Here is a 56,172-nt window from a genome sequence, read left to right as displayed (position 1 = left end):
TACCTGCACGTTGGTGATGTCGGGAACTGCATCAATCGGTAGTTTCTGATAGCTGTAAACACCCAATGCGGCCATGCCGAGCACAGCCAGCAAGACCAGCCAGCGCTGATCGATGGCGAAGCGAATTAATCGTTCGTACATGTCAATTTCCCCTAAAGCGCAGCATCACCGCGCTCTCCAGTACGGATGCGCAATACGTCGGTCAAAGGGGCTACGGCGACGATTCCGTCACCGGGTACACCTGTGTGGGCGGCCTTCTCAATGGTCTGGACGATCTCATCGGCAACCTCGTCGGAACAGAACGCCACCAGCACGAGATGCTGGTGGGCGTCGGGGTTCCACTCGTCTGCGATAAAACTGTGATCCTTACCGTGACCACGCGGATGACCATGGGCCGGCAGGATGGTGAATCCAGGCAGATGCGGCAGTGCGTGCAGCGCTTGCTCGACGGCTTCAAGCCGGATCGGGCGAAAAATGGCAGTAACTTGTTTCATGGCTCGACTCCGAATTAGTGGTCATGGCTCGCGCCGGCTTTGCCAAGCTCAGCTTTGATCAGGAAGCTGTTCTTCAATGCGTAACGATCACCCACCTTCAGACCCGAGATAACCTCGACGAAGCGTCCGTCGGACTTGCCCAGTTCAAGAGGCCGCGCCTCCAGCTGGTCATCGAAGCGGCCGAACACCACCTGCCAGTCGCGAATGGTCTGAATCGCTTCGACCGCCACAGCAACGGGCACGTCGTTCTCCTCGGCAACCACCTCTACCGTCACCGGCAAACCGGGGCGCCATACCCGGTCCGGGTTAGCAAGCACGATGCGCGCAGTCGCCGAGCGGGTTTGTGCCCCAACCAGAGCGCTGACATAGGCAATGGAGCCCTTGGCCGTGGCGGCGAATGCGCTGGAGCTCACGACAACGTTTTGTCCTTCGGCAATAACGCCCAGATCCTTCGCCGCGACGGTTGAATCCACCCACACCGTCGACAGATCCGAGACGGTAAAGACTGCGGAATCCTCTTTGAGCACTTCACCAACCGAGATGCTTTTGCTGGTTATCACGCCATCGATGGGGGCGCGAATCTCGAACTCGGTGAGGTTCTGGCCTTTGGCCGGAGCACCGCCCAGCGAGGCGATTTGTTGCTGGACACGCTGCACCGTGATGGCGGCTTCCTGCATGGCAACCTGCGCCTGCAGGAAATCCTGTTCGGCGGAAATTTTCTCTTCCCACAATTGCTTTTCACGCGCATAGGTCGTGCGGGCAAGCGCCGAACGCTGCTGGGCAGCCAGCAGTTCGCCACGCAGTTCGGCAAGAGCCTGACTGGAGATCTTGGCCAGCACCTGGCCCTTGCGGACCGTATCGCCAGCACTAACCGCCACCGAGTCGACCCGCCCGGCAAGTTGCGGGGTCACCTGAACCGTGCGGTCGCCGTTGTAGCGAACCTCGCCCAGCACTTGCAGCGTGGAGGCAATTTTCGCGGGACCAGCAGTGGCGAGCGTGACGCCGCCCTGCTCAAGCTGTGCATCCGTCATGGTTACTCGGGCCTCGACCTGCTCGTAACTGAACGAATAGCTTTTGCCACTGTGCTTGGCGCTAACGGAAACCTGGAACGAATGCGGCTCGACAACCACGGCATCGCCACGCAGATAGTCATTCTCTTTGCTGAAGTTGATGATTTGCGCAGATTGACCAAGGCGCGACAACGTCACTTGCACCGTGCTGTCCGCAGGATCTAGAAGCTTGCCGTCCAGGTAGGTGTAGAGGCGGAACTGAGGCTCTACGCCTTCCTCAAAAATCGTCACTTCAAGCGCGTAATCACCCTCAGTGAAAAGCTTGCCGCCATGCTCACCCTTGGTGGGTGCTACGGCTTCATGGTGCTCTTTATCGGCATGCTCGTCGGCCTCTTCATGCGCCTCTGCCGAAGCATCCCCATGGTGTTCGGGATCTACGTGAGCCGACGCTTCCTCATGACTGTCACCATGGCCTTCCTCTCCGGACTGACCAGGGCTACCACTTAGAATCAGACCTGCCACGGCCAAACCGATGGCGACAACAGCTGCAATCATCAGCCACTGCTTTCTGGGAGTTGTTGATGCCATTGGTAACTCCAAATTATCAAAAGTATTGAACTTGACTCATGCCCCGGCGGTGACTGAACGCACTCAATAAACAGGCGAGGCTTCATGCCGCATGGGGCGACCGTCTAAGGACGTTATGTAGGTGTGCAGGGATGCTTATTTTTTGAATTCGACGTTGAGTTGAGAGCCGTAAATCTTCTCCAGGCTCACCCAGGCCGAAATAGCTTCATCCAGGGTATTCAGGTATTGGGAGCGCATGCTTACAAGGGTGCGCTGAGCATCGAGTACATCGATAAAGGCAAACTTGCCCATCTCAAATCCCCGGACTGCCCCCTCTACCGCATGCTGCGCAGTCGGAAGCAACGTGCTGCTGATAGAGTCGACTTCACTTCTGGCGCTTTCCCATTGCTCAAACGCCTGCTGAGCCTCCGCGCGCAGGCGAAGTTCTGTGGCATTACGCAGATCGCGCGCCTGGTCAGCCCCGCGAGCAGCGGCGAACACATTGCCCTGGTTACGGTTAAACAATGGAATAGGCATCGACAAGCCAAGCAAATTGACGCGCTCGCCAAGCCCTTCGTCGTATTGGCTGCCAACGCTGACGTTGAGGTCGGGAATGCGCTGCGATTTTTCGAGTTCCAAGGAAGACTCGGCACGCTGGATCTGCATGCTGGCTAGCCGCACATCCGCTGTATCCGCTATGCGCGCGAGCATCTCAGCCTGCGATGGCAGGTACGGCAGGCGCTCAAGATCACCCTCGACATGCTCGAAGTTCGGCGTCGTGGCGCCCGTTATAAGCGCCAATTGCTGGTAGGCATTGCTTCGATTGAGGCGCGCACGGTTCAGCTCCAGTTGAATTTCCGAGAGCTGCACCTGAGCACGCGAAATTTCGATTGGAGAGACCTTGCCGGCCTTTACACGCCCTTCGACCACCTGGAGTCCGCGACTGGCCAGGTCCAGCGAATGGGTGGAAAGCTGCAGCCCTTCCTGAGCATGCAGTGCTGAGTAAAAGGCCTGGATGACCTCTGCACGCAGGGTATTTTTCTTACGCTCAAGATCAATCGCTACAGCATCCTGATCACGCTCAGAGACATCGATGCGCGCGCCACGCTTGCCGCCTAACTCAATGGATTGGGATACCTGAATGCTGGTGATGCGAGACTCACTGCGCGTGTCCTCAACACTCCAGGACAACTCAGGATTTGGGATCAACCCGGCTTGAGTACGAGCGCCTTCGGCAATGCCTGTATTCCACTGGGCCACCGCGAGTTCAGGGTTATCTGTAAGCGCTTGCGCCAACGCCTCTTCAATCGTTATTGATTGCCCTGCTGACTCGGCAGCAATTGTTGTAACTGGAGCAATCAACAATGCAGCCAGCAGACCTGAAAATACGCAGAACTTACCTATTCCCACTCCATGATCGGCCATTGTTTTTACATACACTTAAAAGTCCTCCGCAGCACTAATTCTGCCGGAATAAATGAAGGCTTTATTACTTACTTAGCCAGAGGATTTTGTAGATTTTACCTGGAGATAATAAGTAGAAAACCAATTACCGACAGAATGTAGTTCCCGACGCCTATCAGCAAGGTGACTGGAAAATTACAAATATGTTATCCAGCACCGCTCCGCTCAGGCCTGTATTAGTATTGGCGGCACTCAAAAGAGCAACCAAATCAGCCCCCAGCAACAACTAGAAACAAACACAAACAAATAAGGGTTGCCTCGCGCGCGGCGTTACAGGGCGGCCCTACCAGTCCAAAGTTGTGTGTTCGGGGTAAGGACAAACACTGCGACACATTGTCGCCTTGCTCCCTTGGAGCCCTACAAGACGGGCATTACGGCTTGACCCTGAAGCCGCTACAGGCTTTAGCCTTGGAGCACCATAAAACGCTGTCGCCATATCTGTGACCGTCGATGAAAAAATTAAAACCACGCTGCTGCCACAAACAAAAGAATCTCTAAAAATACTGGCCGCACATTTTAAGGTGAATTTTTATGCGCATCCTTATTGTTGAGGACGAGCCCAAGACTGCCGAGTACTTACACCAAGGCCTAAGCGAAAGTGGTTATGTAGTTGATAAGGCCGCCACTGGCGTGGACGGTCTCCACCTTGTTAGGCAACACGCTTATGACCTAGTAGTGCTTGATGTAAACCTGCCTGAAATTGATGGATGGGGTGTGCTTGAGCATATACGCAGGAACAGTAGCACTCGCGTGATAATGCTGACTGCGCGCGGGCGCTTAGTGGATAAAATTAAAGGTCTAGATTTGGGGGCAGATGACTATTTAGTCAAACCCTTTGAGTTTCCTGAGTTACTTGCGCGAATTCGTACGCTGTTGCGGCGAAGCGAGCAAATTCCGGTACCGGAAGTATTGCGGGTAGCCGACCTTGAGCTTGACCCGGCTAGGCACCGCGCGTTCCGTGGCGAACAGCGTATCGATCTAACCACCAAAGAGTTCGCGTTGTTGCACCTACTGATGCGCCGCTCTGGAGAAGTACTATCGCGCACCCAGATCATTTCGCTTGTCTGGGACATGAATTTTGACTGCGACACCAACGTCGTTGAAGTCTCCATTCGCAGACTACGCGCAAAAATCGATGACCCATTCGATAACAAACTGATTCACACCCTCAGGGGTGTCGGTTACGTGCTTGAGGAGCGGGCATGAAGCCTGCCAGTCTATCCATGCGTCTTGGCCTCTCGGTCAGCGTAATGGGAGCAGCGTTGGTGGTTCTGCTGGCGGCGCTCGCCTACTTTGCGCTTACCCATGAACTGGACTCTCTGGCCAAGAAGAGCCTAGACGGCAAATTGGAGCAGATTCAGCACAGTCTCACCGAAGACATGAGTGCCCACGCAATTGCTCAACAGCCGCACGCGTTGCTGGATCTCGTCATGGGGCATGACAACCTGCACCTGACAATTTACGGAAAAAAGTCAGGTACCAAATTGCTCCTGAACCTTGGTGAGAGATCCCTGGAACCCGTTCTTGCCAACATACCGGCAGGCGATACGCCCAGTTACCAGAGTTGGTCGGATACCAAGGGAAACAACTTCCTGACCGCATCCAAAGTGATGCTGCTCAACGACGGCGAGCACGTTAGAGTCTTGCTCTCCATTGATCGTTCAGCCGACGAAGCGCTGCTCAATGCCTACCTCAAGTCAACACTGATCGCACTCCCTCTTCTACTCGCGCTGATTGGCATAGGCGCATGGTGGATCGTCCAGCGTGGACTTTCTCCCCTCCGGCAATTTCGCCAAGTTGTCTCCCAGATTTCCACGCAGGATCTAACCCACCGAATTTCCGTCGATAAGCTTCCGCAAGAACTAAGTACGCTGGCACACGGTATTAACTTCATGCTGCATCGGCTTGATGGAGGGGTTCAGCAACTATCGCAGTTCTCTGATGACCTGGCCCATGAATTGCGTTCGCCCATCACCAACCTGATGGGCAAGGCTCAGGTAACGCTTTCCAGAGAGCGCCCACCAGAGGAGTACAAAGCCGTACTGGAGTGCTGTACAGAAGAGCTTGAGCGCGTCACCCGGATCGTGTCCGACATGCTGTTTCTCGCTCAAGTCAGCCATCCGGCGTCTCTGGTGCCCTTCGAGAAGATTGCCCTGGAAGACGAAGCAAGACGCGTTGTGGATCTATTCAGCATCTCCGCTGAAGAGAAACAGATCAGCCTGAGCATTGCCGGAGCAGGCCGAACCTTCGGTGATCGACTGATGGTGCAGCGCGCCATTTCAAACCTATTGTCCAATGCGATTCGGCATAGCCCCATCGGCGCAAACGTCTCGTTGCTGATCGAGAAGCACAGCGAAACCGTGTCGTTCTCGGTCGGAAACCCGGGGATTGGTATCCCCGCACAGCACATCCCCCATTTGTTCGAACGTTTCTACCGCGTCGATACCAGCCGCTCTCGTGCCGAAGGTGGGACAGGGCTGGGCCTGGCAATTGTTCGCTCGATCATGAGCCTGCATCAGGGCACGGTCGAGGTCAGCAGCCTGCCAGGCAGCTTCACCGTATTCCGCTTGATCTTCCCCAAAGTCCGCAATGGTTCCTCGACCTAGACCCTGCAAGCGTACAGGCATAACGACCCAGTCGAAGATTGGCCGTAGAGGAACCCGTCCCTATTCGAGGAGCACGGCATGCAGAGACGGCTCCCCGATATGCCAACCCCCTGAGCATGGAGAAACAACAATGAAGAAGACCCTCTTGGCAGTCGCGGTGAGTACTGGGGTACTCAGCCTTAGCCAGCCAGCCGCCGCTGACTTTTTGGCAGACAGCAAAGCTGGTTTGGAAGCGCGTAACTTCTATTTCAATCGCGACTTCCGCCAAGACTCAGCCAGCCAATCAAAGCAGGAGGAATGGGCCCAGGGCTTCCTGTTGCGCTACGAATCCGGCTTCACTGAGGGAACCGTCGGTGTTGGCGTCAACGCCATCGGCATGCTTGGCCTCAAGCTGGACTCCAGTGCCGACCGCTCGGGCTCAGGCCTGCTCAAGCGCGATAAAGAAGCGCCTCGTGCCGCGCAGGATGAATATGGCGAGGTGGGTTTAACCGCGAAGCTGCGTGCCTCGAACAGCGTGCTGAAATTGGGCACGCTGCAACCCAGGCTGCCAACCGTCCAAGCTAACGACTCACGCCTGCTGCCACAGACCTTTCAGGGCGGGCACCTCAACTCGCTGGAAATTGACGGCCTGACCTTCGATGCAGGCCAACTCAAGCAGGTAAGCCAGCGTGACTCCTCCGATAGCGAAGACCTCAGCATTACCAGCGGCGCAGCCCGCGCTATCAGTGGCGGCGCAGCCCAGACAAGCAATGAGTTCAACTTCGCCGGTGCGACCTACAAATGGAACAGCAACCTGACCACTGGCTACAACTACGGCAAGCTGAACGACTTCTACAAGCAGCATATTTTCACTGCCCTGCACACCTTGCCGCTGGGTGACAAACAGTCGCTAACAACTGATCTGCGCTACGCTCGCTCCACCGACGAGGGCAACAGCAACGTCGACAACAAGGCATTCGGGGCGATGTTCACCTATGCCTTTGGCGGCCACGCACTCGGCGTTGGCTACCAGAACATGAGCGGAGACACCGGTTACGCCTATATCAACGGCACCGATCCGTTCCTGGTCAACTATGTGCAAATCGGTGACTTCGCCAACAAAGACGAGACCTCATGGCAGGCTCGCTATGACTTCAACTTTGCCAACGTTGGCATCCCTGGCTTGACGTTCATGACCCGTTACCTGACCGGCGACGATATTGATCTAGGCGCAGGCAACGCCGACGGCAAGGAATGGGAGCGCAATACTGACATCGCCTATGTCTTCCAGGATGGTGCGCTGAAAAATCTGGGCGTGAAATGGCGCAACGCCACACTGCGCTCCAGCAATTTCGGCAACGACGTTGATGAGAACCGTTTGATCGTCAGCTACACCCTTCCGCTGCTGTAATCGCCAACCCTCAGCGCGGCATTTGTAATCGAGTGCCGCGCTCGGAGCCATCTGCGGTAATAAAGTGGCGACTGTCGCGAAACCGATCCAGAGCATAAAAGCGCCTCCCGCCATCACATTACAAATAAGTAATCCGGCCGCGATCCTGGCGTTAGGTTCGTACCGTTAAGCTCATTGCCTCTCCTGTTTACGATGCCATCTGCTTGGCACGAGCTCCGATTTCCCTCATGTTCGATCCCCTCACCATCGACCGTCAACTGGCACAGATCTTCTTGACCAGCGCGCGTTGCGCCTGCTTCCGGCAGACCGCACGTAGCCTGAATCTGCACATCGTACCGATGCGCAAAAAGCTCAAAAAATTGGAATCAAGTGTCGGCAGCCCGCTATTCCTCTACGATGGACGCGAACTGAGCCTCAGTGCAGCAGGACGCGAGTTGCAACAAGCACTGACGGAGCACTTCGGCGACCTACAACCGGAGGTCGCCAGCGCCCAGCGCCCGCTGGTACGCCTGGCTGTGCCTTCGGCACTGCTCACCGACCTGCTGGCCCGTGATTTGATCTCTTGGCTGCGTAAGGATGCGGCAGTGAGACTGGAGATCATTCCACTGGAAGGCGAGCCCGATCGGTTGGCCGAGGTCATGGTGTGGGTCGCTGATCCCGACCGGCCGAGGCCGAATCCCGGTTTTGCCATGACCCGACCACTGATGCTAGCGCGCATTCCCTACCGCGCTCATATGGCCAAGCGCTATGCAGGCAAGCGCCTGCCGGGCACAGTCGCCGACCTCAAGGACTTCATGCTGGTTCAGCACGCGGGGAACACAACGGTCGACAGTTTCGAACCATGGAATCAGCTAATCCGCCAGCGCCAGAGCTCGGTCACTCAGGTGTACTCACAGGAGTGGGTCGCTGACTTGGTCCGAAACTCTTCCTGCATCGGCCTGCTACCCGGCTACATCTCCCGTATAGATCGTAACCTGCTGTCCCTTGACGAGTTATTCGAGCCTGTCTTAGAGCGGGTTGTGTGGATCTCCACTTCCCCACTGACGGCAGAGCGGCCCGAAGTGCAGACGTTGGTATCGCTCATCCACAAGGCATTCAATGATCGCCACGGCTGGTTCGCTGAGCAAGCCTGAACAGACTCGCAAGTAAGACGACTCCCAACATCGTCATCTCACTGAAACAAACCTAACTCTCTCGCCACACACGAAAACCCTTGCCCTGTAAGGCTTTTATTCGGCTCTTGAGCGTCGAAACAAAAATGCCATGAAAAATATACAGAAACGTCATGCACCTCCCTGAGCCTGCGCCTCGTCAACCACAACACGCTGCAACGAGGAGAAGTACATGTTCATTGCCCACCCCGATGCTCAATGGCTCAATCGCATCACTTTTGGCCTCCTACTGAGCGCCTGCACCCTGTCGGCCCAGGCCGGTACGGTCAGCACCGACGGTGCTGACTTGGTCATCAAGACCAAGGGCGGTCTTGAAGTGGCCACCACCGACAAAGAGTTCAGTTTCAAGATTGGCGGACGCCTGCAGACGGATTACGCCATGTTCGACGATTACTACACCCGTAACGGCAACTCTGCGGATGCAGCCTACCTACGCCGGGCCTTCCTGGAGCTAGGCGGAACCGCCTACAAGGACTGGAAGTACCAGATCAACTACGATCTTTCGCACAATACCGGCAACGACAGCAGCGGTTACTTCGATGAGGCCAGCGTGACCTATACCGGTTTCGCTCCGGTAAACCTTAAGCTAGGTCGCATTTACACAGACTTCGGCCTGGAGAAGGCTACCAGCTCGAAGTGGACCACAGCGCTGGAACGCAATCTTTCCTACGACCTAGCAGAGTGGGTCAACGACAACTCCGGTATGGGCGTGCAGGCCAGCAGTGTGGTGGCCAATATGACCTTCTTCTCAGGCAGCCTGTTCAGTGAGAACAATAACGACACCGACGGCGAGAGCGTCAAGCGTTACAACCTGCGTGGCGTGTTTGCGCCGATGAGCGAGCCGGGCAATGTGCTGCATTTAGGTGTGCAGTATGCCTACCGCGACCTGCAGAACAGCGCAGTCGACACGCGCATCCGATCTCGGATGGGCATGCGCGGGGTGAGCACCAATGGCGGTAGCAGCGCAGGCGATAATGGCAACCGCGGCCTATTCGGTGGCGCGACCGCAACCGAAGGTCTATGGGAAGACGATTCGGTGTGGGGTGTGGAAGCGGCCTGGGCGATGGATGCGTTTTCAATACAGGCAGAGTACCTGCGCCGCACGCTGAAGGCCGATGCTGCGCAGCACGATGTCGACGCTAGCGGCGGCTACGCTCAGGTGGCCTACACCCTCACTGGTGAGCCGCGCGTCTACAAGCTCGACGGTGCCAAGTTCGACGCCGTCAAACCTGCCGATAAACAGCTCGGAGCCTGGGAGATATTCTATCGCTACGACGCCATCAGTGTGGAGGATGACAACGTAACCGTCAGCACCGCGACTCGCCAGGCGGGCGATGCCGAGGGCAAGCTGCATACCATGGGAGTGAACTGGTACGCGAATGAGGCTGTGAAGGTAAGTGCTAACTACACCAAAGCTAGCACCGACAAGGTCAGCAATACCGTAGGCGACGACAGCGGCGACGGTGTGGTGATGCGCCTGCAATACGTATTCTGATCTCAGCGTCATTTCCACGAACCTTGGGGGCTGAGCCCCCAAGGTTCGTTGCCGATCACACATCGATGGCAACAGAGCAGCAGGTACTGTAGCTCCTGGCTAAGGCCCTGAAGATCGCTGATTCCTTGGCAGAGCTTGCGGATTCCCTGCGGGCTCACCTGAGGGGTACTGGTGCCGCATGATGTTTCACAAGCTTAGCGATGCACAGGCCGCTCGCCGATGACACTTTAAAGCACTTCGAGTGGGTATTCGACGATGAGACGAACCTCATCCAAATCTGACTCGAAGTCGGTTGCGCGGGTCGTTGCTTGGCGAATGCGGAAGGACATGTCTTTCAGTGATCCGGCTTGCACGACGTATTTGGCTTCGATGTCGCGCTCCCAACGCTTTTGGTTGGTCAGCGGATTACCATCGCCGTCGCGACGCATGTAGACATCGTTGGCGTTGGTGTAGTCCGCATCCCAGCCTTGCGCGTAGCGGGTCATGAAGCTCAGGCCAGGCACACCAAAAGGCTCCATGTCCAAGTCATAGCGCACCTGCCAGGATTTTTCCTTGGGTGAGTTGAAGTCGCTGTACTGGATGGAGTTATCCAGGTAGATCGAGTCGGACTGACGCAGGTAATCGAAATCGTCATCGCCACTGTTACGCTGAATGCCAACCATGACGGTATGGGCACCAAATTGCACTCCGACCTTGCCGCTCCAGATGTTGTTATCGAAGCTGCCCAGATGTTGTTTCCCTTCATCGACAGCTTTGTAGTAATTGAGTCCACCGATCAAGGCAATATCGTTGGAGAGCGGATAGCTCAACGTGGTGCCGGCGTAGTACTGGTTCCAGGCATCTTTGAGACGACTGGTATAGAGACTGATGCCGACGTTGTCGTTGACCGAATAGTCGCCGCCAACATAAGCGATCCAAGGTGAATCGACGGAGCCAGCATAAAACGTTGCGAAACCATCGCGCATGCTGCTGGAGTTTGGCTCGCTCATTGAATGCAGGCGGCCACCTTGCAGGGCCAAGCCGTCGATACTGTTATTGGCCACGGTGATACCGCGAAAGCTTTCGGGCAGGAGTCGCGAGTCGCCGTATTGAACGACGGGGCTGACAGGAAAAACATCGCCAGCTTTGATGACTGTATCCATGAACCTGGCTTTAACCGCCCCGCCCACCTTGGAGTAGTCGTCCTCGGGTTGCCCGGCGCTGTTGTAAGGCATCACATCTACGGAGCCGCCTGCGCCGGATCGCCCATCACCGGAGTCGAGTTTCAGGCCCAGCATCGCAAAAGCGTCGACTCCAAAGCCGACGGTACCCTCGGTGAAACCAGATTCAAACTGTCCGATGATTCCATGAGCCCATTCTTCCGAGTAGCCGTTGCCTGTGCTACTCAACTGCCCCTTACGAAAGTCGCGGTTGAAGTAGAGGTTGCGGTTCAGAATAGTGAGGCTGCTGCCCTCGACGAAGCCCTCGGCCTTTTCTTCGACGGCAATTGCAGCCTGTCCGGTGCCGATACTCAGAGCTATCAGCGATAAGCAAAAAAGGGGGTTATTCATGTGACGCTCCTGAATTATTTGGCAGTTTTATCTCGGTGAGATTTCTTGTAGTAGTTGCCGTAGCGCGCTAGGCATCGCCCGTGCGCGCTCACGCCATACTTCCACACGCCAAATAACGTCAGGGTGACTTGAAAATTACTTTTAAGTCAGTGACCTGTAAGCTTTTATGTAATTCAGTTTTGATTCCGGCAGGCTGTACCCATTGCCCGATATTCAACAGTCTGCAAATCGCCGTTGGAGTCCTCATAGGTCATTTGAGCCGGCATCACCTCGCAACTGTAGCCTGTCGGACTTGTATGTACGACCTTAGCGATGTCCAGCTTCATGCCGTACCGATAGTGAGTCACCTCGGGCGGAGTCTTGCCGCGAGCAGCAGCGTATTCCTGCATCGCCCTTTCATGATCCTGAATCATTCGACCATAGACGCGGTCACCGCCACCTTCGGCCATAACCAGAGACGATGCAGAGATAACCGATATTGCCAAGACAGCTTTAAGAATGTTCACGTTTAATTCCTTCACTTGGGTTGTAGTGAAAATATAAACGTATGCACCTGTCATCAAAGTGAAGCGAAGATTACATCTTCGTAATTGTAGTATTAAGGGGGCTTTTCAGTAGCTGAAGATATGAAATGACTCGGGGCGACTCAGACTTTCTCTCCAGTTGCCCCGAGTCATCCCCAGGCCTGCTACATCACGCTCACCCCCCTTTGCGCCGCATCAACCAGGCAGCCGGCAACACCGGTATTGATAACAACGGTGCGGTGATCATCCCACCGATCATTGGGGCGGCAATACGCTTCATTATCTCGGAACCGGCACCATCGCCCCAGAGAATCAGCAATAGACCGGCAATGATCACCGCTACCGTCATCACCTTCGGCCGTACGCGCAGTACCGCCCCCTCTCGAATTGACTCAAGCAAAGCAGGGCTATCTGTGCGACCCGCTTCAACTCGGGAATGCCTGGCGTTCTGCAGGTAGATCAGCATGATCATGCCGAACTCTGCCGCCCCTCCACCAGGGCGATAAAGCCGACGCCAGTGGCAACCGAGAGGTTGAGATCCAGGCACTAGAGCAGCCAGACACCGCCAGTCAAGGCGAACGGCAACGTGGCCATGACCAGCAAAGCCTCGCTGAAACGGTTGAAGGTGAGGTAGAAGTATCAGGCCTTGAAATCAGCGTGCATAACCTGGGCGAGCCGATTGCCGGCGACACCATGGATCGCCACTTTCCGCTGGCCTGCCGCATCGTTCTACAGACTCACGCCTGGCCTCTGCTGCTAAAAATGACGAGTACATGACCACGCTTCGCGGATTCAAGTGGCCGACCAATGCATCACCGTGAATATCGGTACTACTAGCCTCGCGCCAAAAGAACAAAGTGCTGAGATATTCCTCGAGCGTTTGCTCGCCGAGGCCGATGCTGCGCTCTATACGGCCAAAGACCGAGGATGCAACCGCACAGTTTACTTCGCCGCCCGGTGACGATACTTCCCTTCTTCAAGAGCAGGGGTTCTTGCCCCCTCAAAATCAAGATAAATAGACGGTTTCCACCCGGCCGCTGCGCTGGGTGGAGCCTCCGCGATTTTTCTTGATTTTTCACGACGGCCTTAGTCGCCCTAGTCGGCAGGGGTTCATGCGCAGCGCAAGCGCAGAACCCTGAAGACGGAGGAGCGAAAGCCATGAGCGAACACATCAGGATCTACATTGCCGACCTGGCCGCCTACAACGCCGGTCACCTGCATGGCGTGTGGATCGACGCCACCCTGGATATGGACGATATCCAGGTACAGGTCGACGCGATGCTAGCGGCCTCGCCAGTCGAGGGTGCGGAGGAGTACGCCATCCACGACTTCGAGGGCTTTGATGGCTACCCCCTCGGTGAATACGAAGGTCTGCAGAGTGCACACGAGCTCGCTTGCTTTATCGAGGAATACCCCGAGTTTGGCGGTGCCCTGCTCACCCACTTCAATGACCTGGAGCAGGCACAGCAGGCCGCAGAGGAAGATTACTGCGGCTGCTACACCTCGCTGGCCGACTACGCCCAGGAGCTGACCGAGGAAACCTCAAGCATTCCCCAGCACCTGGCCCAGTACATCGACTACCACGCCATGGCACGCGACATGGAGTACAGCGGCGACGTGCTCACTCTAGAAACCGGCTTCGAGAAGATGCATGTGTTCTGGAACCGCTAGGTTTAGCGGAAGGCACCGTGTCAGTCCCGGTGCCTTTGCTTTTTTGCGCCCCTGTCCTGTCGGCCACCCGCGCGCCCCACCCTGGAAGCTGGTGCACTGGTGCCAGCACCAGCAGATCAGCCTGAAACGCTCGGAACCCGTGACGGCTGATCATTCAGACCATTACGGACTTACGCCTTTGCACAAATCCGCCGATCCGCGTCTACAGATTCACGGATTTGTGAGGAAGTGGATTTACGCTTTTACGGATTCACGGAAATCCGCCGATGCGTTTTTCAGGTTTTGCAGAAAGCCGTAGATCCGCAAATCCATAGCGCTGCGCGCTCAGGCCTTTGCGGAGTCGCTTATTGTAGGTGAGCGCTCGCGTAGATCGGCGTACTCGGTCAGCGCCCAGACCTTACGGGTATCAATAAACGCCCCTCTCACCTGCGAGTTCGCCCAGACCCAACCCGGCATGATCGAACATGACGGCTCCTGCAAGGTGCACCTCCCACATCAACGGAGGACACACCATGTCGTACTCAACCAACCTCCCCCCTCACCCACGTCGCCTCGATCTCGATTCCCCACAGCACTGCAAAGCCGGCCCGACGGCTCACGCCATGAGCCCGGCAGCGCGCGATAGCACAGCGGATACGCGGCAAACCAACCCGCCCCCTCGCTACCTCACCAACGACGAAGCAGCGGCCCTTCTGCGACTTTCGCCGCGCACATTGGAGAAACAGCGGGTGATCGGCGGCGGACCGCGTTTTCACAAGTTCGGCCGGCGGGTGATGTATGCGCTGGTCGATCTCGAAGCCTGGGCCAGTGCGCGCAGCTTCGAGACCACCTTCGATCCCGAGTACCTCGACCGCCACCCAGGAGCACAACGTGATGACCAGTGAACCCCTTGCCCGTGAGTCGCGGCGTGCGCGCCCTGCCGGCGCAAAGCGAGCAACTGGATCTGTTCCGCGCCCTGCCGGGCGACATGGCACCGCGCGACGCCCAGGATCTGATGGCGCATCCGTTCTTCTCGCTAGCCAAGTCGCGGCGCACGGTACCCATCGACTTTCGCTCGGGCGAGGTGACAGTGCGCGTGGAGGGCACGCTGGAGCATGGCATCGCCACGATATGGGATGCCGACATTCTGATCTGGGCAGCCAGCCAGATCGTCGAGGCGCGCGATGCGGGCATCCCTACCTCGCGGCTGATGCAGGCGACGCCTTACGAGATCCTGCGTTTCATCGGCCGAGGCACTTCGCTACGCGACTACCAGCGCCTCAAGGCCGCCCTGGATCGATTGCAGTCGACCAGCGTAGCCACCTCAATCCGCGAGACCACTGGCCGACGCCTGCACCGTTTTTCCTGGATCAACGAGTGGAAGGAGCTGGCTGCGCCGGATGGCCGGCCACTGGGCATCGAGCTGATCCTACCGGACTGGTTCTACAGCGGGGTGCTCGACCAGGCTCTGGTGCTGACCATCGATCCGGCCTACTTCCACCTCACCGGCGGCATCGAACGTTGGCTGTATCGTCTGGTGCGCAAGCATGGCGGCAAGCAGGAGGACGGTTGGCAGTTCGACTTTCGCCACCTATACCGCAAATCGGGGAGCACGGCACGCTACTCGGACTTCGCCCTCGACCTGCGGGCGCTGGTCGCGCGCCAGTCGCTGCCGGGGTATCGGTTGGGCATCGTCCGCCTGCCACCTTCGACCGAACTGCTGGCCTTCCGGCCCGTGCCTTAGACGGCACGTGGATATCCTGCGGACAAGCTGTGAATTCACTCGTGCTATCAGGCGCAACAGGACACGTGCTATCAGGCGCATCACCCTCGTGCTATCAGGCGCACGAACGCCGCTGCTGGCCAAGACTGGCGCGGCTTTCAGCCCCCCTTAACTTAACTAACTTAAAAGCTCTAACTTGTTATTGGGAAAACGTCCAGTTGTGGACAACCGTTGACGAGGGCTGTTTGGCCGGGGAGATCCGACCATGATCGTCGCCTTGCTCAACCAGAAAGGCGGGGTTGGCAAGACCACCCTGGCCACCCACATTGCCGGCGAACTTGCCCTCCGTGGCCACAACGTCATCCTGCTCGATGCAGACCCGCAGGGCTCTGCACTGGACTGGGCGCAGCGACGCAGCCAGCAGGGCTTGCCCAGGCTGTTCAGCGCTGTCGGTCTGGCACGCGAAACGTTGCATCAGGAGGCCCCGGAACTGGCTCGTCGTGCAGATCACGTGATCATCGACGGCCCACCGCGCATTGCTGCCCTCGCCCGCTCGGCGTTGCTGGCGGCTGATCGTGTACTGATCCCGGTGCAGCCCAGCCCCTACGACCTGTGGGCCAGCGCGGAGATGGTCAGCCTGATCCGCGAGGCGCAGGTGTTCAGGCCCACGTTGCGTGCGGCCTTCGCCATCAACCGACGCGTCAGCACCACGGTGATCGGCCGGGAAGCACGCGGGGCATTGGCCGACCAGCCGCTGCCCGCTCTGCAGGCTGAAGTACGCCAACGCATCGTCTTCGCCGAAAGCGTGGCGGCAGGTCGCCTGGCACGCGAACTGACACCGGATAGCGCCGCAGCGCGCGAAGTCAGCAGCCTGGTCGACGAGCTATTACGGTGGTCGCCATGAGCGGCAAGCGCATCGGTATCGGTGCACGCCCGATGGCCGATCCGCATGCCGAGTCCTGGATACGCCAGGGCGCTGCCTTCGATAACGGCAAGGTAGATCGTTACACCGCCCGGATGACACTGGACGTCACACCAGCACTGCGCACGCGCATCAAGCTGGCGGCCTTCGACCGCGGCGTGACGATGGCGGAGATGCTGCGCGAGGTGCTGGAGCGACAGTTCCCGGAGGTCACGTCATGACGATGGGTACTCGCTGTGTTCGGTGGCCACTGGCGCTGGCTGCCAGCAGCCTTATCGCACTGGGTTGGACGGTGCTCGCAACGTCGTCACCACGGCTCGTCTACAACGCCTCCGACAGCGTACCCATAGGTTGGTATCGCATCACACCAACGGACTCACTGACGGCCGGCGACCTAGTGCTGGTCCACCTGCCGCCAGAGGCAATGGCACTGGCGGCGCAGCGCGGCTACCTGCCAACGAGCGTCCCAGTGCTGAAGACGGTAGGGGCAGTGGCGCCGCAGCAGGTGTGCGTGCATGAAACTCAGGTGCGCGTCGACGGCCGGCTTGTGGCCAAGCGGTTGCGATGGGATCGACAGGGTCGTGCACTGCCAGCCTGGCAGGCCTGTCGACACCTGGTTGGCGATGAGCTGTTCCTGCTCAGCACCGCCAACGCGGAGTCGTTCGACAGCCGCTACTTCGGCCCAGTCTCCGCCGACGCGGTGATCGGCCGGGCGCAGCCCTTGTGGCTGGAGTCACGTCGATGAACAGGCCGTCTGCATGTCGACCCGCCGGCCTACTGCGTGTGCTCGGCGTGCGCGGTCGAGGGCCGCCACCCTGCGGGGATGCTTGGCCCGCCGCGCCTGATTATCCACCCCAGGAGCGCCAAGACAGGGAAAAAGCAGAGGGCAAGATAAAAGGGGGCGGCACTTCGTGGCGCGCAAAAGCAGTCTGCACGGGGGATTAAGGCGGCACAGCGCCGTTGCGATCAGGTGCCGAGGATCGCGTTTGCCCTTAGGTAGCACTGGCCAAAACGCGTGCCTGACATGCCTCACTGCGATCAGTTTGGAGGAGTCATCAGTATGAGCAAGGGAAGCCATCAGGGCGACGAGCAACGCTTCCGCCCGCAGCCGGGCAAGCCGCAGCAACGCGGGCAAACCTTCGTCAACCAGGTGCTGCGCCAGGCCAACAAGGCTGGCACCGGCAAGCCGCGCAAGGCCGGTCACCAACCCGGCGCCCGCCTCGGCCGCGGGCATGTTGCCGCCCGTTTTAGCGCACAGCAACTGCCGCCCAACGCCCGTCGCGTCACTATCAAGACGCGCCTGGTGAACCTAAGCAAGGCCGGCAAACGTTCGACGCTCAGCCACCTGCGCTATATCGAGCGCGATGGTGTCAGTCGCGATGGCGATCCAGGCAAGGCATACGGCCCACTGACCGACCAAGCCGACATAGGGGACTTCGAGGAACGAGGCAGTGAAGACCGGCACCAGTTTCGTTTCATCGTCTCACCCGAGGATGCCGAGCAGCTCGACGACCTGCGCACCTACACTCGCCACCTGATGAGCCGCATGGAAGCCGACCTCGGCACTCGCCTCGACTGGGTGGCGGTCGATCACTGGAACACCGATAACCCGCACACCCACATCGTCCTGCGTGGCAAGGATGATACCGGTAAGGATCTGGTGATCGCCCGCGACTACATAGCCCAGGGCATGCGTAACCGCGCCGCAGAGCTGGCCACCGAGTGGCTGGGCCCGCGCACCGCGCTGGAGATCCAGCACAGCCTGCAGCGCGAGGTTCAACAAGAGCGCTGGACCAGCTTGGATCGCACCCTGCTGCGCGAACGCCAGGCGGGCGTGGTACCCCTGAAGACGCTCGCAACCCATCCGCGCCGGCAACTGCTGATCGGCCGCCTGCAACACCTGCAGCGGCTGGGTTTGGCCCATGAGGATCGGCCTGGACAGTGGGTTATACGCGAAGACACCGAGGCGACCTTACGTACCATGGGCGAACGCGGCGATATCGTGCGCACGATGCAGCGCGCCGTGGGCAGCATGCAGCGGGACCTGGCGGTATTCGAGCCAGGCGGCAGCAACCCGAACGTGGTCGGCCGGGTGGTGACCAAGGGGCTGGCCGATGAGCTGCACGACCGCGGCTATCTGGTGGTGGATGGCCTTGACGGCAAGGCCCACTACCTAGCCCTACCTGCCCGCGCGAAGCTGGCTGACTACCCCATCGGTGCCGTGGTGGAAACGCGAGCCATGAGTGAGCCTCGCGCCGTAGATCACTCAATTGCTTCACTGGCTGCGGAAGGCCTTTACCGCAGCGACCATCACCTTGCCCTAGCCAGGTCGCAGGCTGCCAAAGGGCAGGATTCCAAGGCCCTGGTCGAACGCCATGTGCGGCGCCTGGAAGCCCTACGCCAGGCAGGCATCGTGGAGCGGCTTACCGATGGCGCCTGGCGGGTGCCTGCCGACCTACCCGAGCAAGGCCGGCAGCATGACGCCCGCCGCCTGGGCGACGTCGCCATCGAACTGCGCACGCCGCTGCCCGTCGAGCAACAGGTTCGGGCGGTTGGCGCGACCTGGCTGGATCAACAATTGATCGGCGGCAGACGGGAGCTGGCCGACAAGGGCTTCGGCACGGAGGTGCGCGAAGCGCTGAGACAGCGTGGCGACTTCCTGGTGGAACAGGGGCTGGCCGAGCGCCAGGGCCAGCGCCTCGTGCTCGCGCGTAATCTGCTGGCCACCCTGCGCGGACGAGAGCTGACGGCGACGGTACGTGAGATATCGAGCCAGACGGGTATGCAGTATCGCCCGGCGATTGATGGCGAACGGGTCCGCGGGGTCTACAGGCGCAGCCTGCAACTGGCCAGTGGGCGCTTCGCACTGCTCGACGATGGCGTTGGTTTCAGCCTGGTGCCCTGGAAGCCGGTGATCGAGCAAAAGCTCGGGCAGAGCGTTTCGGCTGTGATCCAGGGCAACAACGTCTCCTGGCAGTTAGGACGCCAGCGTGGTCCATCGATTGGTTGAGCTACAGACGCCGGTACTTACACCAGCGCCGGCACCTGCTGCAGCCACTGCTCGAAGGATCGGCTCTCTGGCCTCCCCTCCTTGGCCGCGTAGTACACCAGACGCAGGTGGCGATCTTCGTCAATGGTCAGCGTGGTGTGTTCGAACACTACCTGGCCGACCGACTCGATGTGCAGGTGGCGAATGCCCTGGCAGGGACCATGAATGTCTTGCTGCCGCCACCACTTCCTGAAGTCGGGCGACACCTTCTCCAACTCCTTTACCAGCGCGGCGATGTCCGGATCCTGGGTGGCCCGGACGAAGTCACGACGGAAGCTGGAAAGGATCTGCAGCACCTGCTCATCCCAGGGATTGAACAGCGCGTGCATGGCCGGGCTGGTGAACAGCATCCACAGTAAGTTGCGACGATCCGCCGGCAGCACGGATAAACCGAACACCCGATCCGCCGCGGAGTTCCAGGCCAGTACGTCCCAGCGCAGGTTGAGCACATAGGCCGGTCGTGTGGGAATGTCATCCATCAGCCTGTGGATCAGCGGCGGCACCACGCACCATGTGCGACCCGGCTCTGGTGGCAGGCGTTGATGGGCTAGCAGAAACAGATGGCGACGCTCGGTCGCATCCAGCCTGAGTGTGCGCGAAAGGTTGTCGAGAAAGGTGGCGGACACGCTGATATCGCGCCCTTGCTCCAGCCAGGTGTACCAGGACAAACCCACCCCAGCCAACGCGGCGACCTCTTCTCGACGCAGTCCCGGCGTACGGCGTCTGCCCCCAGCATGCAACCCTACGTCTTCCGGTGAAAGACGCTCGCGGCGACTGCGCAGAAACTCAGCCAACTCCACACGTGTGCGTTCGAAGGTGCGAGGAGCACTCATCCGATTACCTCCAGTAATAGCATAAACAGTCAAATTGTAACCCTCATAAATCCAAAGAAGAATACCCCGGTCTGGCCGCAAACGCGCGAGTCCGGGCTCTTGTTCGATGAGGAAGCACACAGAGACGTTTCATCAACTTGCTAAGGAGATAAACGGATGTACCAAGCACTTCTTCGGGAACAACTGGAGACATTGAAGTCCTCCAACCAGTACCGCACCTTCACTACCCTCAGCCGCATCTGTGGCCAGTACCCGCTGGCCAAACTGGACGGCTGCGATCAGAAACCCGTGGTCGTCTGGTGCAGCAACGACTACCTCGGGATGTCCCAACACCCCAGCGTCCGCGAGCAGATGCATGACGCGCTGGAGACTTATGGCGCAGGCTCCGGCGGCTCGCGCAACATTGGCGGCTCGTATGAGGTGTACACCCGCCTGGAGGCCAGCCTGGCCGACTGGCACAGTAAGGAGGCGGCACTGGTGTTCCCCACCGGTTTCGGCTCCAACGATGCCACCATCCAGTGCCTGCTGCGGCGCATTCCCGACTGCGTGGTGGTCAGCGACGAACTGAACCACGCCTCCATCGTCAACGGCATCCGCTCGACACCGAACGAACGCAAGGTCTTTCGCCACAACGATGTCGAGCATTTGGAGCAGATCCTCGCCAGCTACCCACTGGGTCAGCCGAAGCTAGTGGTGTTCGAGTCGGTCTACTCGATGGACGGCGACATCGCCCCCATCGAAGAGATCATTGCAATCGCCAAGCGCTACAACGCCCTCACCTACCTCGACGAGGTGCATGCAGTAGGCATGTACGGCCCCTACGGCGCCGGTATCGCCGCCGAGCTGGGCGTGGCCGATCAGGTGGACATCATCCAGGGCACCATGGCCAAGGCCATCGGCGTGATTGGCGGCTATATCACCTCGACCCAGGTGATCGTCGATACAGTGCGCTCCTTCGCCACCGGCTTCATCTTCACCACCTCACTGCCACCGGCGATTACCGCCGGCTGCCTGGCCAGCGTCGAGCACCTCAAAGCTAATAGCGTCGAGCGTGACGGCTTGCACGCCCAGACGGCCAAGCTGCGCGAGCGCCTCAAGCACTACGACGTGCCAGTCATGCCCTGCTCACAGACGCACGTGCTGCCGGTGCTGGTGGGAGAGGCGAAACGCTGCAAGGCGGCGGCCGAACGCCTTCTGCAGACCCATGGTGTGTACCTGCAGCCGATCAACTATCCGTCGGTGCCGGTGGGCACCGAGCGCTTCCGGGTCAACGCCACGCCGAACCACAGCGATGCGCAGATCGAGCACCTAGCGGTGTCGCTGCGCGAGACCTTCGAGCATTTCAGCATTCCGCTGGCGTCCCAGGCGTTCAATGCGGAGGTGGCCTGAAATGGATCATTCCTTCCTCACCGTGCGCCCGGCGACGGTGGCCGATCTGGCGCGCCTGGTGGAGCTGCGCGCGCACCTGCTGGACGGCACCGCCGCCAGCTACGCGAGCAAGACGCCGGAGGACTCCGCACGCTGGCGGGCGGCCTACCGCACCTGGCTGAGCAGTCGCCTGAACGAAAGCGACTGCGTGCAGATCCTCGCCGCCGAGCACAAGGAGTCCGGCCAGGTGCTGGGCTGCGCGACCGCCATCATCGACCAACGCGCACCGGCCCCCGGCTGCCTCAACGGCCTGTCCGGCTGGGTGCAGTCGGTGGTGGTGGAGCCGCAGTGGCGCAACCGCGGCATTGCTCGGCAGTTGATGCAGCAACTGCTGCGCTGGTTCGCCAACCGCGGCGTCGGCTCCGTGGTGCTGCAGAGCACCGAGGCCGCCGGCACGCTCTATCAGGCCCTGGGCTTCGCCGTCAGCGACGAGCGCCTACTGATCCGTCAGGAGGCCTCGGCATGAAGATCCTGATCATCGGCCTGGGCTATGCCGGCAACCGCTACCGCCGCGCCTTCGAGCACATCGCCGCGAGCACTGGCTTACCACTGTCGCTGGCCTATGTCGGACGTCGGCAGAAGCCGATCGAGCTGTCCTACTTCGATAGCGTCGGCCGGGCCTTGGAGATGTTCACACCGAACATCGTCGTGGTCAGCGTCAACGACCATAGCCATGCGCCCGTGTTGCGACAGTTAGCCGGCTATCGGGGCTTCGTGATTTGCGAGAAGCCACTGGTCACACCCGGCGACGACCTGAACGAGCTGTTCGGTGCACTGGAGCACGTTGGTGGCTTTGCACTGGACCTGGTAGAGCGCTACTCGGACGCCAGCCGGCAGCTGCGCGAATGGGTCGAGCGCCACGACTGGCACCTGGTGCGCGCCAGCTTCCATTGGGGCAAGGATCGCATCAACGACTATCGCCCCACCTGCGGCGTGACCAGCGAGGTGATCCATGCCCTGGATCTGCTCAGCTGGATCTGCCCTCGCTCTGGCCAGCTCAGGCTGCATGGCGTACTCGGTGTGCGCTCGGACTTCTCGATCTCCGGCGCCGAGGTGCTCGATACCGTGCAACTCACCGCCAGCTTGGGCGAGGCTCAGGTCACCGGCTACAGCAGCTTCGTCAATATCGTTCGCCAGCGCACGGTGGACTTCAGCTTCGTCGACTGCGACGCCCGGCTGATCCATGCGCGCCTGGTATTCGACACGCCGCGTTGGGATCACGACCAGTTACGCATCTGGACGCGCGATGCGAATGGCGCCGAGGGCGTGCTACACGAGTTCGTCACCGCACCCAACGAGCCTGGCCTGGACACCCTGCACAAGCTCTCGCGGCTGTGCCTACAGGTAGTACGCGCAGTGGCGCTCAAGGAGCCGCCGCGTCAGGCATTCGCCGACCTCAACACCGCAGTGGCCCTGCAGCACCTGCTCAATGAACTCAACACCCACGCCCAAACCCCACCACCGGCGCGCTACGTCCATGGCGAGAAGCGCGTGCTGCTGGCTGAGGACAACAACCTGGAACGCCTCGGGTAACCCCATTCGCAAGGAGAAAATTATGTGTGGAATCGCTGGATGGCTGTCCTACAGCCAGAACATGGAAGCGCAACGCGACACCCTGCAGCGCATGACCGACACCATGGCCCTGCGCGGGCCGGATGCCGGCGGGCTGTGGATCAATGGGCCGGTCGGCCTGGGCCATCGACGCCTGTCGATCATCGACCTGGACGGTGGTCGCCAACCGATGACGGCCATGCACAGCAGCCTGCGTGAAGTCGCCGCGATCACCTACAGCGGCGAGGTCTACAACTTTCGCGAGCTGCGTAGCGAGCTGCAGCAACGCGGCCACCAGTTCGAGACCCGCAGCGACACCGAGGTGGTGTTGCGCGCCTATGTGGAATGGGGCGAGGCCTTCGTCGAGCGCCTCAACGGCATGTATGCCTTCGCCATCTGGGATCTGCGCTCGCAGGAGCTGCTGCTGATCCGCGACCGTATGGGCGTCAAGCCGCTCTATTACTTTCCGACGGCGGACGGGGTGGTGTTCGGCTCCGAGCCCAAGGCGCTGTTGGCCAATCCCCTGGTACCGCGCAAGGTGCGCGCCGATGGCCTGCGCGAGATCCTGGAAATGGTGAAGACACCGGGACATGCCGTGTTCGCTGGCATGCGCGAGGTGATGCCGGGCGAGATCGTACGGATCAACCGCCAGGGCCTGGGCCGCCGCCACTACTGGAAACTGGAGGCGCGCGAACACAGCCATTCGCTGGACGAGACCATCCGCCATACCCGAGACCTGCTCGAGGATATCGTCGACCGCCAGATCGTCGCCGACGTGCCCTTGTGCAGCTTACTCTCGGGAGGCCTCGACTCCTCGATCATCACCGCGCTGGCCTCGAAGAAGCTGCTGGCCGCCGGCAAGGAAAACATCCGCTCCTTCTCCGTCGACTTCCTCGACCACGGCAGCGGCTTCACCGGCGATGCTGTGCGCGGCACACCGGATGCGCCATTCGTCCGCGACCTGGTAGAGAAGATCCACTCCAGCCACCAGGAGATCATCCTCGACAGCCGCGAACTGGCCGATCCGGCGTTGCGCGCGCAAATCGTTCACGCCCTCGACCTACCGCCAGCGTTCTGGGGCGACATGTGGCCGTCGCTCTACCGCCTATTCCAGGAGGTACGCAAGCACTCGACGGTAGCGCTCTCAGGAGAAAGCGCGGACGAGGTGTTCGGCGGCTACCGCTGGTTCCACGACCCGGAGGCGATCCAGGCCGATACCTTCCCTTGGCTGACCTCGGTCACCGGTAAGTACTTCGACGGAAAGACCTTATTCGACCAAGGCCTACTGGCCCAGTTGGATATGCAGAACTTCCTGCGCGACAGCTACGCCCAAGCCATCGCCGAGGCACCGGTGCTGCCAGGCGAAAGCACGGTGGACCAGCGCATGCGGCAGATGAGCTACGTCAACCTGACGCGTTTCGTGCAGACCCTGCTGGATCGCAAGGACCGCATGAGCATGGCCGTCGGTCTTGAGGTGCGGGTGCCCTTTTGCGATCACCGTTTGGTGGAATACGCCTTCAACATCCCCTGGGCGATGAAGGCCTTCGACGGGCGGGAGAAAAGCATCTTGCGCGCGGCGACCCGCGACCTGCTGCCGGAGTCGATCAGCGAGCGAGTCAAGAGCCCCTACCCCTCGACCCAGGATCCAGCCTACGAGCAGGCGCTGCGTGACGCTCTGACCGCCATCCAGGCGGATCGCAATGCGCCGGTAACGCCGTTGCTCGACAGCGGCCGAATCCAGCAAGCCCTGGCCAAGCCGCTCGGCAGCGTCTCGCCTATGTACGAACGCATGGGCATGGAGCTGGCGGTCGGCCTCAACACCTGGCTGAGCGAGTACGACGTCAGCCTTGAAATCTAGCCTCTCATCGGATGTGGCCCCGCTCGGGGCCGCATCCCTCAGCTGTACCACTAGCGCGCCTTCAGTAGAGCGCAAGCGAGCCTGAGCATGCACACACACAAACAATCCTCAATTTACCTAATAGCACTTGGAGCCTTTGCCCTCGGCATGGCTTCCTACGTCACCGCTGGGCTGATCCCAATGATCGAGGCCTCGTTCGCAGTGTCCGTGGCGGTGGCAGCCCAGCTGGTTACCGCGTTCACCCTGGCCTACGGCCTGGGCTCGCCGATCTTCGTCGCGCTAACCCCAGCGCATCGCCAACGCGCCGGCCTACTGCTGGCCCTAGGCCTGTTCGTAATCGCCAATGCCGCCAGCGCGCTGGCTGAAAACTTCACCGTACTGATGATCTGGCGCGCTATCGCCGGCATCGGTGCCGGTATCTACCTGGCCATGGGCATCGGTGCTGCTGCCGCAGTATCCACGCCTGAACGCCGCGGCAAAGCCATCGCCATCATCATGGGTGGCATGGCCAGTGGCGTGGTGCTGGGCGTGCCTCTCAGCCTGCTCGTCGCCGAACAGATGGGCTGGCAAGCCGCCCTGTGGCTGGTCACCCTGCTCGGCCTAGTAGCGTTTTTCGGCTTGCTGCTGAAGCTCCCAGCGCTGCCGGCCACCACCGCCAGTTCGCTGGGCCAGAAGCTAGCGATCCTCGGAGACGGCCATGTGCTGGTCGTCCTGCTGGTATCCCTGCTCGCGGCTATTGCCAGCCTGGGCATGTACACCTTTATCGCTCCGCTGATGACGGATCCAGCCTACGGCGCAGTGCGTTCGGTCACGCCCTACCTATGGGTCTGGGGCATCGGCGGCGTACTGGGTAGCTTTCTGATCGGCCCTCTGGTTGACCATATCAAGGGGCCGACCTTGACCTTCGCCATCATGCTGATCCTCGCCGTATCGCTACTCGTGCTACCGCTGTCGGCCGCCCTAAGTACCTGGCTGGTGATGCTGCCCATCGCCCTCTGGGGCGCAGTCGGTTGGGCGCTGCAAGTGCCGCAGAACAACGAACTGATCCTGGCGCGCCAGGCCCAAGGCGACAGCAACCTAGCCATCGCACTGAACGAGTCAGCACTCTACCTGGGTAGCGCCATCGGCGCGGCGGCAGGTGGTTTCGTGCTGCTGTTGCAGATGCCCACCTGGACCCTAGCGGCCAGCGCCGGCGGCGTGGCCGCCCTGGGTGCCCTGCTGCAAGTCATCAACCTGCGTCGCCAGCCGAACTGGACCAGCGACGTGCAAGCCGCCCCCAACAACTAAATCAACATAAGGAGGAAAGGCCGTGGAACTGCGCCATCTTCGCTGTTTCATCGCCGTTGCAGAGGAACTGCACTTTGCGCGTGCGGCCGCGCGTTTGCATATCGAACAGTCGCCCCTCTCCAGGATTATCAAGGAACTGGAGTACCGCCTGGGTGTGAAGCTATTCGAGCGCACGACGCGGCGCACGCGCCTGACCTGGGCCGGCAAGGTGCTTCTCGAGGACGCACGCCGGGTGTTCGTCGTGGTCGACCAGGCCAGGGCTAGCGTCAAGAGTGCCGCGGCCGGTTACCGGGGGCGCATCCGGGTCGCGCTGTCCGACGGCATCCCGCAGGCACGTTTGGCCGCCCTGCTCGCACAGTGCCGCGAAGAAGAGCCCGAGGTCGAGATCTGCCTGTCGGAGGTCACTTTCTCTGAGCAGGTCAGAGGGCTGAATGACGACCTATTCGATATCGGGTTCGCTCAAGCGGACGAAATCGGCGAAGGACTGATTGCCGAGCCTGCCTGGTTCGATCCGCTGGTGGTGGCGGTACCTGCCCGCCATCCCCTGTTGACCTATCGGCACGTGCCGCTCGACGAAGTGGTGCGCTATCCCCTGGTGCTCTGTGATCCCCAGGTCTGCGAGGGCTTCTGGCAACAGCTACAGCGGGTGCTAGGCACTGTGGATACGCGGCTGACCATCGCCAATCGCGTACCGACCCTAGATCTAATGATGGCGCTGGTGGCGGCGGGTTACGGGCTGGGCTTCTCCAGCCTGGCACGTATCGCCGAACTCAACAACCCAGACGTCGTGGCCAGACCGTTAGCCGGCTGCCCGGCAATACTGACGACCTACCTAATACAGCGCGAGGGCGAACCGGCCGAGCAACTGGCCCGGTTTATCGGGCGGGTGAACCCGGCTGAGGACAAGACATTGTTAATCAACCAAACCCAAAGAGAGGATATCGCCTGATGAACAGAACTCCACTTCTGCTGCTTGCGCTGTTGCTAAGCGCCTGCGAAAAACCGATGCCCTTTGAGTCGGCGAAAACGCTTGCGGACAACCCGGAAAGGCTCAAAGAACTGCGGCTCCAGTGTCGGGCGGATCGATCAAAGCTGGGCGATTCCCAATGCAATGCGGTCGCCGACGCCATGCGAATACGCTTCATGGGCAAGGACACGCCCTACACCCCGCATCCCGTTAAGGGGTTCTAGTACCGTGTCGCTGCCCTTTGAAATGGGACTTTCTGCACCTTTGGTTGAGCCACTAAACAATTTGATCCACAGGCGCACAAATGATAATTTTGAGCCTGTAGACAAAATTAAGGTGCCTATCATGGCAGCAGCAATCCAAACTCAGGACTTTTCGAAAAGCCAATGTGCAGCCGGCCTACGTGCGGCGTTGAACATCCTAGAGAAATGGAAGGCTTCCTCCGAACAGGCCTGCCAAATCTTGCGTATTTCGCGCAGCACCTATACCCGGGCCAAGCAACGTGACTCGGAGTGGGCAGTAGGTCTGGATTTTGACCAGATGCAGCGTATCAGCCTCGTACTGAATATCCACGCTGCACTGCGCCTAGTGTTCGACAACCCCGAAAACGTCTATGGCTTCCCCTCAATGGAGAATCACAACGAGTTCTTTAACGGGCGCGCGCCGCTCGACATCATGGCGCAGGGCGACATGATCTCGCTGTATGAGACATTCCGGCGGATCGACGTGCTTCGGGGTGCTCAGTGGTAATGCTAAGCAGCCTTCCTCTTTTGGAAGGCGAGAGCCTGCTGGCCTATCGCCTGGTCAACTCCAAGTTTCCACCCATAGCCTTGTTCGATGACGTCGCTGACGCAGCAGACTTCGAAGCCCTTTATCAGCTTCAGGCAATGACCAATCCTAGATTGCAGAACGAACTCGGCCGGCTGGAGCTGATCTCGCGCGACCAGATCCCGTTCGGCATTCCGGGATGCTCGTACGCAACGGCTCCCTTTACTCATGTGAACCCAGCCGGCTCGCGTTTCAGCAATGGCAGCTTTGGCGTCCTCTACCTGGCCGACAGAATGGACACGGCGATTGCCGAGGTGCGTCATCACCAGGAGCGCTATTGGTCGAACGTGCCAGATCTGAACTACGAGCGTTTCGTCTTCAGAGGGCTGACCGCCAGCTTCAGCGACAGCGGGATGAGGGACGCCACCGCACTGCCGCTTTCAGACCCCATCTATGCGCCGGACGACTACGCACACTCGAATCGATTGGGAAGCGAAGTGAAACGAGAAGGATGCATGGGCCTGCGCTACCACTCGGTTCGATCTCCCGGCAATATCTGTTGGGCGCTGATGACGCCGCGACCTGTTACCTCGATCATCCAGAGCGCACATTTTGAAATGATCTGGAGCGGGCAAATTATTAGTGTCAATCAGATCACAACCCTTCTAGCCACGTAGCTGAAAGTGGACTGAACAGCCTGACTCTCCTCTGCAAGCAATCACAGCCCGCTGAGATCCGCTCATAGCAGCCGGTGAAAACAGGCAGGAACCGGCCCAGAGTGTGTAAAAACACTTTCGTAGCCAGGGTGCCGCAGCCCTGCGCTCCTGGACGAGGCGATTGCCCAAGCATTTGCCACGATCAGCACCGATAACGTGCCAGAGCGTTTATAAAGCGCTTTAGCGCCTCCTGGAGCAGCGAAAGGCGGGCTTTTTACGCTGCCATCGCCTTCAACAAGCCTTCGGTGCCGATGATTTTCATAACCCGCTTCATGTTGTAGGCGAGCACATTCAGGCTCATCTCCGCGCTGACTCCGACGAGCCTACGAGTCAAGAAATGCGTCGAACCCATCCATTGTTTGAGCATCCCGAAGGGATGTTCAACAGTCCGTTTACGAACCCGCATCATCTCTGGTGCTTGGTTCAGCCGGCGCTGCATTTCTTCCAGCACTGCTTCGTGTTCCCAACGGCGGATTCGCCGCTGCTTACTCGGCGTGCACTGCGTCTTCAGCCCGCAACTCTGGCATTTAGAACTCCAGTAACGGTGCAGTACCAAACCCTTTTCTACGCTGGAAAATCGCCAAATCAACGCCTCTCCGGCCGGACAGGTGTACTCGTTTTTGGCCGAGTCAAAGAAGAAGGCATCATTGTTGAATCGCCCATCAGCTTTGGCGCTGGAGGTCATCGGCTTGGGCACATACGGGTCGACACCTACCGGTCATGTACACCATACCCTGCTGAGCTTATCCGCCAACCGCCACAGTCTGCTGTGTTGTCCCATCCTTCTTAATCCTCCCCGAAACGGTCTTTGACCCCTTCCCTGCCAATACCGAACCTCTCGCCTGCGGCACATCTGCGTGCCGTGCGTTTTACCTGGGAGGTTGGGTTCGGGGATGCAAGCGACAACGGTGCTTTACGGCCAGGTACTGGTGGTGTTGGCCATTACCCTTTCCGGAGTGTGGGGTGCCACGCAGTGGACGGCTGCAGCGCTCGGCTATCAGGTTCACCTGGGATCGCCCTGGTTCGAACTGCTGGGTACACCGGTCTATCACCCCTGGCGCCTATTCGAGTGGTGGTTCGTCTTCGATGCCTATGCGCCGGAGGTCTTCAACGTCGGCGGCAGCATCGCAGCCGGCAGCAGCCTGCTGGCGCTGGTGGTAGCCATTGGCATGGCCATCTGGCGTGCTCGTCAGGCCCGCCAGGTCACCACCTACGGGTCGGCGCGCTGGGCCGATGCTGATGAGGTACGCGAGGCCGGACTGACCCAACCGACTGGCGTATTCCTCGGCCTGTTCGAGGAGCAATACCTGCGCCACGAAGGCCCCGAGCACGTGCTGACCTTCGCACCGACGCGCTCGGGAAAAGGCGTCGGCCTGGTGGTGCCCACCCTGCTCTCCTGGCCGGCCTCGACGGTCATCCACGACATCAAAGGCGAGAACTGGAGTCTGACCGCAGGTTGGCGCTCGCGATTTTCCCACTGCCTGCTATTCAACCCCACTGATCTGGCTTCGGCGGCCTACAACCCGCTGCTGGAAGTACGTCGCGGTGCCCACGAGGTACGCGACGTACAGAACATCGCCGACATCTTGGTCGACCCGGAGGGCGCACTGGAGCGGCGCAACCACTGGGAAAAGACCAGTCATGCGTTGCTGGTCGGCGCCATCCTGCACGTGCTGTACGCCGAGCGTGACAAGACCCTGCGCGGCGTCGCCAACTTCCTGTCGGACCCAGCCTGTACCTTCGAGCTTACGCTGCACCGGATGATGAACACGCCGCACCTGGGCGACGCTCCACATCCGGTGGTGGCCTCGGCCGCGCGGGAGGTACTGAACAAGAGCGATAACGAACGCTCGGGCGTGCTGTCCACGGCCATGTCGTTCCTCGGTCTTTATCGCGACCCGACGGTGGCCGAGGTCACGTCACGTTGCGATTGGCGCATCGCCGACCTCATCTCGGCCGAGCACCCGGTGTCGCTGTACTTGGTGGTGCCGCCCTCGGATATCAGCCGTACCAAGCCGCTGATCCGCCTGATCCTCAACCAGATCGGCCGGCGCCTGACCGAATCGCTCGATGGCTCCGACGGTATCAAACGCCGGCACAAGCTGCTGCTAATGCTCGATGAGTTTCCAGCGCTGGGGCGGCTGGACTTCTTCGAAACGGCACTGGCCTTCATGGCCGGCTATGGTCTGCGCGCCTTCCTGATCTCACAGTCGCTGAACCAGATCGACAAGGCCTACGGCCAGAACCACTCGATCCTCGACAACTGCCATGTGCGAGTGACCTTCGCCACCAACGACGAGCGCACCGCCAAGCGCATCTCCGAGACTCTGGGCACAGCCACCGAACTGCGCGCGCAGCGCAACTACGCCGGCCATCGCCTGGCGCCCTGGCTGGGCCACCTGATGGTGTCGCGCCAGGAAACCGCGCGCCCGCTGCTGACGCCAGGTGAGGTGATGCAACTGCCCAGCGACGAGTCCGTGGTGATGCTATCCGGCCTGGCGCCGATCCGCGCGAAGAAGCTGCGTTACTTCACCGATGCCAATTTCCAGAGTCGTGTGCTGCCGGCCCCGCGCCTGCGGCATGGCGGATACGCCGATGCGCCCGCGGCACGTGCGGACGACTGGAGCAGCCTGGTCGTGCCGACGGCCGTTGACGCTTCGCCAGCCGGCTTGGCCGACGACGAAACCGTCGAGGATGGTGGCCTTCGCCATCAGCCCGAGTTGGCGGCGATCACCCAGTTGCCGGATCACGACGACCTGACCAGCGACCTGTTGCTGCTCGACGAGGACGACATACCTGCCACCCTCCCTCCCCAGCCGGATTCACGCCTGCAGCGCGCGGCACGGCTGGCTGCCCTCGACCCTGACGACGGAATAGCCCTATGAGCCGAGCACGCCTGAACCTATTTATCCAACCCGAGCACGCCAAGCGCCTGAACGAACTGGCGCTCAAGAAAGGCGTGTCGAAGTCGTCGATCATCGCCGCAGCACTTGCCTCCTGGCTATCACCTGAATCCGGTGACCAGCGCGAGATGGTCATCGCCAAGCGCCTGGATCGACTGTCACGCCAGTTCGAGCGCCTGGAGCGCGACCAGAACATCCTGATCGAGACCATGGCGCTCTACGTGCGCTACTACCTTACGGTTAGCACGCCGGTGCCCGAGGCTCATCAGGAAGCAGCACGGGCGCAGGGCAAGCTGCGCTTCACCCAGTTCGTCGAGCAGCTCGGTCGCCACCTGCAGCGCGGGCGCAGCCTGGTCAGGGACGTGCACGAGGAGGTTCAGACCACGGGAGAGCACCCATGACTACTGCCGCCTCCTCGGTGCTGAGCGCGGCTGCAGTATCACTGGATCGCCGCACGCGCATGCTGCGCACGGCGATGGGTTCGCTGATCGCCGCCGCCCTGGATGATCCGGATGTGCTCGAGATCATGCTCAATCCTGACGGTGTGCTTTGGCTCGACCGCCTTACCTCCGGCCGCTCCCGTTTGGGCACGCTGTCCGCCGCTGACGGCGAGCGCATTATCCGCCTGGTCGCCGCGCATATCGGCGCAGAAGTCCACCGGGGCAAGCCCCTGCTCAGCGCCGAGCTGCCAGAGTCTGGCGAGCGTTTCGAGGGCGTACTACCACCGGTGGCAGCCGGGCCGACCTTTGCCCTTCGCAAGCGGGCCTTAGGAGTCATACCACTGCTGCAGTACGTGGCCGACGGTATCCTTACCGCCCCACAGGCCGAATACCTGCGGGAAGCAGTGCGCGACCAACAGAACATTCTCGTCGCCGGCGGCACCAGCACCGGCAAGACCACTCTGGCCAATGCGCTGCTGGCCGAGGTGGCCGGCACCGGCGACCGCGTGCTGGTGCTGGAAGACACGATTGAGCTGCAGTGCCCTGCCCTCGATCACGTCGCCCTGCGCACCAAGCCCGGCGTGGTGTCCATGGCCGATCTAGTGCGCACCACACTGCGCCTGCGCCCCGACAGGGTAGTGGTCGGCGAGGTACGGGGTGGCGAGGCACTGGATCTGGTCAAGGCCTGGGGCACCGGCCACCCGGGCGGTATCGCCACCATTCATGCCGGCTCCGCCCAGGGCGCGCTGCGGCGCCTAGAGCAACTGATCCTGGAGGTCGCCCTGGCCGCGCCAAGAGCGCTGATCGCCGAGGCGGTGAACTTGGTGGTGTTCCTCGCAGGCCGCGGCCACGCCCGCCATGTCCAGCAGATCGCTCGCGTCATCGGCCACGACGAACGTGGCTATCAACTCGCCCCCATCGACACGCTCCTTTTCCCGTCCTCTGCCTCAGGAAATCAGCCATGACTCTCCTCCCAGATTCCGTTGTGTCTTGTCGACGCGTCGCCGACGCATTGATGCTGGGCGCCCTCTGTCTGGGCGCGTCCCTGCCGGTACTCGCCGCAGGCTCCGGCATGCCCTGGGAAGGCCCGCTGCAATCGATCCTCGACTCAGTACAGGGCCCGGTGGCGCGCATCATGGCGGTGATCATCATTATTACCACCGGCCTGACGTTGGCCTTCGGTGACACCAGCGGCGGCTTCCGTAAGCTGATCCAGATCGTCTTCGGCCTATCCATCGCCTTCGCCGCCTCCTCGTTCTTCCTCAGCTTCTTCAGCTTTGCTGGCGGGGCGGTGATCGCATGAGCGGCGCGCACGATCTCATCCCCGGTTTCGAGGTGCCGCTGCATCGTTCGCTGGCCGAACCGATCCTGCTCGGCGGCGCGCCGCGCAATGTGGCGATCCTCAACGGCACCTTGGCAGCCGTGGTGGGCCTGGGCCTGCAACTATGGATTCCGGGTTTGGTGCTATGGCTGGTCGGCCATTCACTGGCGGTCTGGGGCGCCCGCCTGGATCCACAGTTCCTGCAGGTGTTCGCCCGGCATATTAAGCAGCACCCGCTGCTGGACGTGTGAGGAGCGCCGCCATGCTTAACCTTACCGAATACCAACGCCGATCTGCCCAGCTTGCCGACTGGCTGCCCTGGGCCGGCCTGGTCGCCTCGGACGTAGTGCTGAACAAGGACGGTTCGTTCCAGCGCACCCTGCGTTTTCGTGGGCAGGACCTGGACAGCGCCACTCAGGGTGAGCTGGTGGCCGCCTCGGCACGCCTGAACAACGCCCTGCGTCGCCTTGGCTCGGGCTGGGCACTGTTTATCGAGGCCGAGCGCCTGGCGGCTGCCGACTACCCCGGCAGCGACTTCCCCGAGCCACTGTCCTGGCTGGTGGACGAGGAGCGCCGCGCCTCCTTCGAGGCGCAGAGCAGCCACTTCGAGAGCGCCTACCACCTGACGCTGCTCTATCTGCCGCCGGAGGAATCGCGCTCTCGCGCGGCCAGCCTGCTGTATGAGCACCGGACGCAGCGCGGTGTCGACTGGCGCGAGCGTCTGACCGCCTTCATAGTCGAGAGCGATCGTTTCTTTGACCTACTAGACGGGTTAATGCCGGAGCTCGGTTGGCTCGACGACGGCCAGACGCTGACCTACCTGCACGCCACGGTATCGACCCACCGCCAGCGAGTCGGCGTCCCCGAGAATCCCTTCCACCTCGATGTCCTACTGGCCGATAGCCCGCTGACCACCGGTCTGGCGCCGCGGCTGGGCGAGCAGCACCTGCGGGTGCTCTCGGTACGCGGCTTCCCGACCTCGACCTGGCCAGGTGTGCTGGACGACCTGAACCGACTGGGTATTGCCTATCGCTGGTCGACCCGCTTCATCTGCCTGGACAAGAACGAGGCGGAGAAGGAGCTAGTGCGCCTGCGACGACAGTGGTTCGCCAAGCGCAAGGGTGTCCTGGCATTGCTGCGCGAAGCGATCTTCCAGCAGGAAAGCCCGCTGCTCGACAGCGACGCGACGAACAAGGCCAGCGACGCCGACGCGGCCCTGCAAGAGCTGGGCGCCGACCAAGTCACCTTCGGATACGTGACCGTAACCGTTACGGTGAGCGACCGTGACGCCCAAGTTGCCGACGAGAAACTGCGCCTGGTCGAACGGATGATCCAGGGGCGCGGCTTTATCACCATCGCCGAGAGTCTCAACGCGGTGGAGGCCTGGTTGTCGTCGATCCCCGGCAACGCTTACGCCAACGTGCGCCAACCGCTGATCTCCACACTCAACCTGGCGCACCTGATGCCGGTCTCGGCAGTCTGGGCCGGCCCAGTGCGCAACGAGCACCTAGACGGTCCACCGCTCGTGATCACCCGCACCGATGGTGCGACGCCGTTTCGCCTGGTCACTCACGTCGGTGATGTTGGCCACACTCTGGTAGCTGGCCCGACCGGCATGGGCAAATCGGTGCTGCTGGCGACCCTAGCCCTGCAGTTTCGTCGTTACCCGGGCTCGCGCCTGTTTCTCTTCGACATGGGCCGTTCGTTGCGTGCAACGGTGCTGGGTCTGGACGGTGAACACTACGACCTGGGCGGAGATGGCGACCTGGCCTTCCAGCCCCTGGCACGCATCAACCAGGCTGGCCACCGCGCCTGGGCCGCCGAGTGGCTGGAGGCACGCCTGATGCAAGAAGGCGTGGCCGTCGGCCCCGAGCAGAAGGCCGCATTGTGGACGGCGCTGGATAGCCTGGCCGGCGCGCCCGAGGCGCAACGCACCCTGACCGGTCTGTCCGTGTTGCTGCAGGACAACTCCCTGCGCCAGGCGCTGCAGCCCTATGTGCTGGGCGGCGCCCACGGTCAGTTGCTGGACGCCGACCAGGATCGCCTCGGTTCGGCCGAGGTGCAATGCTTCGAGATGGAGGAACTGATGCACAGCAAAGCGGCGGTAGCGGCAGTGCTGAGCTACCTGTTCGCCCGCTTCGAGGAACGCTTCGACGGCGCGCCGACCTTGCTGATCCTCGACGAAGCATGGCTGTTTCTCGACGACCCGCTGTTCGCCGCACGCATCCGCCAGTGGCTCAAGACCCTGCGCAAGAAGAACGTCTCGGTGATCTTCGCCACTCAGTCGCTGGCCGACATCAAGGACTCCAGCATTTCCGCGGCGATCATCGAGAGCTGCGCCAACCGTATCTTTCTACCCAACCCGCAGGCCGGCGAGCCGCAGATACGCGGCATCTACGAGGGCTTCGGCCTCAACGACCGGCAGATTGAGATCATCGCCCAGGCCACACCAAAGCGTGACTACTACTACCAGTCTCGCCAGGGCAACCGCCTGTTCGACCTCGACCTGGGGCCGGTGGCACTGGCCTTTGCCGCCTCCGCCAGTCCCGCCGAGCAGCGTGAGATCGGTCGGATTCAGCAGGAGTCCGGCGCTGCGGATTTCGCCCCTGCCTGGCTGCGCCACCGCGGTCTCGACTGGGCCGCCGACCTACTCGCCTCGTATCCATCGCCACGCAAGGAGTGCCTGCCATGAAACCCTGTATCCGCCGTTCCACGTGCACCACGCTGTTGGTGCTTGGCCTGCTGGCATTGCAGCCGGCCAGCGCCATCACCGTAATAGACCCGAGCAATCTGGCGCAGAACACCCTGACCGCAGTACGCACCCTGGAAATGGTTAACAACCAAGTCGGCCAGTTGCAGAACGAAACCCAGATGCTGCTGAACCAGGCCCGCCACCTGGCGACTCTGGACTACAACGTGGTCAACCGGCTGCGCATGAGCCTGGCCAACACCGAGCGGCTTCTGGCTGAAGCCCGAGGGTTGGCCTACGACGTGCAACGTCTGGATCAGGAGTTCACCCGCCTCTATCCAGCAGAATACGCGAACAGCGTCAGCAGCCAGCGCCTGGCGCAGGAGGCGCGCGAGCGCTGGAAGCAGGGACTCGACGGCCTGCACACCGCCATGCGCGTGCAGGCGCAGGTGACGCAGAACCTTGTCCAAGACGAGCGCGCGCTGGCCGATCTAGTGCAGCAGAGTCAGGCCGCCAGCGGCGCGCTGCAAGCAGCCCAGGCCACCAACCAATTGCTGGCCCTGCGGGCTAAGCAGTCGATTCAGGCCCAACAACTGCAGATCACCCAGAACCGTGCCGTCGCTCTTGAACTCGCGCGCCAGGCCGCCGCGGCCGAGGAGGCTCGCGAACGGCACCGGCGCTTCATGGGTCGCGGTACGCCCTATACCCCATACCCAGTGCAGTTCTACCGATAGAAAGGACCGCGCGATGAAAGTCCTGACGCTACTGCCACTGGTACTGGTGCTGACTGCCTGCGGCTCCGGAAGCGATACCGCCCCCGGTGAACGACATACTGATCCGAATACGCGGTTCTATTCTGGCTGCGCTCGGCCTGGCGAGTTTCTCAGCCCTACAGACCTGCCGGCGATACCGCCGAGCTTCGACGAGGACGTGCAATGAACGACGTCAGCGTGATCGACCGCTTCCTTGAGGTGTTCAGTCTCTACATCGACTCGGGATTCGGCCTGCTCGGCGGCGAGGTAGCTTTTCTCACCCTGACCCTGGTGGCCATCGACATGACCCTGGCCGGTCTGTTCTGGGCCATGGGCGGCGAAGACGTCAGCTTGAAGCTGATCCGCAAGACCCTCTACATCGGCGCCTTCGCCTTTATCATCGGCAACTTCAACGTGCTCGCCGAGATCATCTTCAACTCCTTCGCCGGGCTGGGTCTGCTGGCATCAGGCTCTGCGCTGAGCCAGGCCGAATTCCTCCAGCCGGGACGGCTGGCCTCCGTCGGCATCGATGCAGGACGCCCGCTGCTTGAGCAGATCAGCAAACTCAGTGGCTTTCCTGAAGTCTTCGGCAATCTCGACAGCATTCTGGTGCTATTTCTGGCCTGGCTGGTAGTGGTGGTCAGTTTCTTCTTCCTGGCCATCCAACTGTTCGTCACCCTGATCGAGTTCAAGCTGACCACCCTCGCCGGCTTCGTTCTGGTGCCCTTTGCCATGTGGAACAAGACCGCCTTCCTCGCCGAGAAGGTGCTAGGCAACGTGGTCGCGTCCGGCATCAAGGTACTGGTGCTGGCGGTGATCGTCGGTATCGGCACCGGGCTGTTCGCCGAGTTCCAGGCCGTGCCGGACGAACCCTCCATCGACCACGCCCTGGTGGTCATGCTCGCCTCGCTGGCGTTGCTCGGCCTGGGCATCTTCGGTCCGGGCATTGCCACCGGCCTGATCTCCGGCGCCCCGCAACTGGGAGCCGGCGCAGCAGCTGGTACCGCGCTTGGCGCTGCTGGAATGGCCGCGGGTGCGGCCGCCGTGGCCACAGGTGTTGGCAGCGCCGTGCTGGCCGGCGCCCGCATGGCACCTGGCGCGGCACGTCTGGCCATAGGCGGTGCCAAGCCTATGTCGCCAGGGTCTACGACAGCAGGTGCAACAGCTGGCGAGACGAGCACTTCAGCTGGTCCATCGACAGTTCCCGCCAAGCCGCCAGCGTGGGCCAAGCGCCTGCAGCGCAAGCAACAGCTCACCCAAGCCGCGACCACCGTCGCACACACCCTGCGCGGTGGCGATGGCGGTGGCTCGTCACCGGGGCCGCAAGTGCGCGACCCGTCGAATTCGTGAAGGAGAACGAGGATGCGATTCAAACGTCCACGGGTGCGCTACAGCGACACCCCACAACCGGCCACGCCCTACCAGGCTGCGGAACAGGCCTGGGACCGGCGCATGGGCAGCAGCCTGGCACAGGCGCGCAACTGGCGGCTGATAGCCTTCGGCTGCCTGAGCCTGGCCTTGCTGATGGCCGGCGGGCTGGTCTGGCGCGCAGCTCAGTCGACCGTCACGCCCTATGTGGTGGAAGTCGACAACCTCGGCCAGGTACGCGCCGTCGGTGAGGCCGCTACCCCTTACCAACCCCAGGATGCGCAGATCGCCCACCATCTGGCGCGCTTCATCGAGCGGGTACGCGGGCTGTCCATCGACCCGGTGGTGGTGCGGCAGAACTGGCTGGAGGCCTATCACTCCACCACCGACCGCGGCGCCGCCACGCTCAACGACTACGCCCGCGCCAACGATCCTTTCACCCGAGTCGGCAAGGAGTCGGTGTCGGTCGAGGTCACCAGCGTGGTACGTGCCAGCGACAGCTCGTTCCAGGTGCGCTGGATCGAACGCCGCTTTGTGAATGGCGCGGCGGCCGGACTGGAGCGCTGGACGGCAGTGACCTCGCTGGTAATGCAGCCCCCGCGCACCGAGGAAAAGTTGCGCCGCAACCCGCTCGGCATCTACGTCAACGGCCTGTCCTGGAGCCGTGAGCTGGACACTACGGAAGGAGCCAAGAAACTATGAAGTCCGCCCTGAACCTCTGCTTCTGCCCTCTGCTGCTGAGCCTGCTGGCCGGCTGCGCCAGTCAGCAGCCACCGGTGATCGCCCTGGACGAACCGGTAGAAGCGCAGCGTCTGCCGGAGCCGCCCAAGCCGATCGAAGTGGTGGAAGTCCCCAAGCCCCTGGCCCTGCCGGCGCAGCTCAAACCGCTGCCGGAAACTCAACCCAGCAAACAGGCCAAGGAGCCGGCCGATGAGAGCGTGCGGGTCTCGCGTGCCAATCGCGAGGCACGTGTGGCGCCGAGCCGGGAAGGCTATATCAACGCCATCCAGGTCTGGCCCTACTCCAATGGCGCGCTATATCAGGTGTACGCCAGCCCGGGCCGGGTGACAGCGATCAACCTGCAGGCCGGTGAGGAGCTGATCACCGTGGCTGCCGGCGACACCGTGCGCTGGATCGTTGGCGACACCTCCAGCGGCAGTGGCGACGAGCTGCGTGTCAGCGTGCTGATCAAACCGACCCGAATCGATCTCAAGACCAACCTGATCGTCACTACCACACGGCGTGCCTACCTGATCGAGCTGACCTCCACCGAGCACGCCTGGATGGCTTCGGTGTCCTGGGACTACCCCAAGGACCGCATGCTCGCGCTGCAACGGCACGCCAGCGTCGCCCAGGACGCGGCACCGGTGGATACCGGCCTGGCGCTGGAGCAGCTGCGCTTTCGCTATGCGATCAGCGGCAGCAATCCACCCTGGAAGCCGCTGCGTGCCTTCGACGACGGCCGCAAGGTGTATATCCAGTTCCCCGCCGGCATCGCCCAAGGCGAGCTGCCGCCGCTGTTCATGATCGGCGCTGAAGGCGACGGACAACTGGTCAACTACCGCTTCCGCTCGCCCTACTACATCGTCGACCGCCTGTTCGGCGCGGCCGAGCTACGCCTGGGCGCCGACAAGGGCGACGTGGTGCGGATCGAGCGCACCGATGGCGTGGCACGGAGGCCCTGAACATGAAGGCCAAGGACGACAATCAAGCCGCGGCAACCTCGCTACCGTCCAAGGAGGCGCCGGAGTCGCTGGAGCTGCGAGCACGACCGCGTCCTGTCACTCGCCTCAACCCGCGCATGCTGGCGGTACTCGCCGGTGGGCTGGCCGCCGCAGTGCTGGGCGCCATGCTGTGGTCGCTGCAGCCCCAGCAGCGCCGACACGGCCCGGAGCAAAACGAGCTGTACAACGTCGACCGTGTGGCGCGCTCCGAGGGCCTGGAGCAGCTGCCGGCAGACTACTCGCAGTTGCCGCCACCGCCTGTGCCCGAAATCCCGCAGCTGGGCCCACCGCTGCCCGGCGATCTGGGCGGTCCGATCCTCAGGGCCGGGCAGCAGGAGCAGGGTTATGGCCATGGTCCGGATGCCGCTGAAGCAGAACGCCTTGCCCGGCTCAAGGAGGCCGAGGAAGCGGCACTGTCCTCGGTGTTTTTCCAGACTGGCAGCGCGAGAAAATCGAACATCGTACCCACTGGGGGCGCCCAACCCGATCCCATGATCCTGGGTATGGCCTCGTCAGGCACATCAGTCGGAACATCGGAAACGCCAACCCCGCAGGAACGGAACGAGGCGTTTCTCAGTAAATCCGTAAACGCACAAATCCGTAATTCCGGATTGCTGCAGATGCCTGAATCGCCCTACCAGGTGATGGCCGGCACCGTCATCGCGGCGGCGCTGGTCACCGGTATCAAGTCAGATCTACCCGGCGACGTGATCGCCACGGTGAGCGAACCGGTCTACGACAGCGCCACCGGCCAGCATGTGCTGATCCCCCAGGGCTCACGCCTGCTCGGTCGCTATAACAGTCAAGTGAGCTACGGGCAGAGCCGCGTGCAGGTGGTGTGGCAGCGGGTAATCCTGCCGGACACCTCATCCTTCCAGCTGGACAACCTGGTCGGCAGCGATACCGCCGGCTATGCCGGCTTGGAGGATGGCGTCGACTGGCACTGGGATCGGATCGTCTCTGGCGCAGTCATGACCAGCCTGCTGGGTATCGGTGCCGAACTGGCGGCACCGACCAGTCGCACTGACGGCGACCGCATCATCATCGCCGGGCGCGACAGCCTGCAAGACACGGTGAACCAGGTCGGCCAGGAGGTCACCCGCCGCAATCTCGATATCCAGCCCACGCTGACTCAGCGTCCCGGTCTGCCCCTGCGCGTGATAGTCAAACGCGACCTGGTGTTACGCCCCTACCAGCCCTTGCTCATCCAGCAGAGGAGCCCGCAATGAGCACGACCAAGCTACGTCTCGGCCCCTTGCCGAAAACCGAAAGCCTGAAGCTGACCTTCACCTGCCCTACCAGTCTGAAAACGGATCTCGAGCGCTATGCAGCGTTGCACTCGCATACCCACGGCGAAGAAGTCGATGCGCTGACGCTCATCCCACACATGCTGGAGGCGTTCATGGCAAGGGACCGGGTGTTCAGGAGGGCCGCTAAGAGCTGAGGACATGCAGCCCCCCACGCTGTTAGGCCTCACCACCACAAGCTCCACCATTGCGACGGTTCGATGACTCAAGAAGAAGTAGCTATTGAGCAGAGGGCAATTGCCTTTGCGAAAGCGAATAGAACGCGAATCGCCAGGGAATTGGCAAACGTCAAGATTTATCCTGGAGAGGATACGCCCGTCTCGGTTTTTATGGCTGGCTCCCCAGGTGCGGGGAAGACGGAGGTGTCCAAAGCGCTAATCACTGGGTTCGAAGACATAGGGGCAAAAGTTGAGAGTGCGGTCTCCGAACCTCACGTTTGACGCCAATAATTTCGGGAGCCATACCCATTCGACATACGGGTCCGATGCAGGGCGAACGCAGCAAAGGCATCAAGAACATGCAGATTTTTGGTTAAAGATCAAGTTGGCGATAACCATTGTGGCACCCGGAAACCAGCTGCACTTGTCAAAGACGGCCAGATGTCGCCTCTATCCGGACTGGTGATTATTCACGCTCATGTCGGCTGACTGTCGGGCTCCTGTCGTGTTGCGCTAGCCACCCGCTACTCATACTTCGAGGCATCGGATAAGAACGATGGAGCCACGAAATGAACGCAACTCACAACACTGAACAAACCCGCCTACTGACACCAACTGAGCTGGCGATGTGCATCAAGCTGTTTCGCGAAATGCGGCAATGGTCACAGGAGCAACTGGCCGCCATTTCCGGCCTCAATGTGCGGACGATCCAGCGAGTCGAACAAGGTTTGTCCGCCAGCCTCGACACCCGCCGCGCTCTTGCCCGAGCATTCGAGTTCGAGGACATCGACGCGCTCAACAAGCCGTTCGCCATTCCGTCCGAAGAAGAAGCCAAAGCGGCAAAGGAAAAGTTCGACCGAGAACACGTCACCTTGACAGCGATTCCGCTGACCACGGGTAAGCAGCTGGCCAAGCTGGCGGAAACCTGCTCGATGGATTTGTCAGAGCCAGCTTTCGAGCTGACCCGCGAGGCAGACGAAACTTTCGCCGCCCTGGTGGACTACCTCCGGGACTACCGGGACTGCGCCGATGCCTACAGTGAAAGGCAGAGATTTGATGTGTACGACGAGATGCAGTCACACATCGATGCGCTCAAGGCGCTCGGTGTCTCACTGTGCTACGCCACGCGCAAGGTGCAGGTGAAGTGGGGTTCAGATGCGGCGGATGCCGAGCCGATGCCCGTCACAGTGCTGTACGTGGTCGGCCTCCCGCTCGGCGAAGAGCCCGAGCAATTCGCAACGCCGAAGTCCGGCGGCATCCGCCTGTAAAGCTAAGCACTTCAGAAGGTTCCTCTCACCGGCACCAACAAGTTGTTGTGTGCGCGGTCGGGATGGGCGGCGCGTCCTGCGCGCCGCCTGCTTTTCTTCGCTTGATCACTGCTTCGGGGGAAAAATCATCTCCGCCGGCCAATACGCAAACCCCAAGTATTGCTCGTGGGCAAGTTGGTCTGTCACGTCCAATTCTGCAGGGACTTGGCTGCGGCATCCACTTTCTTCAGCAACGACCGTAGCGGCGGGCAATCGGGATAGTGCTCGCCCAGGAGCTTTTTCACCTGCGCTAGGCTCTCGGCGTGGCGCTCACGCTCGGCCTCCGCCAGCGACCGCGAGAACGTCGAACCGGACTCGTGGTAGTACAACTCGAAGAACTGCTCATTGGGCAGCTCAGTATGGTTGTACTCACGCGGGGCCCATTCATCGAGCTCGCTGCGAATCGCGTTGACGCGATTGTAGACACCCTTGCGGTGATAGGTGACCACCAGAACCGATTTCAGCAATCGACCGACCTCTGCATGTATCTCGATCGGCATCCGGCCCTTTGGGCGGCGCTGCGGGCCGACAAAGGTCTGTATATAGCCGACCGAATTACGCTGGCTGCTCGGGTTGCGCGGCGCTTTCGGTTTGTTCTTCGCAGCCTCGGCCTTAGCAATGGCACCAGGGCTCACAAAGAGCGGTGCCATCGGCACAGACTCGCCATTCCATGCATCTTCAATAATGGGCGCAGGCAACTTGTTCAGCGCGGCAGCGACGGGCTCCAGCGGAATACCCTTTGCCTCATCGGCAACCAAGTAGAGACGCGAGCCGACATCAGGCGCATACATACCGGTCCACTCTGGTTTGACGATGGTGAAGCCGTGCTGTTTCGCCCATGCCAGACGTTCCTGGGCCTTGCTCTCGACGGCGCTCTCGTAAGGCTCATCCACAAACAGATACCGCTTCGTCTTGCGGTTGTACCAGATGCTGTAGTGGTCATGACCAGGTATGGCGTTGCTCGACCGACCACCAGGAAAGGCGCGACTATGGCTCTTGGAAGGGCGTAGCTTCGTCGCTTCCATGAAATGCAAGACACGTGCGGCGGCACTGACTGCACGACGAGCCCCGGACTGCGTGTGCAGCAACTGGCCACGTGCGAGATGATCAGAACCTTCCGAGCGGAAGTGCACCAACGCTCGGTGATTCTGCAACTGAAGCGGCGTAATCAGCTCCTCCCACGGTGCGGACAGCCACATAGTCAACGTCTCACGGCCACTCGCGCCGCCTTCGCGATCCTTCCAATACGCGGTCAGGAAGATGCAATGTCCAGGGCGTGGGCGCTCCGGTTTGGATGCGGTTCGCAGCACATTGCTGGCGTGGCGAAAGTTCTGAAATCCCGCCGTTTGGGCAGCAGCGTCCAGGGCACGTGCGTGGATGTGTTGTTCGCCCTTGAGCTTTTTGGCAAGGCGTTTGATTCCGTCCAGGGTGGACGGACGAATAGCTTCACTCGACATGACAGTTCTCCCGGCTCATGACGAAACGTCACCCGTCTGCCGCTTCTCGAACCTGAACATGGCATGCACAGGAAGAGAGGGAGTGTGTCGGCAGTGCTGTCAACAGCTTTGCTATGACGGGTGGCAGGCTCCTGCTCAGAGCCTGCTGGGAGTATCCCACAAGCACGGAAGGACTGGCGAGAGTGAAATGGCATAGTGTTGGGAATGAATGTGGCGCTCACTACATACAATCAGATAGATGCAATGCCGATTTTCGCCCCACTACGCTACAGCAAGTTGTCTCGATAGCCACTGAACCTCATAGTGTTTCCATCCAGCCAGACTCATGGAGTCCGAGATGGAATATCTATCGCCCACATCCAATGCTCCAGTCTCCAAAACCAGCCAGTCTCTTCCGATGCCTGGTACGGAAGCCTATGAGGCACTGCCGCAGTTCCCGAAGCGCAGCCCCCTGCCCTTCCGGCGCACTATTCGGCGACAAGAGCTGCGGCAGATCGTTCCCCTGTCCGAGACGACCATCTACGAAATGGAGCGCCGTGGCGAGTTCCCTCGGCGCTTCAACCTAACACCGCGTTGCGTAGTGTGGGACTTAGCTGAGGTGGAAGCTTGGATCGAGGAGCGCAAGCAAGCGCCTCGTATAGACGTCAGCAAGCCGGATGTCCATCTACGGAAAACCCGCCCTGTACGGGCGGGTTCAGATCAGGGATAAGGCCGGCGGCGACCTCAACCAACAAGAGCTTCCAGCTCCTCGGAGGCTGAGCGCGATAAACGTCGCCCTTCCTTGGCGACATTGACCTGTAAGGCCACACGCGCCACCTCTAGAACGTCCCTGGCCAACGAGTAGCTGCCCTTGGCCTGCAGCCAGGCCAGCACGTCCGCCAAGTGCCAGATCGATGCGCTGCCTTCGTGCACCGGTACCGGAAAGCTTCCCGGATGGGCCAGCATCAGCTTGCGCATGTTCTGTCGCGACACGCCGACCATTTCGGCCACGTCGGTGAGGCCGACCAGATCGGGGGCTACCTCAATCAGCCTGGCCGTCGGTACGGCACTGCGCACGTCGGCCAACGCGCTGCGCACAGCCGCATCTGCGCTTTCCGCTTCACGGGTGAACTCCAGTGCCAGCCGTCCCGGCTGGCCGATACCGACCAGGGCATCGTCGCAACCAGCCTCGCCAAGGCGCTCGACCAGCACATCCGGGTCACGGTCATCGTCAGCGAGTTGGTATTTCAGAGTGAAGGTGTATTCCATCGTGCTACTCCTCTGCACCGCCGGTGGCTTCCTGCTGCTTACGGTGCGTGGTGCAGTTATCCACGACGCGCCGCAAGGCGCGTGCGTGGTTACCAGGGTTCTTCGGTGTGCTCCACACACTGGTGATGCAGAACTCGCCGCAGCGACACTCCTCATCGTTGTACGGACAGTAGATCCGTCCCCAGGCGTGACTGCCGCCGACTTCTACGCGCCAACCTTGCCCTTCGGCATGTTTAAGCGCTTCTTCGACCTCTTTCTTCGAATGAGAGGGACGGGTCATCAATGATCTCCAGTATTGGCATGACCTATATAGTTGTCAACTGACAACCATATCTTTCCTTCAAACTGCGGCACTCAACACTGGCACGACCACATTATCCGGCAACAGTTTTGGCACATGGGTTCGACCATCGATCCAGGCGTCGACCATATCTGCCCATTCCTGCAGCATGTGCCGCCGCTGCTCGGCGTATTCGGCTTTGTTGTAGACCGAGCGCGAAGAACGACCATCCTCGTGCGCCAGGCACTTCTCGATCCAGTCGCCATTGAAGCCTACTTCGTTAAGCAACGTAGAGCCTGTCCTGCGCAGGTCGTGAACCGTGAATGGCTCCAGCGGCAGTCCCGCCTCCTTGGCACGCGATGCGATGAGTTGCGTGATCCGGTTCAACGTTGCGTGCGACATGCAGCGATAAATCTCATAGCGCGATGGCAGCACGAACTTGGAGCCACCAGCACAGGTGTGCAGTGCCACGAAAATATCCAGGGACTGCCGTGATAGGTAGACCACGTGCGGATTACGCCCCTTCATCCGCTGCTTCGAGATCGTCCAGGTGGCGTTTTCAAAGTCCACCTCATCCCAGGTCGCCTCGATCAATTCGCTCTTGCGCACCAGAGTCAGCAGCACCAGACGCAAGGCCAACCGAATGGTGGGGTACGCCGCAATCGACTCCAACTGGTGGAAGGCCAGGCGTATCTCCGCCGGAGTCAACGCCCGATCTTTCGGCACAAAGGTAGCAATCGAGGCCGCCTTCACATCGTTGGCAGGATTGTCGACTTTCTCCCCATGCAGGGTCGCGAACGCATACACCTGCTTCACGATGTCACGAATGTGAACGGCCGTGGCCGGCGCACCTCGAGCCTTCACCTTGACACACAGCCCCCGCAGATCCTCAGGAGTGATTTCGATCAGGAGCCGGTTCTCAAAGACAGGCAGAATGTCGCGGTCGATGATGCTTTTGCGCATTGCCCGCGTACTGTCGGCCATGCGCGCATCGGTCAGCCAACGCTTCAGTATCTCGCCGAACGTTTTGGCAGCTGTCAGGCGTCGCTTGGCCCTCTGCTTCTCCAGGGAGGGTGAGTTTCCCTGAGCGACCATGCGCTTGGCATCGAGCAGCTTTTCGCGAGCCAAGGCCAACGAAATGCCCGCAGGGCCATACCGTCCGATGGTCAGCGTTTCCCGGCGTCCGTTGAGACGGTAATCGTAGCGAAAGGTGACGGTACCGGTAGACGATACCGTCACGTACATACCATCACGGTCGGAAGCCTTGTAGGGCTTGGCTTTGGGCTTGAGATTGCGCAGTGCGGTGTCGGTAAGCATCGAGGTTTTTCTCCTGTTCATGACGGCTTTTACCGTCAAGGGTCAGGAGACCTGTTGATGCCGGGAAAGCCGCATAACAGAAGCTTTCCCAAGGAGAGATTTACCGTCAAAGGCCGGTTTGGTCTCGATAGTAAACGGGAGGGTCTTAATCCGGCCTCCAGTTCCTACCGTCACCCTTACCGCCAGTCAGTACTGCTGCCCGGCGATAGCCACCGATAGATACCGCGACGTATTTTATTTTAAATCAACACGTTACAGCATCTTATCGATAGGTACCGATAGTCCCCGAAGGTCCTGATTTCACTCCCACTCGATGGTGGCAGGCGGCTTGCTCGACACGTCGTAGGTGACGCGGGAGATGCCTTCGATCTCGTTGATGATGCGGCCGCTGACGGTTTCCAGCAGCTCGTAAGGCAGGTGCGCCCAACGGGCAGTCATAAAGTCGATGGTTTCCACGGCGCGCAGGGCGACGACCCAGGCGTAACGACGACCGTCACCGACCACACCCACCGACTTCACCGGCTGGAACACTACGAAGGCCTGGCTGACTTTGTGGTACCAGTCGGCCTTGCGCAGCTCTTCGATAAAGATATGGTCGGCGCGACGCAGCAGGTCGGCGTATTCCTTCTTCACTTCACCAAGGATGCGCACGCCGAGGCCTGGCCCCGGGAATGGGTGACGGTAAACCATGTCGTACGGCAGGCCGAGCTCGAGACCCAGGCGACGCACTTCGTCCTTGAACAGTTCGCGCAGTGGCTCGACCAGTTTCAGGTTCATCTCTTCCGGCAGACCACCGACGTTGTGGTGCGACTTGATCACGTGGGCCTTGCCGCTTTTCGCGCCGGCCGACTCGATCACGTCCGGGTAAATGGTGCCCTGGGCGAGGAATTTGATGTTGTCCAGTTTGCAGGACTCGGCATCGAACACGTCGATAAAGGTGCGGCCGATAATCTTGCGCTTCTTCTCCGGGTCCGCCTCGCCTGCCAGGTTGTTGAGGAACTGCTCCTCGGCGTTGGCGCGAATCACCTTGACGCCCATGTTCTCGGCGAACATGGCCATCACCTGCTCGCCTTCGTGCAGGCGCAGCAGGCCGTTGTCGACGAATACGCAGGTCAGCTGATCGCCGATGGCTTTGTGCAGCAGCGCCGCGACGACCGATGAATCCACGCCGCCGGACAGGCCGAGCAGCACGTTGGCGCTACCGACCTGGGCGCGCACGCTGGCGATGGCGTCTTCAACGATGTTGGAGGCGGTCCACAGCGCTTCACAGCCGCAGATTTCCAGGATGAAACGCGAGAGGATGCGACCGCCCTGCTTGGTGTGGGTCACTTCCGGGTGGAACTGCACGCCGTAGTAACCGCGGCTGTCGTCGGCCATGGCGGCGATCGGGCAGCTCGGGGTGCTGGCGAGAATATGGAAGCCGGCCGGCATGGCGGTGACTTTGTCGCCGTGGCTCATCCACACATCGAGGCCGAACACGCCGTCGTCATCGACGTGGTCTTCGATGCCGTTGAGCAGGCGGGCCTTGCCAACGATATCGACGCGGGCATAACCGAACTCACGCACGTCCGAGCCTTCAACCTTGCCGCCCAGTTGTTCGGCCATGGTCTGCATGCCGTAGCAGATACCGAAAACCGGCACGCCGAGGTCGAACACGGCTTTCGGCGCGCGCGGGCTGCCGGCTTCATGCACCGACTCCGGGCCACCGGCGAGGATGATGCCGCGCGGAGCGAAGGCACGAATGTCTTCGTCGCTCATGTCGAACGGGTGCAGTTCGCAGTACACGCCAATCTCGCGCACGCGACGGGCAATCAACTGAGTGTATTGGGAGCCGAAGTCCAGAATCAGGATGCGATGGGCGTGAATATCAGGGTGGGCCATGGCCGTCTCTCGTAGCGGAATTCACAAATGACTCGGGGCTGCCCCGTCGTTCTCAACAGCAACAGCCCCGTGCCTTATCAAACTTCACAAAAATCGATTTGCCACGTCGCGAGCGAAGAAGAGGCAAGGCGGAAGGAGGTGAGGAAGCGCAGTTGGCTGTAGCCAATGAGCATTTCGAGCCTCCTTCCAACGCCACCTATTCGAGCGCAGCAGCGGAAAATCGATTTTTTAGCCTACCCGGTAGTTGGGGGCCTCTTTAGTGATCTGTACATCGTGCACATGCGACTCGGCCATGCCCGCGCCGGTGATGCGCACGAACTCAGGCTTGCTGCGCATCTCTTCGACCGTCGCACAACCGGTGTAGCCCATGGAGGCACGCAGGCCGCCCATCAGTTGGTGAACGATGGCCGCCATCGCGCCCTTGTATGGCACGCGGCCTTCGATACCTTCCGGCACCAGCTTCTCGGCACCGGCCGAGGAATCCTGGAAGTAACGATCCGAGGAGCCCTGCGCCTGCGCCATCGCGCCCAGCGAACCCATGCCGCGGTAGGCCTTATAGGAGCGGCCCTGGAACAGCTCGACTTCGCCCGGCGCCTCTTCGGTACCGGCGAGCATCGAACCGATCATCACGGCGGAAGCACCGGCGACGATGGCCTTGGACAGGTCACCGGAGAAACGGATACCGCCATCGGCGATCAGCGGCACACCGGTGCCCGCCAATGCGGCAGCGACGTTGGCCACGGCGGAGATTTGCGGCACGCCGACACCGGCGACGATGCGCGTGGTGCAGATCGAGCCTGGGCCGATGCCGACCTTGACCGCATCGGCACCCGCTTCGGCGAGGGCCTTGGCGGCTTCGCCGGTGGCGATATTGCCGCCGATCACCTGAACATCCGGGAAGTTCTGCTTGACCCAACGCACGCGGTCGATCACGCCTTTGGAGTGACCGTGGGCGGTGTCGACGATGATCACGTCAACCCCGGCAGCAGCCAGCGCGGCGACGCGGTCGGCGGTATCGGCACCGGTGCCGACGGCTGCGCCAACGCGCAGACGACCCTGGTCGTCCTTGCTGGCCAGCGGATAGGCTTTGGCTTTCTCGATGTCCTTGACGGTCATCATGCCCTTCAAATGGAAGGCATCGTCGACGATCAGGACTTTTTCGATGCGGTGCTTGTGCAGCAGATCGCGCACAACATTCTTGTCGGCACCTTCCTTGACCGTGACCAGACGCTCTTTGGGCGTCATCACTTCACGCACGGTGGCGTCCAGACGGTTCTCGAAGCGCACGTCACGGGAGGTGACGATGCCGACCAGGTCGCCATCGCTCAGCACCGGTACGCCGGAGATGTTGTGCATGCGGGTCAGTTCGAACAGATCACGCACGGTGGCGTCGGCTTCGATGGTGATCGGGTCCTTGACCACACCCGCCTCGTAGCGCTTGACCTTGCGCACTTCGGCAGCTTGCTGCTCGACGGTCATGTTCTTGTGGATGATGCCAATGCCGCCTTCCTGCGCCATGGCAATTGCCAGGCGGGCTTCGGTCACGGTGTCCATGGCGGCGGAGAGCAGTGGAATATTCAGCTCGATGCCACGGGTCAGGCGAGTCTTGAGGCTGACATCCTTCGGCAGAACTTCGGAATAACCAGGGATAAGTAGAACGTCGTCGAAGGTAAGAGCTTCTTGACTGATACGCAGCATGGCGGGGGCTCCCGAGCGGGAAATTGGAAGCGCGCCATTATACCCAGCAGCCCCCCCCCACTCAATGCAAAGAATGACATCGGCGACACGAAGTCTGCGCCGGCCTATTCAGATGACAACCAAGCCACATACGATAATGACCATTAAGAACACCTGCACCTAAGCAGCAAATGACCCATACGCGCTTCACGCCCGCCCAGCCCCGCTGGCGCTTCACCCTCGCCCTGATGCCCGCTGCCGGCAGCTTCGCCGCTGCAACCAGCACCCCGCTGGAGCTGCCCACGCCCCCGTGAAGCCAGGGCGGCGGCAACGTCATGCTCGACACCACTGGCGCGCTGGACGACAGCGGCGTCGCCCAGCGCCTGATCGCCGAACGGCGCACGAGGGCTCTTGGCGCAATTTCGGCGCGGATCTATGCATAAGCCTGGCTTACGAGCGCAAGGAATATTCGACGTCGGTGGGTCGCGGGAACTGCGGCTGTCGGCCAGCGTCGATTTTTAACCGTTTCAGGCTCACGGATGAGCCCCTCTGGGCTACTCGGCCGTGCAACTCACCAGCGACACCGGGTAACCCAGGCGCTCGGCGAACTCTTCGAGAAAACCGCGGGTGAAGCGCGCCGCGCCCCAGTTATTGAAGATAAAGCCAAGGTTGGAAAAACCGCAGGGCTGCAAAAACAGAAAGCCATTGATGTCGTCTTCGTGCCCGCACTCCGGGCAGATGAAGTTATCGGTATGCCCAGGCATCCATTCATCCAGGCTGTCGAACAGCGCCTCGCCGACTTCCTTGCGGCATTCGGGGCAGCCCGCCTCTTCGAGAAAGCCCTCGGTCGGCGTATAGATGCAGCGGCGCGTGATGATTTCCAGCCCATTGACCGACAGATCAAATGGCAGATGCTGCGGCTGCTCGACCACATGCCGCGCCCCTGGACCGATTGCGTAGGCCATGCCTTTCGCCCCGAGGCCAGAGGTGGTTGGCAGTGCCTCGACGATCTCGCGCTTGGCCAACCAGCGCAGTATCGCCCGCGCCTTGGCCTCATGGCCGGGGAAGGTGGAAATCTGTGGCACGAAAATGGATTGCGTGGTCATGGCGACTCGGGTTGCAGGCAAGCGGTGCCGGCAGCTTATGAGTTGGCGCGGGCAAATCAAGCCCGACACCGCCCTGCTCGTCGAAAATCGATGGCTGCCAACGCGGCGCCGGTACAGTGGCCGCCCTCAGCGAGTGCTCGATGACAGCTCACACGATTCGCCGCGAGACGCCTCACAACGGCGCAGCCAGCGTGCCCGCAGTACGTCATAGACCCAGTTGAAGCCCATGGTGTAGGGCAGGAAAAACAGGATCAGGCCGATGTCCAGCAGCAGTGCTTCGAACAGGCTGATCGACAGCCACCAAGCGGCCAGCGGCACCAGCACGACAATCAAGCCGATCTCGAACAGCAGCGCATGGCTAATACGTGCCAGCAGGCCACGGTGGAACCCCAGACGCTGCTGCGCGTTGTCGAACAATACGTTGAACAACATGTTCCAGAGCATGGCCACCGAGCCAAACATCAGGGTCAGTACCCCCAGGTGCACCAGCGGCTTGTCCATCAGCAAGGCCAGGGCCGGGGCACAAATCACCAGGGCAATGGTTTCGAAGGCGAGCGCGTGCCCGATACGTTCACGCCAGGAGCGCTGCAGCAGGTTGATGGTGCGACTCATGGGAAATCACCTCATTGATCGACGTGGGTTGGCTGGGCGCTATATTCATCGGTAATCTAGCCATCAACAAACCAGCTGCCATCGGCAAAACCGATATGAATATTTCCCCGGAAGCACTCCAAGCCTTCGCTCAGGCGGCCAACTGCGGTTCGCTCAGTGCTGCTGCGAGGCGCCTTGGCAAGAGTCAGTCGACCATCAGCGAAGCGGTCGCCCGCCTTGAAGTCGACCTTGGCGTAGAACTGTTTCAGCGCGGCCCACGTCGCCTCGCATTGACCGAGGCCGGCGCCAGCCTGCTCGCCCACGCCAATGAAGTGCTGGCCGCCAGTGATCGCCTGGCGCGTCACGCCGCACAACTGGCCGATGGGCAGGAAGCACGGCTGACGCTGGCGCTGTCCGATGCCTACCAGCCCAAACAGTACCAAGCGCGCCTGGTCGAACTCGACCAGCGTTACCCCGACCTGGAGTTCGAGTGCCTGATCGCCGAGCACGCCGATGTGCTCGATCTGGTAAGCCAGAATCGTGCTCAGCTCGGCTTGCTCGCCGCGCAACCCGACTACCCGCCCAACATCGCCCATGCCAGTGTGGCCAGCAGTGCCGAATTCGGTCTGTTCGTCGCTAGCAGCCACCCACTGGCCGCGCTGGCACAGGTGACCACGGAAGACCTGGCGCATTGGCGCGTGCTACGCCTGAGCAGCGTGGCCGCCAGCGAAACCCCCTCTGACGATCTACCCGGCAGTGGCGGACGCTGCTGGTCGGCCCCCGACTACCTGCTGCTGCTGGAAATGGCGGCCCTGGGATTCGGCTGGAGCGCGCTGCCGCGCCAGTTGGTGGCGGCCCACGGCGCCGGCCAATTGCAGGAATTGCCCATCAACGGCTGGCCCAAGCGCGTCCCCGTTGACGTGGTCTGGTCGCGTCAACACACACTCGGCCCGGTTGCCGCCTGGCTGCTGGCAAGGCTGCTCGATGGGCGCTAGAAGTTTCGCGCTCGCCACGCACCCGGCTTATCATAGCGCCCCATGATCAAAGACCCGTTCCAGCGCCTGAACCTCGACCGCGAAGTGCTCAGCGTCAGCCAGCTCAACAACCGCGCACGCCTGCTGCTGGAGGACGTGTTCTCCGGTATCTGGGTCGAAGGGGAAATCTCCAACCTGGCCAAGCCGGCGTCCGGGCATATCTACTTCACCCTCAAAGACAGTCAGGCGCAGGTGCGCTGCGCCTTGTTCCGGCAGAACGCGGCGAAAGTGCGCCAAGCCCTGCGTGACGGCTTGGCGGTCAAGGTGCGCGGCAAAGTTTCGCTGTTCGAGGGCCGCGGCGATTACCAGCTGATTCTCGATGCCGTCGAGCCGGCCGGCGATGGCGCGCTGCGCCTGGCCTTCGAGGCCTTGAAGGAAAAACTCAGCGCCGAGGGGCTGTTTGCGACCGAACGCAAAGTCGCCTTGCCTGCACACCCCAAGCGCATCGGCATCGTCAGCTCGCCGACCGGCGCGGTGATCCGCGACATCATCAGCGTATTCCGCCGCCGCGCACCGCAGGTCGAGCTGACCCTGATCCCCACCGCCGTACAGGGCCGCGACGCCACCGCACAGATCGTCCGCGCCCTGCAACTGGCCGACCGCCAGGGTTTCGATGCGTTGATCCTGGCCCGTGGTGGTGGCTCGCTGGAAGACCTCTGGTGCTTCAACGAAGAAGCCGTGGCCCGCGCCATCGATGCCTGCACAACGCCGATCGTCAGCGCCGTGGGCCATGAGACCGACGTATCGATCAGCGATTTCGTCGCCGACGTGCGCGCACCGACGCCCTCGGCCGCCGCCGAACTATTGGCCCCCGACAGCAGCGAACTGGTGCAACGCCTTGACACCCTCAAGCGACGCCTCAAGCTGCGCATGCAACACCGCCTGGAGCGCGAGCGCATGCGCCTGGACGGCTTGCAGCGGCGCTTGCGTCACCCCGGCGAACGCCTGCGCCAGCAGGCTCAGCGCGTGGATGACCTGGACATGCGCCTGAGGCGCGCCTTCGAACGGCAACTGAACAGTCGCCGCGAGCGCCTGGCACGCCTGCACACACGCCTGGCCGGGCAGCATCCGGGGCGCAACCTGAGCCTGCTGCGCCAACGTCTCGACAGCCTGGCCGAGCGCCTGCCCCGCGCCATGCGCGAAGGCCTGAAAGAGCGCCGCCTGCACCTGCACAGCCAGATGCAGACACTCAACGCGGTGAGCCCACTGGCGACCCTCGGGCGCGGCTACAGCATTCTCCTCGACGAACGCGGCCGCGCCATCCGCCGTGCCGCCGACACCCGCCCCGGCCAACGCCTGAAGGCCCGCCTGGGCGAAGGCGAATTGCACGTACGGGTCGAGGACAACCACGTGCAGCCGGCGACCTTGTCGCTGCTGGATTGATTAACACGCCGAACGCGTCATCGACCCTACGGATATGCCCATGCGCCTGCTTGCTCTCGCCACTATTCTGTGTCTCGCCCTGCCCGCCCATGCCGACGGCTTTATCAGCCGCTTGCTGAATAAACCGGTCCCCGGCGGCGTCGCCGTGGTCGACCTCGGCCCCGCCAGCAGCGCGCCCACGGTGCGCTACCAGGACAAACCGGTACTGACCATTCATGAAGATGGGCAGCGCTGGATCGCCATCGTCGGCCTGCCGCTGACCAGCAAGCCAGGCACCCAGCAGATCATGGTCAACGGCAGCCAGCCGCTGAGCTTCCAGATTGGCAGCAAGACCTACGTCGAGCAGCGCATCACCCTCAAGAACCAGCAGCAGGTCAACCCGAACGCCAAGAACCTTGCGCGCATCGAGCGCGAACTGGCTGAGCAGACCCGTGCCTACCAGCAGTTCAGCACCCGCCAGCCAAGTAACCTGCTGTTCGACAAGCCGGTCAACGGGCCGCTCTCCAGCCCCTTCGGCCTGCGCCGCTTCTTCAATGGCGAGGAGCGCAATCCGCACTCCGGGCTGGATTTCGCCGCCAACCGTGGCACGCCGATCAAGGCACCGGCCGCCGGCACAGTGATTCTGCTCGGCGACTACTTCTTCAACGGCAAAACCGTCTTCGTCGACCACGGCCAGGGCCTGATCAGCATGTTCTGCCACCTCTCGGAAATCAGCGTGAAGCTCGGCGACGAACTGCCGCGCGGCGGCGTGCTCGGCAAGGTCGGTGCCACTGGGCGCGCCACCGGCCCGCACCTGCACTGGAACGTCAGCCTCAACGATGCGCGGGTCGACCCGGCGATCTTCATCGGCGCCTTCAAACCCTGAACCGGGCGCGTAGCCCCACGCCTACAACGCGTCAACTGGCCGGCGCGCTGACCTTCGGCAGTTTTTCCAAGCGGTAGAGGCCGCCGATCAAGCAATACTCGGGGAAGCCGCTGGAGTCGATCGACACAATCCTGTCGAGCGTGGTCAGGGAACCGACCGTGGTGCTGTAGCTAATCAGGTTACTGAAGCTCAGATTGCGACAGGGATAGGAGAACTCGACCAGATACGAGCGCCCCGGCCCAGTACCCAGCAGCAGATGACGTTTGTCGAGGTATTGCCAACCGTCAATATCGATGTACCACACCGCCGTTACCGGCTCGCCCTGCCGATAACCCAATGT

Annotated in this window: 56 protein-coding genes and 2 pseudogenes (1 of these 58 running past the window's edge); 40 read left to right on the top strand and 18 right to left on the bottom strand. The window is 61.2% G+C overall.

Translation table 11 applies throughout. From position 1 onward, the window contains the following. From B3M58_RS12645 to B3M58_RS12630, 4 genes are all read right to left on the bottom strand, one after another. Positions 1-141: the beginning of an efflux RND transporter permease subunit gene (locus B3M58_RS12645; protein WP_296219565.1), read on the bottom strand. The gene continues 2,982 nt to the left of window position 1, outside the view; 141 of the gene's 3,123 nt are visible here — the first part of the coding sequence; its start codon is at positions 139-141; its stop codon lies off the left edge, out of view. Positions 142-152: 11 nt separating this feature from the next. Then, entirely contained in the window at positions 153-494 is a 342-nt protein-coding gene (locus B3M58_RS12640; protein WP_296219563.1) for a P-II family nitrogen regulator, read from the bottom strand. 14 nt (positions 495-508) lie between these two features. Continuing rightward, a complete protein-coding gene (locus B3M58_RS12635) occupies positions 509-2,092 on the bottom strand; it encodes an efflux RND transporter periplasmic adaptor subunit (protein WP_296219561.1) in 1,584 nt (527 codons plus the stop codon). A 135-nt stretch (positions 2,093-2,227) separates the two neighbouring features. After that, a complete protein-coding gene (locus B3M58_RS12630) occupies positions 2,228-3,496 on the bottom strand; it encodes a TolC family protein (protein WP_414704084.1) in 1,269 nt (422 codons plus the stop codon). Between the two features lie 570 nt (positions 3,497-4,066). Between B3M58_RS12630 and B3M58_RS12625 the strand changes: the two genes are divergently transcribed. The 5 genes from B3M58_RS12625 to B3M58_RS12605 all read left to right on the top strand — a co-directional run bounded on the left by B3M58_RS12625 (position 4,067) and on the right by B3M58_RS12605 (position 10,198). After that, positions 4,067-4,741 (top strand): heavy metal response regulator transcription factor, encoded by a 675-nt coding sequence (locus tag B3M58_RS12625; RefSeq protein ID WP_296219559.1) that lies wholly within the window; start codon positions 4,067-4,069, stop codon positions 4,739-4,741. Beyond that, positions 4,738-6,141, top strand: a complete 1,404-nt coding sequence (locus tag B3M58_RS12620; RefSeq protein ID WP_296219558.1) for a heavy metal sensor histidine kinase — start codon at positions 4,738-4,740, stop codon at positions 6,139-6,141. Before B3M58_RS12625 ends, B3M58_RS12620 begins: the two co-directional genes overlap by 4 nt. 130 nt (positions 6,142-6,271) lie before the next feature. Continuing rightward, on the top strand, positions 6,272-7,531 hold the full coding sequence (locus B3M58_RS12615) for an OprD family porin (RefSeq protein WP_296219557.1): 1,260 nt from the start codon (positions 6,272-6,274) through the stop codon (positions 7,529-7,531). A gap of 227 nt (positions 7,532-7,758) precedes the next feature. Continuing rightward, the gene (locus B3M58_RS12610; protein WP_296219556.1) at positions 7,759-8,664 is read left to right on the top strand and encodes a LysR family transcriptional regulator; all 906 of its coding nucleotides are present in this window, start codon (positions 7,759-7,761) and stop codon (positions 8,662-8,664) included. 211 nt (positions 8,665-8,875) lie between these two features. After that, positions 8,876-10,198, top strand: coding sequence for an OprO/OprP family phosphate-selective porin (locus tag B3M58_RS12605; protein ID WP_296219555.1), 1,323 nt, complete (start codon positions 8,876-8,878; stop codon positions 10,196-10,198). A gap of 227 nt (positions 10,199-10,425) precedes the next feature. Here B3M58_RS12605 and B3M58_RS12600 read toward each other — a convergent pair whose 3' ends face one another. The 3 genes and pseudogenes from B3M58_RS12600 to B3M58_RS12590 form a co-directional block, all read right to left on the bottom strand. Further along, the gene (locus B3M58_RS12600) at positions 10,426-11,748 is read right to left on the bottom strand and encodes an OprD family porin (RefSeq protein WP_296219554.1); all 1,323 of its coding nucleotides are present in this window, start codon (positions 11,746-11,748) and stop codon (positions 10,426-10,428) included. A 173-nt stretch (positions 11,749-11,921) separates the two neighbouring features. Beyond that, the gene (locus B3M58_RS12595) at positions 11,922-12,254 is read right to left on the bottom strand and encodes a DUF2790 domain-containing protein (RefSeq protein WP_296219552.1); all 333 of its coding nucleotides are present in this window, start codon (positions 12,252-12,254) and stop codon (positions 11,922-11,924) included. 193 nt (positions 12,255-12,447) lie between these two features. Next, a pseudogene (locus B3M58_RS12590) lies at positions 12,448-12,905 on the bottom strand (efflux RND transporter permease subunit); the annotation flags it as partial. Between the two features lie 525 nt (positions 12,906-13,430). Here B3M58_RS12590 and B3M58_RS12585 point away from each other — a divergent pair. From B3M58_RS12585 to B3M58_RS12555, 7 genes are all read left to right on the top strand, one after another. After that, positions 13,431-13,943 carry an antirestriction protein ArdA gene (locus B3M58_RS12585; RefSeq protein WP_296219551.1) on the top strand — a complete coding sequence of 171 codons (513 nt, stop codon included), beginning with the start codon at positions 13,431-13,433 and terminating at the stop codon, positions 13,941-13,943. A 512-nt stretch (positions 13,944-14,455) separates the two neighbouring features. After that, positions 14,456-14,827 carry a helix-turn-helix domain-containing protein gene (locus tag B3M58_RS12580; protein ID WP_349677140.1) on the top strand — a complete coding sequence of 124 codons (372 nt, stop codon included), beginning with the start codon at positions 14,456-14,458 and terminating at the stop codon, positions 14,825-14,827. Between the two features lie 5 nt (positions 14,828-14,832). Next, positions 14,833-15,666, top strand: coding sequence for a replication initiator protein A (locus B3M58_RS12575; RefSeq protein WP_414704083.1), 834 nt, complete (start codon positions 14,833-14,835; stop codon positions 15,664-15,666). A gap of 244 nt (positions 15,667-15,910) precedes the next feature. After that, complete coding sequence (gene parA / locus B3M58_RS12570) at positions 15,911-16,549, top strand: ParA family partition ATPase (RefSeq protein ID WP_296219550.1); 639 nt, start codon at positions 15,911-15,913, stop codon at positions 16,547-16,549. After that, on the top strand, positions 16,546-16,788 hold the full coding sequence (locus B3M58_RS12565) for a hypothetical protein (RefSeq protein ID WP_296219549.1): 243 nt from the start codon (positions 16,546-16,548) through the stop codon (positions 16,786-16,788). The genes parA and B3M58_RS12565 overlap by 4 nt, the downstream gene beginning before the upstream one ends. Continuing rightward, on the top strand, positions 16,785-17,312 hold the full coding sequence (locus tag B3M58_RS12560; protein ID WP_296219548.1) for a S26 family signal peptidase: 528 nt from the start codon (positions 16,785-16,787) through the stop codon (positions 17,310-17,312). The genes B3M58_RS12565 and B3M58_RS12560 overlap by 4 nt, the downstream gene beginning before the upstream one ends. 315 nt (positions 17,313-17,627) lie before the next feature. Continuing rightward, positions 17,628-19,577, top strand: coding sequence for a relaxase/mobilization nuclease and DUF3363 domain-containing protein (locus B3M58_RS12555; RefSeq protein WP_296219547.1), 1,950 nt, complete (start codon positions 17,628-17,630; stop codon positions 19,575-19,577). A gap of 17 nt (positions 19,578-19,594) precedes the next feature. On the opposite strand, the gene B3M58_RS12550 is transcribed toward B3M58_RS12555, so the two are convergent. Beyond that, on the bottom strand, positions 19,595-20,449 hold the full coding sequence (locus B3M58_RS12550; RefSeq protein WP_296219546.1) for a helix-turn-helix transcriptional regulator: 855 nt from the start codon (positions 20,447-20,449) through the stop codon (positions 19,595-19,597). 156 nt (positions 20,450-20,605) lie between these two features. Here B3M58_RS12550 and hemA point away from each other — a divergent pair, with 156 nt between their 5' ends. The 9 genes from hemA to B3M58_RS12505 all read left to right on the top strand — a co-directional run bounded on the left by hemA (position 20,606) and on the right by B3M58_RS12505 (position 28,985). After that, entirely contained in the window at positions 20,606-21,838 is a 1,233-nt protein-coding gene (hemA, locus tag B3M58_RS12545) for a 5-aminolevulinate synthase (protein ID WP_296219545.1), read from the top strand. A 1-nt stretch (position 21,839) separates the two neighbouring features. Then, the gene (locus B3M58_RS12540) at positions 21,840-22,343 is read left to right on the top strand and encodes a GNAT family N-acetyltransferase (protein ID WP_296219544.1); all 504 of its coding nucleotides are present in this window, start codon (positions 21,840-21,842) and stop codon (positions 22,341-22,343) included. Then, on the top strand, positions 22,340-23,410 hold the full coding sequence (locus B3M58_RS12535; protein ID WP_296219543.1) for a Gfo/Idh/MocA family oxidoreductase: 1,071 nt from the start codon (positions 22,340-22,342) through the stop codon (positions 23,408-23,410). Before B3M58_RS12540 ends, B3M58_RS12535 begins: the two co-directional genes overlap by 4 nt. A gap of 22 nt (positions 23,411-23,432) precedes the next feature. Beyond that, positions 23,433-25,286: an asparagine synthase (glutamine-hydrolyzing) gene (asnB, locus tag B3M58_RS12530; protein WP_296219542.1), complete on the top strand. Its 1,854-nt coding sequence runs from the start codon at positions 23,433-23,435 to the stop codon at positions 25,284-25,286. A gap of 87 nt (positions 25,287-25,373) precedes the next feature. Continuing rightward, complete coding sequence (locus tag B3M58_RS12525) at positions 25,374-26,573, top strand: MFS transporter (RefSeq protein WP_296219540.1); 1,200 nt, start codon at positions 25,374-25,376, stop codon at positions 26,571-26,573. A 22-nt stretch (positions 26,574-26,595) separates the two neighbouring features. Continuing rightward, positions 26,596-27,522: a LysR family transcriptional regulator gene (locus B3M58_RS12520; protein ID WP_296219539.1), complete on the top strand. Its 927-nt coding sequence runs from the start codon at positions 26,596-26,598 to the stop codon at positions 27,520-27,522. Beyond that, entirely contained in the window at positions 27,522-27,764 is a 243-nt protein-coding gene (locus tag B3M58_RS12515) for an EexN family lipoprotein (protein ID WP_414704080.1), read from the top strand. The genes B3M58_RS12520 and B3M58_RS12515 overlap by 1 nt, the downstream gene beginning before the upstream one ends. Positions 27,765-27,885: 121 nt before the next feature. Further along, complete coding sequence (locus B3M58_RS12510) at positions 27,886-28,290, top strand: antitoxin Xre-like helix-turn-helix domain-containing protein (protein ID WP_296219538.1); 405 nt, start codon at positions 27,886-27,888, stop codon at positions 28,288-28,290. Then, the gene (locus tag B3M58_RS12505) at positions 28,290-28,985 is read left to right on the top strand and encodes an RES family NAD+ phosphorylase (RefSeq protein WP_296219537.1); all 696 of its coding nucleotides are present in this window, start codon (positions 28,290-28,292) and stop codon (positions 28,983-28,985) included. The genes B3M58_RS12510 and B3M58_RS12505 overlap by 1 nt, the downstream gene beginning before the upstream one ends. Positions 28,986-29,238: 253 nt before the next feature. Here B3M58_RS12505 and B3M58_RS12500 read toward each other — a convergent pair. After that, a pseudogene (locus tag B3M58_RS12500) lies at positions 29,239-29,736 on the bottom strand (transposase); the annotation flags it as partial. Between the two features lie 181 nt (positions 29,737-29,917). On the opposite strand from B3M58_RS12500, the gene B3M58_RS12495 reads away from it, so the two are divergent. The 14 genes from B3M58_RS12495 to B3M58_RS12430 all read left to right on the top strand — a co-directional run bounded on the left by B3M58_RS12495 (position 29,918) and on the right by B3M58_RS12430 (position 42,954). Continuing rightward, a complete protein-coding gene (locus B3M58_RS12495) occupies positions 29,918-31,909 on the top strand; it encodes a conjugal transfer protein TraG (protein ID WP_296219536.1) in 1,992 nt (663 codons plus the stop codon). Further along, on the top strand, positions 31,906-32,328 hold the full coding sequence (locus tag B3M58_RS12490; protein WP_296219534.1) for a CopG family transcriptional regulator: 423 nt from the start codon (positions 31,906-31,908) through the stop codon (positions 32,326-32,328). Before B3M58_RS12495 ends, B3M58_RS12490 begins: the two co-directional genes overlap by 4 nt. Continuing rightward, entirely contained in the window at positions 32,325-33,332 is a 1,008-nt protein-coding gene (gene trbB / locus B3M58_RS12485) for a P-type conjugative transfer ATPase TrbB (protein ID WP_296219533.1), read from the top strand. Before B3M58_RS12490 ends, trbB begins: the two co-directional genes overlap by 4 nt. Then, positions 33,329-33,670: a TrbC/VirB2 family protein gene (locus B3M58_RS12480; RefSeq protein ID WP_296219531.1), complete on the top strand. Its 342-nt coding sequence runs from the start codon at positions 33,329-33,331 to the stop codon at positions 33,668-33,670. The genes trbB and B3M58_RS12480 overlap by 4 nt, the downstream gene beginning before the upstream one ends. Continuing rightward, a complete protein-coding gene (locus B3M58_RS12475) occupies positions 33,667-33,939 on the top strand; it encodes a VirB3 family type IV secretion system protein (protein ID WP_296219529.1) in 273 nt (90 codons plus the stop codon). The genes B3M58_RS12480 and B3M58_RS12475 overlap by 4 nt, the downstream gene beginning before the upstream one ends. Before the next feature lie 11 nt (positions 33,940-33,950). After that, positions 33,951-36,380, top strand: coding sequence for a conjugal transfer protein TrbE (gene trbE / locus B3M58_RS12470; RefSeq protein WP_296219527.1), 2,430 nt, complete (start codon positions 33,951-33,953; stop codon positions 36,378-36,380). Next, positions 36,377-37,111 (top strand): P-type conjugative transfer protein TrbJ, encoded by a 735-nt coding sequence (gene trbJ, locus B3M58_RS12465; RefSeq protein ID WP_296219526.1) that lies wholly within the window; start codon positions 36,377-36,379, stop codon positions 37,109-37,111. Before trbE ends, trbJ begins: the two co-directional genes overlap by 4 nt. Before the next feature lie 201 nt (positions 37,112-37,312). Beyond that, a complete protein-coding gene (gene trbL / locus B3M58_RS12460; protein WP_296219525.1) occupies positions 37,313-38,479 on the top strand; it encodes a P-type conjugative transfer protein TrbL in 1,167 nt (388 codons plus the stop codon). Positions 38,480-38,491: 12 nt separating this feature from the next. Next, on the top strand, positions 38,492-39,199 hold the full coding sequence (gene trbF, locus B3M58_RS12455; RefSeq protein ID WP_296219523.1) for a conjugal transfer protein TrbF: 708 nt from the start codon (positions 38,492-38,494) through the stop codon (positions 39,197-39,199). Continuing rightward, positions 39,196-40,182, top strand: coding sequence for a P-type conjugative transfer protein TrbG (gene trbG, locus B3M58_RS12450; protein WP_296219522.1), 987 nt, complete (start codon positions 39,196-39,198; stop codon positions 40,180-40,182). Before trbF ends, trbG begins: the two co-directional genes overlap by 4 nt. A 2-nt stretch (positions 40,183-40,184) precedes the next feature. Then, on the top strand, positions 40,185-41,450 hold the full coding sequence (locus B3M58_RS12445; protein ID WP_296219520.1) for a TrbI/VirB10 family protein: 1,266 nt from the start codon (positions 40,185-40,187) through the stop codon (positions 41,448-41,450). Beyond that, positions 41,447-41,665, top strand: a complete 219-nt coding sequence (locus B3M58_RS12440) for a DUF2274 domain-containing protein (RefSeq protein WP_296219519.1) — start codon at positions 41,447-41,449, stop codon at positions 41,663-41,665. Before B3M58_RS12445 ends, B3M58_RS12440 begins: the two co-directional genes overlap by 4 nt. A 63-nt stretch (positions 41,666-41,728) precedes the next feature. After that, positions 41,729-41,968 (top strand): zeta toxin family protein, encoded by a 240-nt coding sequence (locus B3M58_RS12435; RefSeq protein WP_296219518.1) that lies wholly within the window; start codon positions 41,729-41,731, stop codon positions 41,966-41,968. A gap of 287 nt (positions 41,969-42,255) precedes the next feature. Beyond that, the gene (locus B3M58_RS12430; protein WP_296219516.1) at positions 42,256-42,954 is read left to right on the top strand and encodes a helix-turn-helix domain-containing protein; all 699 of its coding nucleotides are present in this window, start codon (positions 42,256-42,258) and stop codon (positions 42,952-42,954) included. 182 nt (positions 42,955-43,136) lie between these two features. On the opposite strand, the gene B3M58_RS12425 is transcribed toward B3M58_RS12430, so the two are convergent. Continuing rightward, complete coding sequence (locus B3M58_RS12425) at positions 43,137-44,450, bottom strand: DUF5623 domain-containing protein (RefSeq protein WP_296219515.1); 1,314 nt, start codon at positions 44,448-44,450, stop codon at positions 43,137-43,139. Positions 44,451-44,787: 337 nt separating this feature from the next. On the opposite strand from B3M58_RS12425, the gene B3M58_RS12420 reads away from it, so the two are divergent. Next, entirely contained in the window at positions 44,788-45,159 is a 372-nt protein-coding gene (locus B3M58_RS12420; RefSeq protein WP_296219513.1) for a helix-turn-helix transcriptional regulator, read from the top strand. A 14-nt stretch (positions 45,160-45,173) separates the two neighbouring features. Here B3M58_RS12420 and B3M58_RS12415 read toward each other — a convergent pair whose 3' ends face one another. The 5 genes from B3M58_RS12415 to guaB form a co-directional block, all read right to left on the bottom strand. Beyond that, entirely contained in the window at positions 45,174-45,698 is a 525-nt protein-coding gene (locus B3M58_RS12415; RefSeq protein ID WP_296219512.1) for a helix-turn-helix transcriptional regulator, read from the bottom strand. Positions 45,699-45,702: 4 nt separating this feature from the next. Next, positions 45,703-45,978 carry a hypothetical protein gene (locus B3M58_RS12410; protein ID WP_296219511.1) on the bottom strand — a complete coding sequence of 92 codons (276 nt, stop codon included), beginning with the start codon at positions 45,976-45,978 and terminating at the stop codon, positions 45,703-45,705. A 60-nt stretch (positions 45,979-46,038) separates the two neighbouring features. Continuing rightward, positions 46,039-47,295, bottom strand: coding sequence for a tyrosine-type recombinase/integrase (locus tag B3M58_RS12405; protein WP_296219510.1), 1,257 nt, complete (start codon positions 47,293-47,295; stop codon positions 46,039-46,041). 300 nt (positions 47,296-47,595) lie between these two features. After that, the gene (gene guaA, locus B3M58_RS12400) at positions 47,596-49,176 is read right to left on the bottom strand and encodes a glutamine-hydrolyzing GMP synthase (RefSeq protein WP_296219508.1); all 1,581 of its coding nucleotides are present in this window, start codon (positions 49,174-49,176) and stop codon (positions 47,596-47,598) included. A 228-nt stretch (positions 49,177-49,404) separates the two neighbouring features. After that, positions 49,405-50,874 (bottom strand): IMP dehydrogenase, encoded by a 1,470-nt coding sequence (gene guaB, locus B3M58_RS12395; protein WP_296219506.1) that lies wholly within the window; start codon positions 50,872-50,874, stop codon positions 49,405-49,407. 170 nt (positions 50,875-51,044) lie between these two features. Here guaB and B3M58_RS12390 point away from each other — a divergent pair, with 170 nt between their 5' ends. Then, complete coding sequence (locus B3M58_RS12390; RefSeq protein WP_296219505.1) at positions 51,045-51,167, top strand: hypothetical protein; 123 nt, start codon at positions 51,045-51,047, stop codon at positions 51,165-51,167. Between the two features lie 240 nt (positions 51,168-51,407). Here B3M58_RS12390 and B3M58_RS12385 read toward each other — a convergent pair whose 3' ends face one another. Together B3M58_RS12385 and B3M58_RS12380 are read right to left on the bottom strand one after the other, a co-directional pair. Beyond that, complete coding sequence (locus B3M58_RS12385; RefSeq protein ID WP_296219504.1) at positions 51,408-51,959, bottom strand: sugar ABC transporter ATPase; 552 nt, start codon at positions 51,957-51,959, stop codon at positions 51,408-51,410. Positions 51,960-52,085: 126 nt separating this feature from the next. Continuing rightward, positions 52,086-52,571 carry a multidrug/biocide efflux PACE transporter gene (locus B3M58_RS12380; protein ID WP_296219503.1) on the bottom strand — a complete coding sequence of 162 codons (486 nt, stop codon included), beginning with the start codon at positions 52,569-52,571 and terminating at the stop codon, positions 52,086-52,088. A gap of 95 nt (positions 52,572-52,666) precedes the next feature. Between B3M58_RS12380 and B3M58_RS12375 the strand changes: the two genes are divergently transcribed. The 3 genes from B3M58_RS12375 to B3M58_RS12365 are packed head-to-tail and all read left to right on the top strand — an operon-like array spanning position 52,667 to position 55,832. Beyond that, positions 52,667-53,545 carry a LysR family transcriptional regulator gene (locus B3M58_RS12375; RefSeq protein WP_296219501.1) on the top strand — a complete coding sequence of 293 codons (879 nt, stop codon included), beginning with the start codon at positions 52,667-52,669 and terminating at the stop codon, positions 53,543-53,545. A 42-nt stretch (positions 53,546-53,587) separates the two neighbouring features. Next, positions 53,588-54,967, top strand: a complete 1,380-nt coding sequence (xseA, locus tag B3M58_RS12370; protein ID WP_296219499.1) for an exodeoxyribonuclease VII large subunit — start codon at positions 53,588-53,590, stop codon at positions 54,965-54,967. Positions 54,968-55,007: 40 nt separating this feature from the next. Continuing rightward, positions 55,008-55,832 (top strand): M23 family metallopeptidase, encoded by an 825-nt coding sequence (locus tag B3M58_RS12365; protein WP_296219498.1) that lies wholly within the window; start codon positions 55,008-55,010, stop codon positions 55,830-55,832. Between the two features lie 31 nt (positions 55,833-55,863). On the opposite strand, the gene B3M58_RS12360 is transcribed toward B3M58_RS12365, so the two are convergent. Beyond that, the coding region (locus B3M58_RS12360) for a DUF6491 family protein (protein ID WP_296219497.1) at positions 55,864-56,172 on the bottom strand (309 nt) is incomplete at its 5' end.

The organism is Pseudomonas sp. UBA2684 (genome assembly GCA_002354655.1).
Taxonomy (GTDB): Bacteria; Pseudomonadota; Gammaproteobacteria; order Pseudomonadales; family Pseudomonadaceae; genus Aquipseudomonas.
The sequence above is the reverse complement of the archived record's forward strand: the minus strand, read 5'-3'. Positions and strand labels throughout refer to the sequence as shown.

What these genes read in the sequence shown, in the direction of transcription:
- B3M58_RS12390 (WP_296219505.1), top strand. Translation starts at nt 51,045, where the DNA reads ATGACCCATACGCGCTTCACGCCCGCCCAGCCCCGCTGGCGCTTCACC.
- B3M58_RS12550 (WP_296219546.1), bottom strand. Translation starts at nt 20,449, where the DNA reads ATGAGTGCTCCTCGCACCTTCGAACGCACACGTGTGGAGTTGGCTGAG.
- parA (WP_296219550.1), top strand. Translation starts at nt 15,911, where the DNA reads ATGATCGTCGCCTTGCTCAACCAGAAAGGCGGGGTTGGCAAGACCACC.
- B3M58_RS12475 (WP_296219529.1), top strand. Translation starts at nt 33,667, where the DNA reads ATGAGCGGCGCGCACGATCTCATCCCCGGTTTCGAGGTGCCGCTGCAT.
- B3M58_RS12525 (WP_296219540.1), top strand. Translation starts at nt 25,374, where the DNA reads ATGCACACACACAAACAATCCTCAATTTACCTAATAGCACTTGGAGCC.
- B3M58_RS12515 (WP_414704080.1), top strand. Translation starts at nt 27,522, where the DNA reads ATGAACAGAACTCCACTTCTGCTGCTTGCGCTGTTGCTAAGCGCCTGC.
- trbB (WP_296219533.1), top strand. Translation starts at nt 32,325, where the DNA reads ATGACTACTGCCGCCTCCTCGGTGCTGAGCGCGGCTGCAGTATCACTG.
- B3M58_RS12605 (WP_296219555.1), top strand. Translation starts at nt 8,876, where the DNA reads ATGTTCATTGCCCACCCCGATGCTCAATGGCTCAATCGCATCACTTTT.
- B3M58_RS12430 (WP_296219516.1), top strand. Translation starts at nt 42,256, where the DNA reads ATGAACGCAACTCACAACACTGAACAAACCCGCCTACTGACACCAACT.
- hemA (WP_296219545.1), top strand. Translation starts at nt 20,606, where the DNA reads ATGTACCAAGCACTTCTTCGGGAACAACTGGAGACATTGAAGTCCTCC.
- B3M58_RS12505 (WP_296219537.1), top strand. Translation starts at nt 28,290, where the DNA reads ATGCTAAGCAGCCTTCCTCTTTTGGAAGGCGAGAGCCTGCTGGCCTAT.
- B3M58_RS12585 (WP_296219551.1), top strand. Translation starts at nt 13,431, where the DNA reads ATGAGCGAACACATCAGGATCTACATTGCCGACCTGGCCGCCTACAAC.
- B3M58_RS12410 (WP_296219511.1), bottom strand. Translation starts at nt 45,978, where the DNA reads ATGACCCGTCCCTCTCATTCGAAGAAAGAGGTCGAAGAAGCGCTTAAA.
- B3M58_RS12540 (WP_296219544.1), top strand. Translation starts at nt 21,840, where the DNA reads ATGGATCATTCCTTCCTCACCGTGCGCCCGGCGACGGTGGCCGATCTG.
- guaB (WP_296219506.1), bottom strand. Translation starts at nt 50,874, where the DNA reads ATGCTGCGTATCAGTCAAGAAGCTCTTACCTTCGACGACGTTCTACTT.
- B3M58_RS12580 (WP_349677140.1), top strand. Translation starts at nt 14,456, where the DNA reads ATGTCGTACTCAACCAACCTCCCCCCTCACCCACGTCGCCTCGATCTC.
- B3M58_RS12380 (WP_296219503.1), bottom strand. Translation starts at nt 52,571, where the DNA reads ATGAGTCGCACCATCAACCTGCTGCAGCGCTCCTGGCGTGAACGTATC.
- guaA (WP_296219508.1), bottom strand. Translation starts at nt 49,176, where the DNA reads ATGGCCCACCCTGATATTCACGCCCATCGCATCCTGATTCTGGACTTC.
- B3M58_RS12630 (WP_414704084.1), bottom strand. Translation starts at nt 3,496, where the DNA reads ATGGCCGATCATGGAGTGGGAATAGGTAAGTTCTGCGTATTTTCAGGT.
- B3M58_RS12435 (WP_296219518.1), top strand. Translation starts at nt 41,729, where the DNA reads ATGACTCAAGAAGAAGTAGCTATTGAGCAGAGGGCAATTGCCTTTGCG.
- trbG (WP_296219522.1), top strand. Translation starts at nt 39,196, where the DNA reads ATGAAGTCCGCCCTGAACCTCTGCTTCTGCCCTCTGCTGCTGAGCCTG.
- B3M58_RS12560 (WP_296219548.1), top strand. Translation starts at nt 16,785, where the DNA reads ATGACGATGGGTACTCGCTGTGTTCGGTGGCCACTGGCGCTGGCTGCC.
- xseA (WP_296219499.1), top strand. Translation starts at nt 53,588, where the DNA reads ATGATCAAAGACCCGTTCCAGCGCCTGAACCTCGACCGCGAAGTGCTC.
- B3M58_RS12375 (WP_296219501.1), top strand. Translation starts at nt 52,667, where the DNA reads ATGAATATTTCCCCGGAAGCACTCCAAGCCTTCGCTCAGGCGGCCAAC.
- B3M58_RS12480 (WP_296219531.1), top strand. Translation starts at nt 33,329, where the DNA reads ATGACTCTCCTCCCAGATTCCGTTGTGTCTTGTCGACGCGTCGCCGAC.
- B3M58_RS12405 (WP_296219510.1), bottom strand. Translation starts at nt 47,295, where the DNA reads ATGCTTACCGACACCGCACTGCGCAATCTCAAGCCCAAAGCCAAGCCC.
- B3M58_RS12420 (WP_296219513.1), top strand. Translation starts at nt 44,788, where the DNA reads ATGGAATATCTATCGCCCACATCCAATGCTCCAGTCTCCAAAACCAGC.
- B3M58_RS12640 (WP_296219563.1), bottom strand. Translation starts at nt 494, where the DNA reads ATGAAACAAGTTACTGCCATTTTTCGCCCGATCCGGCTTGAAGCCGTC.
- B3M58_RS12365 (WP_296219498.1), top strand. Translation starts at nt 55,008, where the DNA reads ATGCGCCTGCTTGCTCTCGCCACTATTCTGTGTCTCGCCCTGCCCGCC.
- B3M58_RS12425 (WP_296219515.1), bottom strand. Translation starts at nt 44,450, where the DNA reads ATGTCGAGTGAAGCTATTCGTCCGTCCACCCTGGACGGAATCAAACGC.
- B3M58_RS12610 (WP_296219556.1), top strand. Translation starts at nt 7,759, where the DNA reads ATGTTCGATCCCCTCACCATCGACCGTCAACTGGCACAGATCTTCTTG.
- B3M58_RS12625 (WP_296219559.1), top strand. Translation starts at nt 4,067, where the DNA reads ATGCGCATCCTTATTGTTGAGGACGAGCCCAAGACTGCCGAGTACTTA.
- trbF (WP_296219523.1), top strand. Translation starts at nt 38,492, where the DNA reads ATGCGATTCAAACGTCCACGGGTGCGCTACAGCGACACCCCACAACCG.
- B3M58_RS12445 (WP_296219520.1), top strand. Translation starts at nt 40,185, where the DNA reads ATGAAGGCCAAGGACGACAATCAAGCCGCGGCAACCTCGCTACCGTCC.
- trbE (WP_296219527.1), top strand. Translation starts at nt 33,951, where the DNA reads ATGCTTAACCTTACCGAATACCAACGCCGATCTGCCCAGCTTGCCGAC.
- B3M58_RS12415 (WP_296219512.1), bottom strand. Translation starts at nt 45,698, where the DNA reads ATGGAATACACCTTCACTCTGAAATACCAACTCGCTGACGATGACCGT.
- trbJ (WP_296219526.1), top strand. Translation starts at nt 36,377, where the DNA reads ATGAAACCCTGTATCCGCCGTTCCACGTGCACCACGCTGTTGGTGCTT.
- B3M58_RS12600 (WP_296219554.1), bottom strand. Translation starts at nt 11,748, where the DNA reads ATGAATAACCCCCTTTTTTGCTTATCGCTGATAGCTCTGAGTATCGGC.
- B3M58_RS12495 (WP_296219536.1), top strand. Translation starts at nt 29,918, where the DNA reads ATGCAAGCGACAACGGTGCTTTACGGCCAGGTACTGGTGGTGTTGGCC.
- asnB (WP_296219542.1), top strand. Translation starts at nt 23,433, where the DNA reads ATGTGTGGAATCGCTGGATGGCTGTCCTACAGCCAGAACATGGAAGCG.
- B3M58_RS12635 (WP_296219561.1), bottom strand. Translation starts at nt 2,092, where the DNA reads ATGGCATCAACAACTCCCAGAAAGCAGTGGCTGATGATTGCAGCTGTT.
- B3M58_RS12490 (WP_296219534.1), top strand. Translation starts at nt 31,906, where the DNA reads ATGAGCCGAGCACGCCTGAACCTATTTATCCAACCCGAGCACGCCAAG.
- trbL (WP_296219525.1), top strand. Translation starts at nt 37,313, where the DNA reads ATGAACGACGTCAGCGTGATCGACCGCTTCCTTGAGGTGTTCAGTCTC.
- B3M58_RS12385 (WP_296219504.1), bottom strand. Translation starts at nt 51,959, where the DNA reads ATGACCACGCAATCCATTTTCGTGCCACAGATTTCCACCTTCCCCGGC.
- B3M58_RS12535 (WP_296219543.1), top strand. Translation starts at nt 22,340, where the DNA reads ATGAAGATCCTGATCATCGGCCTGGGCTATGCCGGCAACCGCTACCGC.
- B3M58_RS12440 (WP_296219519.1), top strand. Translation starts at nt 41,447, where the DNA reads ATGAGCACGACCAAGCTACGTCTCGGCCCCTTGCCGAAAACCGAAAGC.
- B3M58_RS12615 (WP_296219557.1), top strand. Translation starts at nt 6,272, where the DNA reads ATGAAGAAGACCCTCTTGGCAGTCGCGGTGAGTACTGGGGTACTCAGC.
- B3M58_RS12555 (WP_296219547.1), top strand. Translation starts at nt 17,628, where the DNA reads ATGAGCAAGGGAAGCCATCAGGGCGACGAGCAACGCTTCCGCCCGCAG.
- B3M58_RS12620 (WP_296219558.1), top strand. Translation starts at nt 4,738, where the DNA reads ATGAAGCCTGCCAGTCTATCCATGCGTCTTGGCCTCTCGGTCAGCGTA.
- B3M58_RS12565 (WP_296219549.1), top strand. Translation starts at nt 16,546, where the DNA reads ATGAGCGGCAAGCGCATCGGTATCGGTGCACGCCCGATGGCCGATCCG.
- B3M58_RS12510 (WP_296219538.1), top strand. Translation starts at nt 27,886, where the DNA reads ATGGCAGCAGCAATCCAAACTCAGGACTTTTCGAAAAGCCAATGTGCA.